This is a genomic window from Sphingosinicella terrae, assembly GCF_003347635.1.
Classification (GTDB): Bacteria; Pseudomonadota; Alphaproteobacteria; order Sphingomonadales; family Sphingomonadaceae; genus Allosphingosinicella; species Allosphingosinicella terrae.
Map to the genome: position 1 here is coordinate 225,283 of NZ_QDFY01000005.1, position 48,216 is coordinate 273,498.

47 protein-coding genes and 1 pseudogene (1 of these 48 only partly in view) are annotated in these 48,216 nt (G+C 68.9%); 25 read left to right on the forward strand and 23 right to left on the reverse strand.

Annotated elements, in window-relative coordinates:
* The 5 genes from DDE10_RS12980 to DDE10_RS12995 all read right to left on the reverse strand — a co-directional run.
* Nucleotides 1-129: the start of a hypothetical protein gene (locus DDE10_RS12980; RefSeq protein WP_114953199.1), read on the reverse strand. It extends 195 nt beyond the left edge of the window; the window shows 129 of its 324 coding nt (coding positions 1-129); it begins with the start codon at nt 127-129; its stop codon lies beyond the left edge, outside the window.
* Nucleotides 130-223: 94 nt separating this feature from the next.
* On the reverse strand, nt 224-397 hold the full coding sequence (locus DDE10_RS23480) for a hypothetical protein (protein WP_162806596.1): 174 nt from the start codon (nt 395-397) through the stop codon (nt 224-226).
* A gap of 227 nt (nt 398-624) precedes the next feature.
* Complete coding sequence (locus tag DDE10_RS12985) at nt 625-1,338, reverse strand: alpha/beta hydrolase (protein ID WP_162806597.1); 714 nt, start codon at nt 1,336-1,338, stop codon at nt 625-627.
* Nucleotides 1,335-2,054 carry an alpha/beta hydrolase gene (locus DDE10_RS12990; RefSeq protein WP_114953201.1) on the reverse strand — a complete coding sequence of 240 codons (720 nt, stop codon included), beginning with the start codon at nt 2,052-2,054 and terminating at the stop codon, nt 1,335-1,337. The genes DDE10_RS12985 and DDE10_RS12990 overlap by 4 nt, the downstream gene beginning before the upstream one ends.
* A 103-nt stretch (nt 2,055-2,157) precedes the next feature.
* Nucleotides 2,158-2,583 (reverse strand): OsmC family protein, encoded by a 426-nt coding sequence (locus DDE10_RS12995; RefSeq protein WP_114953202.1) that lies wholly within the window; start codon nt 2,581-2,583, stop codon nt 2,158-2,160.
* Between the two features lie 176 nt (nt 2,584-2,759).
* Here DDE10_RS12995 and DDE10_RS13000 point away from each other — a divergent pair, with 176 nt between their 5' ends.
* Together DDE10_RS13000 and DDE10_RS13005 are read left to right on the forward strand one after the other, a co-directional pair.
* Nucleotides 2,760-3,275, forward strand: a complete 516-nt coding sequence (locus tag DDE10_RS13000) for a YybH family protein (RefSeq protein WP_114953203.1) — start codon at nt 2,760-2,762, stop codon at nt 3,273-3,275.
* A gap of 61 nt (nt 3,276-3,336) precedes the next feature.
* Nucleotides 3,337-3,957: a flavodoxin family protein gene (locus DDE10_RS13005; RefSeq protein ID WP_114953204.1), complete on the forward strand. Its 621-nt coding sequence runs from the start codon at nt 3,337-3,339 to the stop codon at nt 3,955-3,957.
* On the opposite strand, the gene DDE10_RS13010 is transcribed toward DDE10_RS13005, so the two are convergent.
* Both DDE10_RS13010 and DDE10_RS13015 read right to left on the reverse strand, forming a co-directional pair.
* A complete protein-coding gene (locus DDE10_RS13010; protein ID WP_284734641.1) occupies nt 3,936-4,298 on the reverse strand; it encodes a response regulator in 363 nt (120 codons plus the stop codon). The genes DDE10_RS13005 and DDE10_RS13010 overlap by 22 nt on opposite strands.
* Nucleotides 4,299-4,391: 93 nt before the next feature.
* Nucleotides 4,392-5,774, reverse strand: a complete 1,383-nt coding sequence (locus DDE10_RS13015) for a sensor histidine kinase (protein WP_162806598.1) — start codon at nt 5,772-5,774, stop codon at nt 4,392-4,394.
* A gap of 241 nt (nt 5,775-6,015) precedes the next feature.
* Between DDE10_RS13015 and DDE10_RS13020 the strand changes: the two genes are divergently transcribed.
* Complete coding sequence (locus tag DDE10_RS13020; protein ID WP_162806599.1) at nt 6,016-6,564, forward strand: c-type cytochrome; 549 nt, start codon at nt 6,016-6,018, stop codon at nt 6,562-6,564.
* Nucleotides 6,565-6,571: 7 nt separating this feature from the next.
* On the opposite strand, the gene DDE10_RS13025 is transcribed toward DDE10_RS13020, so the two are convergent.
* Both DDE10_RS13025 and DDE10_RS13030 read right to left on the reverse strand, forming a co-directional pair.
* Nucleotides 6,572-7,063, reverse strand: a complete 492-nt coding sequence (locus tag DDE10_RS13025; protein WP_114953207.1) for an SRPBCC family protein — start codon at nt 7,061-7,063, stop codon at nt 6,572-6,574.
* Nucleotides 7,060-7,428 (reverse strand): ArsR/SmtB family transcription factor, encoded by a 369-nt coding sequence (locus tag DDE10_RS13030; protein ID WP_114953208.1) that lies wholly within the window; start codon nt 7,426-7,428, stop codon nt 7,060-7,062. Before DDE10_RS13030 ends, DDE10_RS13025 begins: the two co-directional genes overlap by 4 nt.
* Nucleotides 7,429-7,537: 109 nt before the next feature.
* Here DDE10_RS13030 and DDE10_RS13035 point away from each other — a divergent pair, with 109 nt between their 5' ends.
* Nucleotides 7,538-8,107, forward strand: a complete 570-nt coding sequence (locus tag DDE10_RS13035; RefSeq protein WP_114953209.1) for a hypothetical protein — start codon at nt 7,538-7,540, stop codon at nt 8,105-8,107.
* Between the two features lie 52 nt (nt 8,108-8,159).
* Here the strand turns inward: DDE10_RS13035 and DDE10_RS13040 are convergent, their stop codons facing one another.
* Entirely contained in the window at nt 8,160-9,629 is a 1,470-nt protein-coding gene (locus DDE10_RS13040) for a hypothetical protein (RefSeq protein ID WP_114953210.1), read from the reverse strand.
* Between the two features lie 111 nt (nt 9,630-9,740).
* On the opposite strand from DDE10_RS13040, the gene DDE10_RS13045 reads away from it, so the two are divergent.
* From DDE10_RS13045 to DDE10_RS13055, 3 genes are all read left to right on the forward strand, one after another.
* Entirely contained in the window at nt 9,741-10,805 is a 1,065-nt protein-coding gene (locus DDE10_RS13045; protein WP_284734642.1) for a D-alanine--D-alanine ligase family protein, read from the forward strand.
* Nucleotides 10,805-11,605, forward strand: a complete 801-nt coding sequence (locus DDE10_RS13050; RefSeq protein WP_114953211.1) for an NTP transferase domain-containing protein — start codon at nt 10,805-10,807, stop codon at nt 11,603-11,605. Before DDE10_RS13045 ends, DDE10_RS13050 begins: the two co-directional genes overlap by 1 nt.
* Nucleotides 11,606-11,791: 186 nt before the next feature.
* On the forward strand, nt 11,792-12,577 hold the full coding sequence (locus DDE10_RS13055) for a succinate dehydrogenase iron-sulfur subunit (RefSeq protein WP_114953212.1): 786 nt from the start codon (nt 11,792-11,794) through the stop codon (nt 12,575-12,577).
* Between the two features lie 101 nt (nt 12,578-12,678).
* Here the strand turns inward: DDE10_RS13055 and DDE10_RS13060 are convergent, their stop codons facing one another.
* The gene (locus tag DDE10_RS13060; RefSeq protein WP_114953213.1) at nt 12,679-13,002 is read right to left on the reverse strand and encodes a type II toxin-antitoxin system RelE/ParE family toxin; all 324 of its coding nucleotides are present in this window, start codon (nt 13,000-13,002) and stop codon (nt 12,679-12,681) included.
* On the reverse strand, nt 12,999-13,238 hold the full coding sequence (locus tag DDE10_RS13065) for a type II toxin-antitoxin system ParD family antitoxin (RefSeq protein WP_114953214.1): 240 nt from the start codon (nt 13,236-13,238) through the stop codon (nt 12,999-13,001). The genes DDE10_RS13060 and DDE10_RS13065 overlap by 4 nt, the downstream gene beginning before the upstream one ends.
* A 296-nt stretch (nt 13,239-13,534) precedes the next feature.
* On the opposite strand from DDE10_RS13065, the gene DDE10_RS13070 reads away from it, so the two are divergent.
* On the forward strand, nt 13,535-13,873 hold the full coding sequence (locus DDE10_RS13070; protein ID WP_162806600.1) for a hypothetical protein: 339 nt from the start codon (nt 13,535-13,537) through the stop codon (nt 13,871-13,873).
* A gap of 369 nt (nt 13,874-14,242) precedes the next feature.
* Entirely contained in the window at nt 14,243-17,521 is a 3,279-nt protein-coding gene (locus tag DDE10_RS23820) for a PAS domain S-box protein (protein WP_284734643.1), read from the forward strand.
* Between the two features lie 713 nt (nt 17,522-18,234).
* On the opposite strand, the gene DDE10_RS13090 is transcribed toward DDE10_RS23820, so the two are convergent.
* The gene (locus tag DDE10_RS13090; protein WP_162806601.1) at nt 18,235-18,588 is read right to left on the reverse strand and encodes a response regulator; all 354 of its coding nucleotides are present in this window, start codon (nt 18,586-18,588) and stop codon (nt 18,235-18,237) included.
* A gap of 220 nt (nt 18,589-18,808) precedes the next feature.
* Here DDE10_RS13090 and DDE10_RS13095 point away from each other — a divergent pair, with 220 nt between their 5' ends.
* The 3 genes from DDE10_RS13095 to DDE10_RS13105 all read left to right on the forward strand — a co-directional run bounded on the left by DDE10_RS13095 (nt 18,809) and on the right by DDE10_RS13105 (nt 20,923).
* Nucleotides 18,809-19,552, forward strand: coding sequence for a Crp/Fnr family transcriptional regulator (locus DDE10_RS13095; protein ID WP_114953217.1), 744 nt, complete (start codon nt 18,809-18,811; stop codon nt 19,550-19,552).
* Nucleotides 19,553-19,936: 384 nt separating this feature from the next.
* Nucleotides 19,937-20,176 carry a DUF6894 family protein gene (locus tag DDE10_RS13100; protein WP_114953218.1) on the forward strand — a complete coding sequence of 80 codons (240 nt, stop codon included), beginning with the start codon at nt 19,937-19,939 and terminating at the stop codon, nt 20,174-20,176.
* Between the two features lie 435 nt (nt 20,177-20,611).
* A complete protein-coding gene (locus DDE10_RS13105) occupies nt 20,612-20,923 on the forward strand; it encodes a DUF1905 domain-containing protein (RefSeq protein WP_114953219.1) in 312 nt (103 codons plus the stop codon).
* A 159-nt stretch (nt 20,924-21,082) separates the two neighbouring features.
* Here the strand turns inward: DDE10_RS13105 and DDE10_RS13110 are convergent, their stop codons facing one another.
* From DDE10_RS13110 to DDE10_RS23825, 6 genes are all read right to left on the reverse strand, one after another.
* Nucleotides 21,083-21,700: an opacity protein gene (locus DDE10_RS13110; RefSeq protein ID WP_114953220.1), complete on the reverse strand. Its 618-nt coding sequence runs from the start codon at nt 21,698-21,700 to the stop codon at nt 21,083-21,085.
* 267 nt (nt 21,701-21,967) lie between these two features.
* Nucleotides 21,968-22,432: a hypothetical protein gene (locus tag DDE10_RS13115; RefSeq protein ID WP_114953221.1), complete on the reverse strand. Its 465-nt coding sequence runs from the start codon at nt 22,430-22,432 to the stop codon at nt 21,968-21,970.
* A 214-nt stretch (nt 22,433-22,646) separates the two neighbouring features.
* Nucleotides 22,647-22,946, reverse strand: coding sequence for a hypothetical protein (locus tag DDE10_RS13120; protein WP_162806602.1), 300 nt, complete (start codon nt 22,944-22,946; stop codon nt 22,647-22,649).
* Between the two features lie 353 nt (nt 22,947-23,299).
* Nucleotides 23,300-24,082 (reverse strand): hypothetical protein, encoded by a 783-nt coding sequence (locus tag DDE10_RS13125; RefSeq protein ID WP_114953223.1) that lies wholly within the window; start codon nt 24,080-24,082, stop codon nt 23,300-23,302.
* Nucleotides 24,082-26,766: an Eco57I restriction-modification methylase domain-containing protein gene (locus tag DDE10_RS13130; protein WP_284734644.1), complete on the reverse strand. Its 2,685-nt coding sequence runs from the start codon at nt 26,764-26,766 to the stop codon at nt 24,082-24,084. Before DDE10_RS13130 ends, DDE10_RS13125 begins: the two co-directional genes overlap by 1 nt.
* A gap of 188 nt (nt 26,767-26,954) precedes the next feature.
* Nucleotides 26,955-27,128 carry a hypothetical protein gene (locus tag DDE10_RS23825; RefSeq protein ID WP_284734645.1) on the reverse strand — a complete coding sequence of 58 codons (174 nt, stop codon included), beginning with the start codon at nt 27,126-27,128 and terminating at the stop codon, nt 26,955-26,957.
* Nucleotides 27,129-28,169: 1,041 nt separating this feature from the next.
* Between DDE10_RS23825 and queC the strand changes: the two genes are divergently transcribed.
* From queC to DDE10_RS13145, 3 genes are all read left to right on the forward strand, one after another.
* Nucleotides 28,170-28,796, forward strand: coding sequence for a 7-cyano-7-deazaguanine synthase QueC (gene queC / locus DDE10_RS13135; RefSeq protein ID WP_114953224.1), 627 nt, complete (start codon nt 28,170-28,172; stop codon nt 28,794-28,796).
* Complete coding sequence (locus DDE10_RS23485) at nt 28,796-29,125, forward strand: DUF6884 domain-containing protein (RefSeq protein WP_162806603.1); 330 nt, start codon at nt 28,796-28,798, stop codon at nt 29,123-29,125. The genes queC and DDE10_RS23485 overlap by 1 nt, the downstream gene beginning before the upstream one ends.
* A 324-nt stretch (nt 29,126-29,449) precedes the next feature.
* Nucleotides 29,450-30,223, forward strand: coding sequence for a carboxymuconolactone decarboxylase family protein (locus DDE10_RS13145; RefSeq protein WP_162806604.1), 774 nt, complete (start codon nt 29,450-29,452; stop codon nt 30,221-30,223).
* Between the two features lie 197 nt (nt 30,224-30,420).
* On the opposite strand, the gene DDE10_RS13150 is transcribed toward DDE10_RS13145, so the two are convergent.
* Complete coding sequence (locus tag DDE10_RS13150) at nt 30,421-30,723, reverse strand: hypothetical protein (RefSeq protein ID WP_114953226.1); 303 nt, start codon at nt 30,721-30,723, stop codon at nt 30,421-30,423.
* A 102-nt stretch (nt 30,724-30,825) separates the two neighbouring features.
* Nucleotides 30,826-33,216 carry a zinc metalloprotease gene (locus DDE10_RS13155; protein WP_114953227.1) on the reverse strand — a complete coding sequence of 797 codons (2,391 nt, stop codon included), beginning with the start codon at nt 33,214-33,216 and terminating at the stop codon, nt 30,826-30,828.
* Between the two features lie 693 nt (nt 33,217-33,909).
* Between DDE10_RS13155 and DDE10_RS13160 the strand changes: the two genes are divergently transcribed.
* From DDE10_RS13160 to odhB, 8 genes are all read left to right on the forward strand, one after another.
* Nucleotides 33,910-34,374: a PaaI family thioesterase gene (locus DDE10_RS13160; protein WP_114953228.1), complete on the forward strand. Its 465-nt coding sequence runs from the start codon at nt 33,910-33,912 to the stop codon at nt 34,372-34,374.
* Nucleotides 34,371-35,492 carry a cell division protein ZapE gene (gene zapE / locus DDE10_RS13165; protein WP_114953229.1) on the forward strand — a complete coding sequence of 374 codons (1,122 nt, stop codon included), beginning with the start codon at nt 34,371-34,373 and terminating at the stop codon, nt 35,490-35,492. Before DDE10_RS13160 ends, zapE begins: the two co-directional genes overlap by 4 nt.
* A gap of 199 nt (nt 35,493-35,691) precedes the next feature.
* The gene (locus DDE10_RS13170; RefSeq protein WP_284734646.1) at nt 35,692-37,614 is read left to right on the forward strand and encodes a glycoside hydrolase family 2 protein; all 1,923 of its coding nucleotides are present in this window, start codon (nt 35,692-35,694) and stop codon (nt 37,612-37,614) included.
* A gap of 291 nt (nt 37,615-37,905) precedes the next feature.
* Entirely contained in the window at nt 37,906-38,868 is a 963-nt protein-coding gene (gene mdh, locus DDE10_RS13175; RefSeq protein WP_114953230.1) for a malate dehydrogenase, read from the forward strand.
* The gene (locus tag DDE10_RS13180) at nt 38,868-39,422 is read left to right on the forward strand and encodes a hypothetical protein (RefSeq protein ID WP_114953231.1); all 555 of its coding nucleotides are present in this window, start codon (nt 38,868-38,870) and stop codon (nt 39,420-39,422) included. The genes mdh and DDE10_RS13180 overlap by 1 nt, the downstream gene beginning before the upstream one ends.
* Before the next feature lie 157 nt (nt 39,423-39,579).
* A complete protein-coding gene (sucD, locus tag DDE10_RS13185) occupies nt 39,580-40,464 on the forward strand; it encodes a succinate--CoA ligase subunit alpha (RefSeq protein ID WP_114953232.1) in 885 nt (294 codons plus the stop codon).
* Nucleotides 40,465-40,634: 170 nt separating this feature from the next.
* Nucleotides 40,635-43,445 carry a 2-oxoglutarate dehydrogenase E1 component gene (locus DDE10_RS13190; protein ID WP_284734647.1) on the forward strand — a complete coding sequence of 937 codons (2,811 nt, stop codon included), beginning with the start codon at nt 40,635-40,637 and terminating at the stop codon, nt 43,443-43,445.
* A gap of 56 nt (nt 43,446-43,501) precedes the next feature.
* A complete protein-coding gene (odhB, locus tag DDE10_RS13195; RefSeq protein WP_114953233.1) occupies nt 43,502-44,794 on the forward strand; it encodes a 2-oxoglutarate dehydrogenase complex dihydrolipoyllysine-residue succinyltransferase in 1,293 nt (430 codons plus the stop codon).
* Here the strand turns inward: odhB and DDE10_RS13200 are convergent.
* Nucleotides 44,730-45,776 carry a S41 family peptidase gene (locus DDE10_RS13200; protein WP_114953234.1) on the reverse strand — a complete coding sequence of 349 codons (1,047 nt, stop codon included), beginning with the start codon at nt 45,774-45,776 and terminating at the stop codon, nt 44,730-44,732. The two genes, odhB and DDE10_RS13200, sit on opposite strands and share 65 nt — an antisense overlap.
* The gene (locus DDE10_RS13205; RefSeq protein ID WP_114953235.1) at nt 45,773-46,231 is read right to left on the reverse strand and encodes a MarR family winged helix-turn-helix transcriptional regulator; all 459 of its coding nucleotides are present in this window, start codon (nt 46,229-46,231) and stop codon (nt 45,773-45,775) included. Before DDE10_RS13205 ends, DDE10_RS13200 begins: the two co-directional genes overlap by 4 nt.
* Nucleotides 46,232-46,357: 126 nt before the next feature.
* Here DDE10_RS13205 and lpdA point away from each other — a divergent pair, with 126 nt between their 5' ends.
* The gene (lpdA, locus tag DDE10_RS13210; protein ID WP_114953236.1) at nt 46,358-47,755 is read left to right on the forward strand and encodes a dihydrolipoyl dehydrogenase; all 1,398 of its coding nucleotides are present in this window, start codon (nt 46,358-46,360) and stop codon (nt 47,753-47,755) included.
* Between the two features lie 166 nt (nt 47,756-47,921).
* Nucleotides 47,922-48,216 (forward strand): annotated as a pseudogene (locus DDE10_RS13215) (IS630 family transposase); the annotation flags it as partial.

Sequence of the window (48,216 nt, forward strand, 5' to 3'; positions counted from 1 at the left end):
CGCCGCCCGGCGGGAGGCCTCGACGCATCCGGCGACCGACTGGTCGCGGAATGCCTTGAGCGCGCTCTCCTCGGCCGCGCCGCAGGCGGCGAGCGGGAGCACGGCGAGGAAGGCAAGGCCGATGCGCATTCTTTCCCCCCGACGATCAGGTCGAAGGCGATTAAGGACAGGATGGCGCAGGAGTAAAGGGCGTGCCGTGCCCTTTTCGGGCGCGACGGCGCTCTCAGCCGACGCTGCGCGGCTTCGGCCGCAGCGCCTGCAGCCGCTCATAGGCGTCGATCACCGATCGGTACGAATCGGCGAGCTCGAGATGGGCGGCGCGGTCGGCGTCGCTGGCGGCCTGCTCGGCCGCGGCGCGCTCCGCTTTCTCCCTTTGCCGATAGTGCTGGAGATCCATTCGGCCGCTTTCCAAGGACGCAAGCGGGAGCGCACGAGCTCTCTCCAGCGCCGGCCTGCTTACGCGAACCCCTGCCGACGATGGCTCTCTCCTAACATGACAGGCCCGTCGCCGGCTTGATCTCGATTAAGCCGGTTGACTGCGCTTCAGCGCTGCCTCTTGCTCTTGCCTTGCCGGCGCCAGCGCGAAGGGCCGGCGGCGGCCTGTGCATTGCAACGGACCCGGCCTCACTCTCCCACGAACCAGTCGACGCCCTGCGCGACCATATCGCCGATGAGGGCGTGATCGCCGTCGAACGGGCGGAAGTCGGGCTCCAGCCCGCGCTGGCGAAGCTGGGCGGCCAGCCCCGCGCTGATCGAGAAGGGCAAGATCCGGTCGCGCCGGCCATGGGTCAGGAACAGCCGCTGCTCGCTCGCCAGCCGGCGCGGCAGCAGCGCCATGCCCGGGGAAAAGAGCAGCAGACGCCCGAACCGTTCCGGTTCCCGGGTGCCGAGCCAGAGCGCATAGCTGGCCCCGTCCGAGAAACCGGCGAGGCCGATCCGGCGCCGATCGACCGGCGTCCAGCCGGCCAGCGCCTCGATCGCCGCCAGCACGCGCGGCGCGTCCGCGGGTATCGCGGCACGCCGACGGGCGGAGCCGCCGCGCGCGGCGGCGGCGGTGTGCAGCACCACGTCCCAGGTCGCCGCCTGCGATCGCGGCGCCAGCAGCAACACGCCGCCGCGGTCGGCCTCGTCGCGGAAGCTGAGCAGCATGTCCTCCGGCCGACCGCCATGACCGTGGAGCAGGACGAGCAAGGGCGCGGGGACGTCGCGGCGGAGACCCTCGGGCACGTAAGCGATCGCGTCTTCGCCGATGGCGACATACTCGCCTTGCGCTTGCGCGCAGGCGTTGGCCGGGAGCAGAAGAACGAGGAGAGCGATCGTCAGCGCGCGAAGGTTCACTGTATCGCCGCTCCCTCTTCGCCGTCCATGAACCAGTCGACGCCTTCGCCGACGATCGGATCGAGCAGGACATGGTCGCCCTCGAAGCGGCGGAAGGCGACGATCAGCCCGCGCTCGCGAAGCTGCGGCTCGAGCTGGGCGCTGACCCGGAAGGGGAGGATCGAATCGCCGCGCCCGTGGGCGAGGAAGAGCCGCTGCCCGGGCCGCGCCTCGCGCGGCAGGAAGGCCATTCCCGGCGAGAAGACCAGCACTGCGGGGAACAGGTCGGGATTGAGCAGGCCGAGCGAGAGCGCGTAGCTCGCACCGTCCGAGAAGCCGGCAAGGCCGATCCGGCCGCGATCGATCGGCGTCCGCGCCGCCAGCGCCTCAAGCGCGGCCTGGATCCGCGGAGGATCGATCGAGGCGCCGGCGCGGCCGCGATTGTTGCTGCGCCGCGTGCCCCCGGTCACCTGGTAGATCGTGTCCCAGGTGCGCGCATAAGGCCGCGGCGCCAGCAGCACGATGCCGCGCCGCTCGGCGTGAGGTCGGAAGCTCGCGATCATCCCGCGCGCCGAATCGCCATTGCCGTGGAGCAGCACGAGCAGGGGCGCCGGCGCGCCGCTGGTGTTCGGCGGCACGTAGGCGAAGGCGCCGTCGCCGAGTTCGATCAGCTCCGCCTGCGCTCCGACCCTGGTCGGCAGCAGGAGCAGGGCCAGAGCGAGAAGCCACGCACGCATCGCCTCAGGCTAGGTCGGCAGGCCTTTCCCGCAAAGCCCGGCACCGACTATTTCGTCGAACGCGGGGCAGGCCCGGTCGAAGAAGTCCCCTTGTGCCGGTCGATCAGCCGCCCTTGATCTCCAGCGAGATCTCCGCGTTGAGCAGCTTCGAGATCGGGCACCCCGCCTTGGCGCCTTCAGCCAGCTCGCGCAGGCGATCCGCATCCAGGCCCGGCACATTCGCCTCGAGGACGAGGTCGGAGCGGCTCACCTTGAAGCCGTCGCCGTCCTTGTCCAGCGTCACCTTGGCCTGTGTGTCGAGCTGGCCTTCGGTCTGCCCTGCCTTGGCGAGCGCGAACGACAGCGCCATCGTGAAACAGGCGGCGTGGGCGGCGGCGATCAGCTCTTCGGGATTGGTGCCGCGCTCGCTCTCGAAGCGCGAGCCGAAGCCATAGGCCTGGTCGGAGAGCACGCCGGACTGCGTCGAAACCTGGCCCTTGCCGTCCTTGCCGAAGCCTTCGTAGCGGGCGGTTGCGGTGCGCGTGATCATATTGGAGCTCCCTCGCTGCTGGTGGTGGACGAAGGCTCAACGGCCGGATCGCGGCTGCGGTTGCGCGTTCGGCCGCCGTCGTTGGTCGGGTCGGTAGCGGGGTTCGTCGAAGCACGCCTTCCCGGCGCCGGCTCGCGTCCCTTACGCCGCCGTCACGTCTTTGAGGAGCAAGCCGAATGCTGCGTCGCTTTTCCGTCCTGGCCGTTTCGGCTGCCCTGCTCGCCTCCGGCCCAGTCGCGGCGGCTGCGCCGGAGGATGCCGCGCTCAACGCCGTCTATGCCCGCCTTGCCCAGGCGCGCGCCGCCAACGACGTTGCTGGAATGTCCGAGGCCTTCTCCCGATCCGCCTTGCTGATCGACGCGCGGCCGGGTCTCCCCGTGTCGGGCGCGGAGCTCGCCGCTCGTCTCCGCCCCCAGGCCGATCGGATCGTCGCCGACGGGCTCAGGGTCGAGACCGGCTACCGGATCGAGCGGCGCTCGGTCGCCGGCAATGTCGCGATTGACGCGGGCTATATGCGCCAGGCCATCGTCCGGCCGAATGCGGAGCCGATGATCCGCCATGCCCGCTTCCTCGTCACCCTGGTGCGCGAGGCCGACGGCGCCTGGCGCATCGCCGGCGATGCGGCCATGCCCTCGACCGAGGAGGCCTGGAACGCCGTCGAGCGCAGCGACGGCCTCCATTACGACGGCTGAGCGCGGGAACCTCGCCCCGCTTGGGCGCGTCTCACCGTCATGCCCCCGACAGGAGACGAACATGGCTCTCACCGCCATCGCCCTCAATTGCAGCCTCAAGCGCAGCGACGCCGGGGACGACAGCTCGACCGATGCGATGATCGGGCTCCTCGTCTCGGAGCTCAAGAAGCGCGGGATCGATTTCGACGGCACGATCCGCATCGCCGACCACGAGGTGAAGGCGGGGGTGACCTCGGACGAAGGCGAGGGCGACGAATGGCCGGAGATACGCCGCCGCATCCTCGGCGCCGACATCCTCCTCCTCGGCACGCCGATCTGGCTCGGCCAGATGTCGAGCCTCGCGAAGCGGGTGCTCGAGCGGATGGACGCCTTCCTCTCCGAGACCGATGATCGCGGTCGGATGCCGAGCTTCGGCAAGGTCGCCTTGTTTGCGATCGTCGGCAACGAGGACGGCGCCCACGGCGTCACCGCCCATCTCGCCCAGGCGCTGGTCGACACCGGCTGGACGCTGCCCCCGTCCAATGCCTGCTACTGGGTGGGGGAGGCGATGCAGACGACCGATTTTCGCGATCTTGCCGCCGTGCCGGATAAGGTCGCCCAGACCGCTGCGATGGCCGCCGCCAATGCCGCCCATCTCGCCGCCTTGTTGGCGGCGAAGCCTTATCCCGGCGTGCCCGCCTGACGTCGACGGCCTTCAGCGCCTTCCATGAGGCGCGCCAGCGCGGACGCGATCTGGTCCTGCTGAAACGGTTTTCGGATCACCGCCGCGTCGCCCGCCGCGACGCCGCCGGAGCCATAACCGGTCGCGTAGAGAAAGGGCACGCCCCTTTCGCGCAACGCGGCGGCGACGGCGTCGCTGCGGTGGCTGCCGAGATTGACGTCCAGGATCGCCGCGTCGATCGCCTCGGCCGCCGCCAGCTCCATGGCTCTGTCGAAGCGCAATGCCGGGCCGACCACCTCGAAGCCGAGGTCGACCAGCATGTCCTCGAGCAGCATCGCCACCAGCGGCTCGTCCTCGACCACCAAGATCCTGCTGGGAATGACATTGCCCATGGCTGTCCCCCGGGAGGCAAGGGTTTCGGGATAGGGTCGCGTTGGCGCCTGCCGGCGCGGTGGTCAAGCGTTGAAGCCGGACTCCGCCCCGGACAGCGGGAAATGCAGCCGCCAGTCGAGACCGGACGGTGCAAGTTCCTGCTCCATCCTGCCGTCCAGTTCCTCGGCGGTGACGCGGAGCAGCCTCGATCCGAAGCCGCTGCGCTGCGGCGGCGTCACCTCGGGCCCGCCGCGCTCCGTCCAGCGAATCGACACCGACTGCGGGAATGGGCTGGCGTCGCGATGGACCTCCCAGGCGACCTCGACCGATCCGCCATGCACGGACAGCGCGCCGTGCTTGGCGGCGTTCGTCGCCAATTCGTGGAGCGCCAGACTGAGCGAGAGGCTGGCGCGCGGCGGCAGGATCAGGTCCGGACCCTCGATGCTCAGTCGACGCTCCGGCGCCGAATAGGGGGCGAGTTCCTCCTGGATGATGTCCTTCAGGTTCGCCCCCTCCCAGCGGTTGCGGGTCAGCCGGTCGTGCGCCTTGCTGAGCGCGATCAGCCGCGGCTCGAAGCGCGCGCGAAATTCCTCCGCGCTGCTGGAGGTGCGGGCAGTCTGGGCCGCCAGCGACTGGACGGTCGCCAGCGTGTTCTTGACGCGGTGGTTGAGCTCGTCGAGCAGCAGCTTCTGGCGGCGCTCGGCTTCCTTGCGTGCGGTGATGTCCAGCACCATCCGGACGCCGTAGGCGAAGTTCCCGGCCTGATCGCGCACGGTGCTGCTGATCACCTCGACCCACGGTACACGTCCGTCGGGACGGACATAGCGCTTCTCGATTCGGTAGCGGTCGACCTCGCCCCGCACCTGGCGGGCGAACTGGACGCGGTCCTCCTCGACGTCGTCGGGGTGGGTGAGATCGAGGAAGCCGGATTGCAGGAGATCCGCCCGGGGGCGGCCGGCAATGTCGCAAAAGGCCTCGTTCACGCGCAGGAATCGGCCGTCGCCGTCCACTTCGCCAATGCCGGCGAGCACATTCTCATAGGTGATGGCGAGCCGCTCCTGGGCCTCGCGCAGCGCCGCCTCGGTCTGCATCCGTTCGGTGACGTCGACGGTGAAGCAGCGCGTGTTGACGAACTTGCCGTCGCGGAAGCAGACGCTCGACGAGATCTGGACGTACCGAATGGACCCGTCCTTGGCACGCAGACGGGCCGGATACTTGTCGAGCCGCTCGCCGCGCGACAGCCGCGCCAATATGTCCTCGATCACCTCCCGGTCGGCATGGAATTCGGCGATGTGGCGGCCGACATATTCGTCGACCTCATAGCCGAGCGGCTCATAGTCGGCGCGATTGGCGCGCAGGATCGTCCCGTCGCCTGCGACGAGGTGCAGTCCCACATTGCCGTTCTCGAAAAAATCATCGAGCGAGCCTTCGTGCGCGGCGATCGTCGCCACACGCGGAGCGTTCATCAATCGTCTCCCGGCCCAATTCGATGACAGAGCGCGAACATACGCAGCGGCCGCCGGTGCGTCCACCACTTTCGCCTTTATTTTCCGAGCCTTCGGCGATGCCGCTCCGCGTGCGTCCTCGTCGCGCGGGACGGCGCCTCCGACGCTCCGTCGCCTCTCGCCGCGCTTTCGTCGCCCGCCGCTTCGCGCCGGCGCTCCCTCCGGCCTATCCGCACCCGGCATTCGCAACCGGAGACCGAAAGTGCTTCGACTGTCCGTCCTGGCGCTCGCCGCCGCCTCCTTTGCCGTCGCCGGCTGCGACGGCCGCGTCGCGCCGGCCGTCGCTGCCGATGCCGCCGCCCCGACCAGCTTCGGCAGCGTCGTCGAGCGCGGCCGCTATCTCGCCGCGATCATGGATTGCGGCGGCTGCCACAATGCCGGTTCCTTCTCGCCCCGCCCCGATGCCGGCTATCTCCAGGGCGCCGAGGTCGGTCACGAGGTGCCCGGCATGGGGATATTCTATCCGCCCAACCTGACGCCGCATCCGGAGGTCGGCCTCGGCCGCTGGAGCGTCGAGCAGATCGCCGCCGCCATCCGCTCCGGCCGGCGTCCCGACGGACGCGAGCTGGCGCCGGCCATGCCGTGGCGCGCTTATTCGGCGCTCAGCGACGAAGATGCGCTCGCGCTCGCCACCTATCTGAAGAGCCTGCCGCCTTCGTCGCACCGTGTCGCGGCCCCGGCGACGCCCGAGACCGCGCCGCGGCCCTATCTGACGATGCGGTCGCCGGCGAGCGCCGCCGGCGGCCGCTGATCCCGGCTCAGGCGGGCTCGATCGGCGCTCCGGTGAACAGGACGTCGAGCTTGCCGTAGCTGACGGCCATCCCCGCCTCCATGTTCGAGCTCAGCGCCCCGTCGCGGGCGGCGGCCGAGGCGTAGAGGACGTTGGTGGTCAGCCTCGTATGGTCGCCGATCGCCTCGAAGCTCTGCGTGTTGAGCGTCTCGCCGCCGGTCCAGTCCTCGTCGAACAGCTCGGTCGCGACCAGTCGCTTCGGCGGCTCGATTTCGCGATAGCTGCCGCTCATGCCCATGACGCGTCCATCCTGGTGGCGCCATTCGTAGCGATAGGTGCCGCCGACGCGCAGGTCGATTTCGCAGGCGGCCAGCGTCCAGCCTTCCGGCCCGCTCAGCCAGCGCTTCAGCAGCGCCGGCACCGTATGCGCCTCGAAGACGAGGTGGGGCGGCGCCGCGAACAAGCGGGTGATGACGATCTCGCGCTCGCCCTTGGCGGCGATTTCGAGCCTGCCGTTCATATCTCTCTCCCCTTCCTGGATTGCTGCTCCACGGCCTTCATCTCCTCGAGCAGGACATCGAGCCGTCGGTAATTGCGCTCCCAGATCTGCCGGTAGCGCTCGATCGCATCCGCCGCCTCGGCCAGCGGCGCCGCATTCATTCGCCGCGGCCGCCGCTGCCCGTCGACGCCGGCCGTGACCAGGCCAGCGCGCTCCAGCACCTTGAGATGCTTCGACACCGCCGGCTGGCTCATCGCGAAAGGCGCGGCGAGCTCGGCCACCGTCGCCTCGCCTTCGGCGAGCCTGGCGAGGATCGCCCGCCGCGTCGGATCGGCCAGGGCGGCGAACAAAGCGTCGAGCGGATCGGAGGATGGCGGCGCGTTCATGACAACCAAACAGTTATATAACCATAGGGTTGATGTCAAGCTTGGCTGTCGCGCACCCGCTTCTGCCGTCGGAGCGTCTACAAGGGAAGGAAAGGAGCGACGCACCGCCTTGGCCAGAGCCTATGAGAATCCGAAGCCGCCGCGATTCACTATCGCCGCCGATGCCGATGGCGAGCGGATCGTCATCGCCGCCCGCCGGCCGGTCGCGCTGCTCGCCATCCTCGGGCTGTGGCTCGTCCTCTGGCTGTGGGCCGGCCTGTGGGGCGTGGTCCAGATCCTGCGGTCGGACCATGTGCCGGTGCTCGCGCCGCTCCTGGTCTGGCTGCTCGGCCTGCTGCTGGTAGCGCCCTTCCTCGCCTGGCTGGCCACCGGACGCGAACTGATCCGCGTCGTCGGCGGCGATCTCGAGATCGGCCGGCGCCTGCTCGGCCGCACCCGCTGGCGCCGCTATCGGGGCGCCGACATCTCCTATCTCGCCGCCGCCGCCACCCCGGCCTGGCCCGGCCTGCTCCAGCCCGAGCTCCCCTTCCTCGCCCGCCGCCGCTGGGGCGCCGTCAAATTCGCCTATGGCGCGCGCACCCTCCATGCCGCCGCCGGCCTCGACGAAGCCGAGGGCCGCCTCATCGTCGACTGGCTGGAGCCGCGGCTGGCGGGGCGCGTTATTTCGCCGCGATCATGACCCCTGTTCTCCCCGCGATTTTGCGGGGAAGGGGACCGCGTGGCAGGATTCGCTAGCCGGCCACCGCCGCCAGCGCCTCGCGCACCCGGGCCAGGTCGTCGGCGAAGCTGCGCGCCAGCGCCGCCTCGTCCATCCCGGCCCGCTCGGCGATCTGCCACATGGCAAGCCCGATCCGCAAAGTCGCGCCCCAGCCGCCGTCCGGCAGCCGCACGCATTTGACCGGCTGGCCGAGCCGCACGCCGTGGCCGATCAGCGCCTTGTGCCAGGCCTGCGCCTCCTCGAAGCTCGCCCCGCCATTCACCCGCGACAGGTCGAGCGTCGACAGCGTTCGCATCTCGATCGGATGGCTGTCCGCCTCGTCGCGATGACCGGGCGGGTAGGGGGCCACCCGCCGCGCCGCGCTCTTCTCGACGATCTCGCGGCGCACCGCCTCGTGGAAGGCCAGGATGATCCGCTTCGTCTCCTCGCCATCGAGCGCCTGGAACCGCTCCAGCTCGAACAGGCTCGCCTCCAGTCGCAGCAGCAGCCCGGCATTGGCGCTCGTCTCGAGCGCCTCGGCCCCCGGCCAGCCGGCCGGCCATTCGCCGCGCCGGAAGATCGTCGCCAGCCCGGCCGGGAGCGGCGGCGCCGCCTTCGCCATCCGCTCCGGCACCAGCGCGAAGCCGCTGAACGGCGGCGCGCCCATGAACTTGGATCCGGTGACGAAGACGATCGCGCCGCCGTCCAGATAGGCGCGCACCGCCGCGCCGGTGATCCGCGCCTGGCAGGCATCGACGACGAAGCTGGCCTCGTCGCCGTGCGCCGCCTGGAGCCGCTCGACATCCTCCGCCGACGGCAGGATCAGCCCGGTCTTGGAACCGTGGACGATATGGACGAGCGAGTGCCGACCGACGCCTCGCGCCGCCGCGATCGCCGTCTCCATCCCGGCGGCGATCTCGGCCGACGGCCGCACGCGTCCGTCCGGGTCTCGAACGGGGATGTCGACCAGCTCGACCGCCACCCCGTCCAGCCCCCGCACGATCTCGCCCGCCTGTGTCGGAACGCCCAGAGCGGTGCGGTCGGCGAAATAGCGCCCATGCGCGGAATGGATGCAGCCGCTGCCGACCTCGTCGGCGCCGAGCAGGATGTTCTGGGTGCCGCCGGCGCCGCGGTCGGCGATGCAGGCCAAGGCGACATATTCGAGGTCGGTGCCCGACGGCGCGAACACCACCGCCACCGTCTCGTCCAGCCCGTAGGCGGACCGGATCCGCCCCCGCAGCTTCTCCAGCGCCTCGGCATAGCTTGCTCCATCGACCACCGGCCCGATCGCGCTCCAGAGGCGCTCGACATGGACATAAGCCGGCGCCGAGACGTCGTTGGCGGTCGAGGAGGCGAAGGCGAGGACTTCGCTCGGCCGCGGTGCGCTGTGGTAGCGGTTGAGGCCGGTTGCGGCGTCGAGGTCGATCCGCGCATCGCCGCCGCTGGCGAGGATTCGGACGAGCGGCGGCAGCGACAGGTCGGGATTCTCTACGCGAACGGTCATCTATCTTGCACCGGCTGGGGGCGAGGGATAGGGCGCCGCTTAGCTTGCGCGGCGGCGGCGGCATAGCCAAGTCTGCGCCTGCCGACCCGCCTCGAAAGGCTCTGCCCTCACGTGACTCACCCGCAAATCACCCCGCGCGCCATCCCCGAAGAAGCGAAAAGGCGCCTTCGCCTCCTGTTCATCGCCAAGCATGCGCAGTGGGCGGGCGGGCTCCATCCCGACGACGGCAACCATGCCCTCTATCATGTCGAGGTGCGGGATATCTTGCGCGGGCTCGGCTTCGATCTCCTCCTCGCCGATCGCTACGAGGCGCTGTTCGATCGTCCCGACGTCGATTTCGTCTTCACCCTGCTGAACCGCGGCGGCTTCCTCAACAGCGAGATGATGGGACCGCTCTTGTGCACCCGCGCCGGCATTCCCTTCCTGGGCGCCTCGCCGATCCTGCGCGGCCTCGCCGACGACAAGCATCTCACCAAGCTCTGCGCCGCCGCCCGCGGCATCCCGACCGCGCCCTGGGCGGTCTATCGCCGCGGTGCCCCGGTCGATCCCGCCCGCTGCCCGGAAGGCCAGCCGACCCCGGAGGGGCCGCGCCTGGTGATCAAGCCCAACGCCTCCTCGGCGAGCTGGGGCGTCCAGGACGCCTATGACTGGGCCGGCGTCGAGGCCGCGATCGCCGGCATCCACGCCCAGGGCCATGACGCCATCGTCGAGCCCTTCCTCGACGGCAGCGACGTCGAGGTGCCGGTGATCACCATCGACGGCGAGCCGGTGGTGATGCCGATGATGCTGTTCGAGCAGGCCGATCCCACCCATTTGCGCACCTATTACGAGAAGCGCGACCTCGTCGAGCGTGCCCACAAATATCGCCTGGTGCCGTTCGACGATGCCGAGTGGATGCCGGTCATCGCCGAACATACCCGCCGCATCGCCGAGGACTATCGGCCCTTCGATTACGGCCGCTTCGAGTTCCGGCTCGACCGCGAGGGCGGCCGCGTCCAGTTCCTCGAGGTCAATCTCCAGGCCAATCTCTGGTCGCAGAAGGTCTATGGCCGCTCGGCCGAGCTGGCCGGCCTCACCCAGGCCGAGCTGATCGAGACCATCCTCTACGAAAGCCTGCGCCGGCACGGCCTGCTCGATCCGGCCGCGGCCGCGTCGCCGGCGGAGATTCCGGCCTGATGGCCGCCGCCGCGCGCTTCACCGCCCTCGTCCTCGCGGCCCAGCGCGACGGCCGCCTCGATCCGCTCGCCGCCCAGGCCGGCGTCTCGCACAAATGCCTGGTCCCGATCGGCGGCCGGCCGCTGCTCGCCCACGTCCTCGACGCGCTCGTCGCGGTGCCGGGCGTCGACCGCATCCGCATCTCGGTCGAGGAAGGCGCCGGCGATCGCCTGCGCCCGATCGTCGAGGCGGTCGCGACCGCCGTGCCGATCGAGTTCGTCCCCGCCGCCGCCAGTCTGGCCGACAGCGTCTATGCCGCCGCCGAAGGGGTGACGTCGCCCTATATCGTCACCACCGCCGACAATGTCCTGCTCACGCCCGACGCGGTCCGCCGCGTCCTCGCCCGTCTCGAATCCGGAGTCGACGCGGTCGTCGCTCTGTCGCGCAAGGAGGACGTGCTCTCCGCCCATCCCCAGGGCCAGCGCCGCTTCTACCGTTTCCGCGACGGCAGCTTCTCCAACTGCAATCTCTACGGCCTGTCCGAGCGCGGCCTCGGTCTCGCCGAGACCTTCCGCGAGGGCGGCCAGTTCGCCAAGAATCCGATGCGCATCGCCCGCGCCGTCGGTCTCTTCAACCTGCTGCTGCTGCGCTACGCCCTGGTCTCGCTCGATACGGCGATGGCCCGCTTGGGCCGCCGCTTCCGCGCCCGCGCCGCCGCCGTCGTGCTGGAGGACGGCGCCCACGCCATCGACGTCGACAACAGCCGCACCTACGCCATCGCCGCCCAGCTCCTCGCCCGCCGCCACCCCACCGTGGCCTGAGATCCGCGCCTGTCCTCCCCGCGCTTTCGCGGGGAGGGGGACCGTGCTCCGCAGGGTGGAGGGGCCTTTCATTGCACGGGCGCCGATCGATTCATCCTTCCGGCCACGCTAGCGCGCCCGCCGCGCGCCTCCCCATTGAGCCCGGCCCCGCGACCCGCTATCCCGCCCCCACGAAAGGGACAGCTCATGGCCGAATTCACCCTCCCCGCGAACAGCAAGATCAAGGCCAAGGGCCGCACCCACAAGGCGCCCGCCGGCGCGAAGCGGGTCAAGGCTTTCCGCATCTACCGCTACGATCCCGACAGCGGCGAGAATCCGCGCTACGACAATTTCGAGGTCGATCTCGACGAATGCGGCCCGATGGTCCTCGACGCGCTCATCAAGATCAAGAGCGAGCAGGACCCGACGCTCACCTTCCGCCGCTCGTGCCGCGAGGGCATTTGCGGCTCCTGCTCGATGAACATGGGCGGCCGCAACGGCCTCGCCTGCACCACCGCGATCGAGGATCTGAAGGGCGAGGTCCGGATCACGCCGCTGCCGCACATGGACGTCATCAAGGACCTCGTTCCCGATTTCACCCATTTCTACGCCCAATATGCCTCGATCGAACCCTGGCTGAAGACGGCCACCCCCGATCCTTCCGGCAAGGAGCGGCTGCAATCGCCCGAGGACCGCGCCAAGCTGGACGGCCTCTACGAGTGCATCCTGTGCGCCTGCTGCTCCACCTCCTGCCCGAGCTATTGGTGGAACAGCGACAAGTTCCTGGGGCCGGCGATCCTGCTCCAGGCCTATCGCTGGCTGGCGGACAGCCGGGACGAGATGACGGGGGAGAGGCTGGATCAGCTGGAAGATCCGTTCCGCCTCTATCGCTGCCACACGATCATGAACTGCGCGAACGTCTGTCCCAAGGGCCTCAACCCCGCCAAGGCGATCGCCGAGACCAAGAAGCTCCTCGTCGAACGCGCCGTCTGACCCTTTCCCTCTTCTCTTCAGGGGAGAGGGAAGAGCCGCCCGAGGGCGGCGAAGGGAGAGGGGGAATTCACCCTCGCCTGACGTCGGACCGGGCGGAGGCGCTAATCGCCGTCCGTCATCCAGGCCGGGATATCGCGCTGGCCATGCAGGACGCGCAGGACGCGGACATGGCTTTCATGCTCGCTATAGAAGACCAGGAAGGGAAAGCGGCCTGTCCGCCGGCTGCGCAGGCCCGGGATGTTCAATTCGTGGGCGAAGCGGGATGAGCCGCTTCCCGGCCGCTCGGAAATGGCGGTGAAGGCCGCTTCGGCGGCTTCGATGAAGCGTAGGGCGACGTCGCCACCTGCCTCCCGTCGATAATATTCGGCCGCTTCTTCGAGGTCTCGCAGGGCGAGCTTGCTGGCTTCGACGGCCTTGGCGGTCATCCGCGCGTGGCTTGGCCCGCACGCCGGCGCAGACCCTCGAAATAGCCCGCGTCGGCACTACCTGCCGAGGGCGACTCGGCGCCCTCGAGGATCAGGCTGCGCAGCCGCTGGCGGTCCAGGTCCCGCCGGATCAGTTCCCGGACATATTCGCTGCTCGTGCTGTAGGCGCCGCCGGCGACCTGCTCGTCGACGTGGCGCTTCAGCGCTTCCGGGACCGAGATGTTCATCGTCGCCATGGCGTGGCGATAACAAGAATTGGCAAACTTTGGCAAGTTCGGCACGTCGCTGGGACCCGCTGCCGCCTGTGGAAGTCGCCCCATCGGCGGGTGCGCGCCTTCGCGCAGTCCGCGCCGAGTCGCTCCCTCTAGCGCCCCTCGTCACTTCGTACACTACCGTATTGACCCGAACTTGCAATCGAAGCGCCATCATCCCATATGCTTGATCGGTCGCCGCTTCCTGGCGATCTTTGGCGCACCCTCACATTCCTATGGCTCTTCTCCCCGTTCCCGCCGATTTCACCGATCACGCCCCCGTGAAGACCAATCGCCAGCTTGCCGAGAAATACGGCGTCGGCGAGAAGACGATCACGCGGTGGCGCAAGGAAACCGGCTGCACCGCCTCCATCCGCCCCTTCGCCAGCGCCGCGCTGCCCAAGCAGCACGTGCCCGCGATCAGCCCGGGCCTCGCCAGCGAGGCCGCGCAGTTCCTGCGCAAGACCCATCGCCCGGTCTACCACCGGATCATCGAGGGCAAGGAATTCCGCGGCCAATATGTCGTCGGCACCCAGGTCCTGACCGAGGACGAGATCGTCGCTTTGGCCGAGGAAAAGGGTTTCCAGCCCTACAACCGCCTGTTCGACCTCGCCTCCTGAGCCGACCTTCGTCATCCCGGCGAATGCCGGGATGAGCTCTGGGGTGGCGGCTCCGATTGCACGCGGAATTCGAGCCTGCAGCGTGGTCCGGATCGCCCGCGGACCCTGTTCGTCCTCTCTCATCCCGAAGAAGAACAGGGAAATCCCGGCTTGCGCTGCAACGACGAGCGCTGGTCCCGGCCGCGGCTCCTGCGCGTCTTCGCGTCTTCGCGGTGATAGTCTCCGGGCCTCCCGCCCGCCCGGCCGCGCGGCGTGATCCGCCGATCTTCCGCTTATGCCCGGCCCAGCCCGACTTTCGCCAGCTAGCGGAACCGTTTACCAGTGCGCACATTCCCGTCGACGCAGGAGCTGGAGGGGGCGTCCGATCCGATGAGCACGACACCGACCATGCCGGCGCCGGATCACGCCGGCCCGGGCACGGACATCGCCGCCCTCATCGCCGCTTTCCCGTGGGAGCGGACCAGCCTCGGCCCGGCTTCCGCCTGGCCGGCGGTGCTTCGCACCACCATCGCGCTCATCCTGCGCTCGCCGGTGCCGATCGTCACCTGCTGGGGCGAGGACGGCGTCATGATCTACAACGACGCTTATTCGGTCTTCGCCGGCGGCCGCCACCCGGCCCTGCTCGGATCGAAGGTGCGCGAGGGCTGGCCCGAGGTCGCCGACTTCAACGATCGCATGATGCGCCATGTGCTCGCCGGCGGCACGCTCTCCTATCGCGACCAGGAGCTCGTCCTCGACCGCAACGGCGCCCCCGAGCCGGTGTGGATGGACCTCGATTACTCGCCGATCGAGGATGAGACCGGCGCCATCGTCGGCATCGTCGCCATCGTCGTCGAGACCACGGCCAAGGTCCGCGCCGAGCGGCGCGCGCTCCACGAGAGCGATCGGCTCCACCAGATGTTCGAGCAGGCGCCCGGCTTCATCGCCATGCTCGAGGGCCGCCACCATGTCTTCAGCCTCGCCAACCGCGCCTATCGCGAGCTCGCCGGCAAGGGCGCGCTGATCGGCCGCACCGTCGCCGAGGCGCTGCCCGAGGTCGCCGGCCAGGGCTTCGTCGAGCTGCTCGACCGGGTATTCGAATCGGGCGAGGCCCATGTCGGCAAGGGCATTCCGGTGCGGCTGCAAACGGAGCGCGGGCTCGAGCAGCGCTTCCTCGACTTCGTCTACCAGCCGATCCGCGATCCCGACGGCCGAGTCACCGGCATCTTCGTCCAGGGCCAGGACGTCACCGACGAATTGCGCGCCGCCGCCGGTCTCGCCGAGCGCCAGGAGCAGATCGCCGCCTTCGTCTCGCAATCGACCGCCGGCTTCGGTCAGGTCGACCTCACCGGCCGCTTCACCCTGGTCAACGACCGCTTCTGCGAGATCACCGGCCGCACCCGCGAGGATCTGCTCTCGCGCACCATGCAGTCGATCACCCATCCCGACGATCTCCCCCGCAACGTGCCCTTGTTCGAGCGGGCGGTGGCGAAGGGCGCGCCCTATATCCACGACAAGCGCTACGTCCGGCCCGACGGCTCGGTCGTCTGGGTCAATAACAGCGTCTCGGTGATCCGCCGCGCCGACGGCGAGCCTTATGGCGTCCTCGCCGTCACCATCGACGTTACCGAGCGCCGCCGCGCCGAGCAGGCGATCCGCGAGAGCGAGGCGCGGCTTCGCGCCCTCACCGAGAATCTGCGCGGCGGCATGGTCTATCAGATCGCGACCGACGCCGAGGGCGGCAATCGCCGCTTCCTGTTCGTCTCGGACAGCTTTGAGGCGCTCACCGGCTTTCCCGCCGAGGCGGTCGCGAAGGATCCTCTGCTCCCCTACAGTCTCATCCTCCCCGAGGACGCCGCCGCTCTCGCCGCCGCCGAAGCCAAGGCGATCGCCGCTCGCCGCCCGTTCGACGCCTTCGCCCGCTTCCGCCGCGCCGACGGCGCGCTGCGCTGGTCGCGGATCCTGTCCGCGCCGCGCGAGCAGGAGGATGGCAGCCTGATCTGGGACGGCCTCCAGATCGACGTCACCGATCAGAAGAAGGTCGAGGCCGAGCTTCGCGACAGCAAGGATCGGCTCGACGCCGCCTTGGCCATCGCCCGCCTGGGCACGTTCGACTGGGATCTCGCCACCGATCGGGTCGCGCTCGATGCGCGGAGCCGCGAATTGTTCGGCTTCCCCGCCGAGGGCCCGATCGAGGGCCGCGCCGTCTTCCGCCGCATCCATCCCGACGATCTTCCCCGCATCCTCGCCGAGGTCGAGGCCGCGCGCGACGCCGGCGCCCGCCTCGACACCGAATATCGAATCCGCCTCGACGACGGTGCCGAGCGGATCATCCTCAGCCTGTCGGACGCGGTGCCGGGCGAGGACGGCCGCCCGGCGCGGATGATCGGCGTGTTCGCCGACGATACCGAAAGGAAGCGCCTCGAGGCCAATCTCGTCCGCCTCAACGAGACGCTCGAGGAGCGCGTCCGCCGCCGCACCGAGGAGCTCGAACTCGTCCACGAGCAATTGCGCCAGTCGCAGAAGCTCGAGGCGATCGGCCAGCTCACCGGCGGCGTCGCCCACGATTTCAACAATCTCCTGACCCCGATCGTCGGCGGGCTCGACATGCTCCAGCGCGCCGGCATCGGCTCGGCGCGCGACCAGCGGATCATCGCCGGCGCGCTCGAATCGGCCGAGCGCGCCCGCACGCTGGTCCAGCGCCTGCTCGCTTTCGCCCGCCGCCAGCCGCTCAGGCCCGGCCCGGTCGATCTCCACGCCCTCGTCGGCGGCATGGCCGATCTCATCGCCAGCACCTCGGGTCCGCGCATCCGCGTCGAGGTCGGCGTGCCCGCCGATCTGCCGCCCGCCTTCGCCGATCCCAACCAGCTCGAAATGGCGATCCTCAACCTCGCCGTGAACGCGCGCGACGCGATGCCCGACGGCGGGACGCTGACGATCGCCGCCACCGCCGACACCGTCGCCCCCGGCCATCCCGCCCGCCTCGCGCCCGGCGCCTATCTCAGGCTCAGCGTCTCCGACACCGGCATCGGCATGGACGAGGACACCATGGCCCGCGCCGTCGAGCCCTTCTTCTCGACCAAGGGCCTCGGCAAGGGCACCGGCCTCGGCCTTTCCATGGTCCATGGCCTCGCCGAGCAGCAGGGCGGCGCGATGACCCTGTCGAGCCGTCCCGGGCTCGGCACCAGCGTCACCCTCTGGCTCCCCGCCGCCGACGTCGCCGCCGCCCCGACCGGTCGCGATTCCCGCGCCGCCTTCGGCCCGCCCGCCGCTGCCGGCCGCATCCTCGTCGTCGACGACGAGGAGCTGGTCCGCCTGAGCACCGCCGACATGCTCCGCGACCTCGGCTACGAAGTGGACGAGGCCGCGAGCGCCGCCGAGGCCCTGTCCCGCCTCGCCGAAGCCGAAGCGGGCTTGTCCGCCGAAGCCAAAGGCGAAGGCGGATCCGCCGAACCTCCGCGCTATGACTATGTCGTCACCGACCAGCTCATGCCCGGCATGAGCGGCACCGAGCTCGCCGCCGCCGTCGCCGCGCGCCACCCCGGAATCCGCCTCCTCGTCGTCTCCGGCTATGCCGGTCTCGACGCGATCAGCCCCGGCCTGCCGCGCCTGGCCAAGCCCTTCCGCCAGCCCGAGCTCGCCGCCGCCCTCGCCGCCCTCAAGCCCTGATCTCAAGGCTTTTGCCGGTGGAGGGGGACCGCACGACGTGCGGTGGAGGGGTTCTTCCGGCCGAAGGCCGGGAAGAGGGCCCCAGAAGTCTCGGCTCGATCCTCCTGTCTCCGCGCGATCGGAACCGCCGCCGGATTCACGCAAAGCCGCGAAGAAGACACGTTCCTTCTCGTCATCCCGGCGCCTTCTCGTCATCCCGGCGAAAGCCGGGACCCGTGAACCCTGGGGCTGAAGGTTCGGGCGCCTCGCTTTCACCCGGTAGCGATTGTGGTCATGGGTCCCGGCCGTCGCCGGGATGGCTGAATGAAAAGCGGGCCTGACTCGCGCGGACTCTGCGCTTTCTCTCCCGCGAAACGACGGCCAGGCCGGGGTGCCGCCTTCCCCGCAAGTCATGTCCAAGGGACAGGCCGACCCGTCCGGTCATGAAACCCATTTTCCCCTCTCGGCGCAGCGTCCAGGCGCCGCCCGCAGCGAAACCGCATCCGGCCGCCAGCCTCGCGCCCTTCGCGCCTTCGCGTCTTCGCGTGCAACAGAAGCCGAGTTCCCGCCCGCGCCGGCGCACCTCGCCAGGCACCCCGTCGCCCGAGTTCGGACCCAGGCGCCTCTTCCCCCGAAGGGAACGGAAGCCGCCCCAGCCGCGGCGCCTTTGCGTCTTTGCGTGCGACCAGGCGGTCTTCCCATCCGCGCCGCCGCATCCGGCATCCCGCCCGGGCTCAGGCCTCCCGCGCCACCGTCGCCCGCGCCACCCCCGCCGCCAGGCTCTCCTCGCCGAACGGCTTCGCCACCACGACGGCGCGGGCGTCCGCCTCGCGCACCTCCCACGGCGTCGCCGTGACGAACACGACCGGGACGAGGCGCGTCGAGCAGATCGCCTGCACCGCCTCGACGCCGGTGCCCGAATCGAGCCGGACGTCGGACGTGATCAGGTCCGGGCAGCGCGCTTTGGCATAGGCGACCGCGGCTTCGCTCGACGCGGCGAAATCGAAATGCGTGTAGCCGAGATCGCGCAGCACCGCCTCGATCATCAGGCCGATCCACATATCCTGTTCGATGATGAGTGCGCGCAATTCGGGTCCCCGGGGGCGGGAGCGCGCAATGTCTCTCAGCCGCCGATGCCCCGGTGAGTTCCCTCGACGATGATCTGAAGAACCCGCCGGGCCGAGGAAAGTTCAATCCAGGTTAGCCTGGATTCCCAAAATAGTATAAGGTGCTGCCACCGTCCGCTCCCTAACTGGCGTGCTGGTGGCTGAGAGACTCGACAGCGCTCCCGCCCTGTGGAGAGCCGCAATGTCCACCGCTGATTCCGCCGCGCTCCAGCCGATGGTGCGCCGCCTCCGCCAATTGGGTCCGCTGGACGAGGCCGACGTCGCCGCGCTCCTGGCGCTTCCCTTCCGCCGGCTCGAATACCGGCCCCAGGAGCATATCGTCCGAGAAGGCGACTCGCCGCAGCGTTCGTGCCTGCTCCTGTCCGGCTTCGCCTTCCGCCACAAGGTCGCTGGCAATGGCGGCCGCCAGATCTTCTCGATCCACATGAAGGGCGATCTCGCCGACCTGCAGAATTCGCTGCTCGGCATCGCCGATCACAACCTCCAGGCGCTGACCCATGTCGAGGCCGCCTTGATCCCGGTCGAGGCGATCCGCGATCTTGCCTTCGATCGGCCGGCGATCGGCCGCGCGATGTGGACCGAGACCTTGGTCGATGCATCGATCTTCCGGGAATGGACGCTCAATGTCGGCCGCCGCGACGCCCGCACCCGCATGGCCCATCTGCTGTGCGAATTCTCCTTCCGGCTCGCCGCGGCGGGGCTCGGCGAGCCCTGCCGTTACGAGCTGCCGATGACCCAGGAGCAGCTCGCCGACGCGCTCGGCCTGACCTCCGTCCACGTCAACCGGACTTTGATGGCGCTCGAAGGAGAGGGCCTGATCGAGCGCCGGCAGCGCGCCATCCGCATCGGCGACTGGCCCGCGCTCGCCCGCGCCGGCGATTTCGACGCCGCCTACCTCCACCTGCGCGAGCCCCAGCCGGCCTGAGCCGGAGTGGCTATGCGTTGAAGAACAAGGCGTAGATCAGAAGCGCCGCGGCGACGGCGAAGAAGATCGCCACCACCACCTTGGGAAAGGTGGTGATCTTCTGCTCGAGAGGGCGGTTCTCGTCGGCCATGGCGTTCCTCGCGTCACTGACGGGGAGAATGTCCGGCCGCTCCGCCGGTTCCGGCTCCGCCTTCCGTCGCAGCCTTGCCGGGAGGGCGGCCCGAGCATGACCGCACGTGCGTGCGGGGAAGGGGATCCTTGCCCCGCCGGCAGCGTCTCCCGAACCGTGACCCTCCGGCCACGCCTCCGCCGCGAAATCGCCCCCGCCGCCACGCCCCGGCGGGGCGGGCCGGAACGCCCGCCTCCCGCAGCGGTTCACCCGCCGTGCCGCTTTATCGCTTCCACCTGCACGACGATCTCTTCGTCGAGGACGAGGAGGGCCTGGAGCTCGCCGATCTCGAAGCGGCGCGCGAACAGGCCCTCGAAAGCGCCCGTGAGCTGGTCTGCGCCCACATCCGCCAGTTCGGCAACGTCAACCTCGATCACTATATCGACGTCGCCGACGAAAGCGGCGCCATCCTCTTCCGCATCACCTTCCGCGACGCCTTCACCGTCAGCGGCTAGCGCGCGCGCTCGCCGAAGAGGCAGAAATCGCCACGCCTCCACCCTCGTCATCCCGGACCCGATCCGGGGTCTCCCTTCTCCCGCCCTATCCCTGGACGAAGCTCAGCGGCCTTCCGCCCCATTGGAGGCAGCCCCGCCGCCGAGCCGGCAGAGCGAGGCTGTTCGGCGCCCGCCGCCGGTCGCCGAGCCGCCCGCCGACCAGAAGGCCGTCTCTTTGGGGGGAGTTGAGCGGACCTCGGGCCTGCCAGGGGGACAGGACTCCCGCTGAACTGGCAGGGTGAGGGTACATGAAACCCTCTCCCTCGAGGGAGAGGGGAGGGAGAGGGTAGGGTGAGGGTAGAGTGAGGGTGTTCGGCGTTGGCGATTGCCTTCAGCCGCTCGAACCCCTCCGCCGCATCGGCTACGCTCCACGACAACCACCCGGGACCCCCCACCATGCCCACCGCCACCCCGCTCCTCCACCTCGACTTCGACTCCGAGATCATCCACTGGCGCGGCCCGGCCCCCTATCTCTTCGCCCCGGTCCCGGCCGCGCTCGCCGAAGAGGTCCGCCGTGCCGCCCGCCTGGCCAGCTACGGCTGGGGCTGCGTCCCCGTCGCCGCCACCATCGCCGGCACCGATTTCACCACCTCGCTCTTCCCCAAAGACGGCACCTACCTGCTGCCCATCAAGGTCGCCGTGCAGCGCGCCGCCGGGCTCGGCCTCGGCGACCGGGTCCGCATCGAGATGAGGATCGACGCCCGCTGAGGCGCGCGGTCATCCCGCCTCCCAATCCGTTATCCCGGACTTGATCCGGGATCTCGTTTCCTTGGCGCACCACGCCCGACGCCCATTCCCCCACCCAAAAAGAAACGGGCGGAGGCGCTCTCGCACCCCCGCCCGCCGTCCCCCCGTCGCCGTTCCAATCTAGAAGTGGAACACCAGCCCCGCCATCGGCCGCAGGCTGTCGAAATCGTAGGTCTCGGCCTGGAGCCGGATGCGGACGCCGCTATTGCCGGTGATCCCGCCCAGCCCGATGTCGCTCGGGCCGACCTCGACGCCGATCCCGTAGATCCAGTCCTTCTGGTCGCTGAAGCCGCGCCGTCCGTTCACCCACTGGTGGCCGGCCGAGGCGAAGACCATGCCGCTGTCGCCGGCGCGGACGCCGGCCCGGCCGCGAACGCCATATTCCCAGCTGATGTCGTCGAAGCCCTTGGTGGCATTGCCCTCGGCGCCGACGAAGACCGGCCCCAAGGGCACATTGACTCCGGCAATGCCGCTGACCAGCCAGCCGCCCATCCGGCCGCGGCCCGGCACGGTGCCGAACTCGCTGTCGCGGTCGAACGAATGATAGCCGCCGAGCACGCCGACATAGGGCTCGATGCCGAAGGCGGGGGTGCCGTCCGGCGCGGCTGGCGCCGGCTCGGCCGCCGCCGGCGCACCGGTCGTGTTCCAGCCGGAATCGGAGGAGGAGGTCGACTGCGCCGATCCGGCGGCAGGGATCCCGGCCGCCAGGACGGCGGCTGCGAAGAGATGCGTTTTCATGAAGTTACTCCGGTACATGCCGCGATGGGTTCATCTGCGGGATGCGGTCTGAACCCGCCGGCACCGGTCTAGGTTGCGAAAGGCAACTGAAACAATCCGCTGTGTGACAGATGGGACACAGCCCCTTGCAGGCGGGTAATCCCATCCCATGGGCTCCGCTTGACCACCCAGGTCGTCATCCCGGACTTGATCCGGGATCCCGCTTCTTGGGCGGCCGCGCCAGGCGGTTCAGCCGGCGCCGCCGCTCCGGCGCGCGTCCCGCTCCGGCTACGCCTTACCCTCCGCCTCCCGCACCGCCCGCCGGATCAGCCCCGGCGCCCGCAGCAACGCGAAGAGAATATTCGCGCCGTAGACCCAGGCGAAGAGAAGGCCCGCCGCCTTCAGCCCGGCGACGAGACTCGCGCTGACCAGCCCCACGAAGAAGGCCATGCCCGCCCCGAACAGGCAGAAGAGGAGCATGTGAAGGCTGCGCAGCTCGTATCTGAGCACCCGCGCCGCCGAGCCCTCCTCGATCCAGACCCGCCCCCGATCATAGCCGACCAGACGCGATCGATTGGACCTTGGGAAGTCTCTCCCCAGGGGATCGTCGAAGACGACCTCCCGCTCGCTGCGCACAACCACGGGCTTCCGCTCCGCCTCGAACAGCCCCGCGATCCGATCCAGCACCGCCTCTGCCGGCTCCGCGCCGTCCAGCGGCACGCGGCCGCGCAGATGCCATATCCAGTCGGTCATGGCCGGAACGAGGCTAAGCGGGTCGGGCAATCCCAGCAATGAGGAGGCGCCGCGACTCTCGAGGTCCGGAACGCGCAGGATCCAAGTCGAATCCGACCATCCCCAACTTCGTGATCCCGGACTTGATCCGGGATCTCTCTTCCTTGGGCGGCGTGGCCGGAGCGGACAGCCATGACGCCAACCGGTGCCGGACTTCCGCCACCACTCTCCAACCTCACGTCCCGTCGGAATAATTCTCCCAGGCCGCCCGCTCCACGCATTTCTCCTCACGGCACATCGCCACCTGTTCGAGCGTTTCCGCCAGCCACCGCACGGTGTCACAATCTGCCCCGGCCGCCACCTCGACGACCAGATAGGGCTGCGGATTCATCGTCTCGATAATGGCAACCATTCGTTCGGTTTCCGCGCGCGAGGAGGTGCGCCACGTGGCTGGGTGAACGCTGTCTTCGCGCCATGCGATCCGGTCACCGCCGGTGAGCCTGATCGCGACATGGGGCGGCATCGCCTCCGGCATCGGCGGCCAAGGCCCGACATGGTCGGGCCAGTCACGCCCGGCGACCGAGCAGGACGATGCCGAGCATCCGGACGGCGCCGCCGCGAGGGCGGGCATCGTACACAGGCAGAGAAGAGTGAGACGCAGACGCCGCATCGATCTTGGCTATCGCAGCCGGAGGCGAGGCTCAATGTCGGGGATTGACTTCCTTGAGTAGGGTTAACGTACCGTTCAAAGCGAACGCGCAACGCCGATGACCACATACATCTCGCGCGCCTATGGGTGTGCCGATTATGTCCATGCGGACCGGGTGCATGACGGCGCCCATATTCCGGCTGGCGGAACCGAGGGGATCGCAGTTGATTCTGAGGGACCTATGGGCTGGTCGGGGAATGGCCCTTGGTACCGTGGGTCGTACTGGCGGGTGCGGCTGTCGGCGCGGGCGTCGCCCCCATATCGATCCAGAGATGATGCAGCGTGATCGGTGCGGCGCTGGTCCGGGCGTTCTTCGACCGGTGCCGGGCGATGCGCAGGGTGGCGTCGCCAGCGACGCGCCGCAGACCATCGCGGTGCGACCAGCCCTTGATCCCCGCCCTGGTCAGCACGCGTATCCACCTGTTGATGCCCGCCAGCCACTTTTCAAGCGTTCCGGTCTGAACGTAGCCGATCATGACGCCGACGCCGTGTGCGGATCCATGGGCGCCGCTCTTGAAACGCTGCATGCCGCCGGTGGTCCGCTTCTGCGTGTGCAGGTATTCCCGCCGCTCGCGATCCTTGGCCAAGGGAGTCGGGAGGCGCTTGCATTCGATGGGGAGGATGGGGTCGTAGAGCGAGTGTCTGCGGCCATCGATCCATATCATGCACCCGCGTGGACCGGGGACCAGGTCGAGCGTGCGCCCGCCGGCGCCGGGATCCGGCACCTCAGTCTGGAACACGATCATGTCTAACCCGGCCGTGCGGGTCGCGCTGTTGAGGAACTGGCAGAGCTGGGAAGTCAGCCGCGTCTCTGCGGTGGCCGCCGGTCGGCCGTGATCGTCACGCCAGCCGGCGAGCTGGCCGTAGATGAAGTCGATAACCGTCTCGAGCCAGGCCGACGGACGGTGTAGGGTGGGCGACAGGCTGCCGACCGGTCCGGCGGCCGTCTCGTCGGCGAGCATCAGAAGCCCTGGTCGCGAAGGTCGGCCAGGACGTCGTCAGCGTCCTTAAGCGCCACGGACGGCAGCCAGTAGCGCAGGCGGTCCGGCTTCAGCAGGAACACGAAGGACGTGTCGTAGACCCGCGCCACACGCGTCATGGTGAGCGACGATCCTCGCGACGCGCATAGGAGTGCGTCGAGACGGCCTGTGAGCTGCTTCGTCTGCGACCAGTCAAGTTCGGCATTCCCGAACGCGAACGCTTGGATGACCGTGCCGCCGAGGTCGAGGAAGCCCGATGGTCGGAGCGGATTCTTCGGATAGAGGGCGCTGACCTGCTCTGCGAAGGTGGCGGCGAACTGTTCGAGTCCGTCCGCCGCCCTCCGGCGGGCGAGCGGCGAGGAATTCCCGAGGCGAACGTAGTCCAGATAGTGGTCGACGATGTCATGCGCGACGCGGAACTCGTTCTCGCTGAGGTCGAGGCCGTCCGCACCCGGATCGAACGGCAGGTCGTAGACGTCACGGGCCGATAGCGTGGTCGCCTTCTGCGACAGCATCTTCACGCTGATCGCCGCCACGAAGGCGCGCAATGCCACCGCCTCCTCGCGCATCCACCTCGCGACCGGCTTCAGGTCGGCGACGCGGCTGGCGGCGAACCCAACAATCTGGTTTTTGTAGGTGAGGTATCCGTCTGTCCAGAGGAAGTTGGGGAGGTCCGCATGCTCGCGGACGAGGAGCATGGGCGGCGTGAAACGTGCGGCGTTTCGCGGCCCCTCGATGGGTTTGCGCTCCACCGTGCCGATTCGGGAGCGGTCGATGCCGTCCAAGGTGAGAGCCTCTGAGGGAAGGAGTGGTTGGTCGTAGAGATGGACGGCATTGCTGGCTTTGCCGTCCTGTCCCTCGATGAATCCCTCTCCGTAATCCCACCCCATCGCCTTGGCGTGGGCGGCGAGCGACGGCATCTTCCGCAGCCGCTTGACGAATGCGTAGGTTCGCGCGCCGCCGAGCAGGTTCGAGCGCCACAAGTCCGGGGTGTGGTCGGCCGCGGCCGCAGCCCTAGGGATGCGGTGGAGGTCGTAGCTGTCAATGTCGAAGCGCTGGCTGGCGTCCGCGCGCGCGGTTCTGCGGAAGACGGCGTGCAGGATGCTTCCATCCGGGGACGGTGGCTCGGCGACCGCAACGACGGCCACGACCTTCGTGTCCTTGGAGAAGAGGCCGCGCACGGAGACGAAGTCGAGCACCTCGCGCACGTTCCAGCTGGCTAGGAAGAGCCTGCGGAAGTCGGGCTTCTCGTTGTAGAGCAGGTTGTACTGCTGGAGCATGCCGAGGATGCCGCCGCGCCGGAGCAGCTTCATGGACTCGTGCAGGAAGAGGTAGGCGACCTGAAGGTCGGGGAGCTTGCCGTGGTCCTCGATGTATCGAGCGTAGGCAGTCTTGGCTCCCTTCGTCTTGAGCCCGGACTTGAAGGGCGGATTGCCGACGAGCACGGCCACGTCCTTCGAGAGGAGTCCGTCGTCCTTCGCGGTAAAGAAGCAGGAGTGGGTGAGGCTCGAGCCGAGCAGCTTCGGGAACAGCTGCGGTGTGGCCCGGATCTCCTCGGGCGTCAGGCTGTCGCACATCGCGAGGCAGAGGCTGAACGTCGCAAGCTCGATCGCGCCCGGGTCGTTGTCGACGCCGTGAACCCGCCTGAGGATGTCGCGCAGCGTCTCGACCCCCGGCCGCATCCAGCCGTTGCGGGCGCGCCAGCGCATGACGATGCGCTTGAAGGTCTCGACCAGAAAGATGCCCGATCCGCAGGCCGGGTCGAGGGCGACGTTGCCATCGTCCAGGATGCGGTCGATGCGGGCGTCGTCCAGCACCTCGTCGAGGATGAGGCGCACGAGCGCTGGCGGCGTGTAGACGCTGTCGGTGGGGTCCGACACGAAAAGCTCATAGATGTTGCTGATGACCTCGACCGGAAGATCGCGGAACGAGTAAAGCGCCCAAAGGCTCGTCTGGCCGGACCGCTCCTCGCGGGCCTCCACAAGGCGGCTGAACTCGGCGAGCTCTGTCGTCCTGCCGATCGCCGCCAGCTCCTGCTGGTCGAGCGAGAAGACGTCGCCGTTGAAGAGGATCTTCAGCGCGTCGAGCATCCTAAGTAGGGCGGGGCCGTCGGCGAGGACGGCCGCGAACGTGTCGGCTCCTTCGAGGAAGGTCGGGAAGAAGTTGTCCGGCAGAGCGTCGCGCTGGTCGAGATAGGCGACCAGCAGCGACAGGATCAGGAGGCGCCGCTGGAGCCCGTGGTCGAGTGCGCTATCGGCGAGTAGCTTCGCCTGGAGGTTCCTAACGGCGGCGACGAGCCGGCGCGGTGCAGAGTCGTCGGACGAGAGCAGCTTGTCGGCGATGGCGGGATCGTCCCATAGCGTTCCGGTTCTGAGCCGTCGGGCATCCCACCAGGCCTCCGCATTGGCGACGTCGGCACCGATGCGGAGGATGTCGAACGGCCTGCAGACGAGACGGCCCTTCTCGGCGAAGTCGGGTCGGTGCGCGCAGCGGAAGAGCTGAACGGCGCCCGCGACGTGGCGGTAGACAAGGGGAACGCCTCCCCAGCTCCAGAGACGCTGATGGATTTCGGCGAACCGCTCGTCGGAGCCGTCTGCGTCCTTCGCGACGAAGACGAAGGCTTGGGGCGCGCCGTTGCCGCCGTCGGTGCCGGCCTCGAAGAACACCGCGCGGGCGCCGTAGCCGGCCGCCTTCTCGAGAGCGAAGACTTCGTGCGGCGGGCGTCCGGTCGGATCGTAGCCCTCGACCTGGACCAGCCCCTCGGGGCGTGCGTCGCCGACGGTATACTGGGTCAACCAGGCTGCATCGACCGGGGTGGACACGGCCCGTTCCGCGCCCTTGCGACGCCTGCCGGTCACTTGCGGTCGGCCTTGCGGCTGAGTTCGAAGCCCTCCTTGAGGAGGTCGAGCATCGTCATGCCGCGTTGCGCGGCATAGACCTTGTAGGAGCGCTTGAAGGCCTCGGGCACCTTAAAGTTGAGCGTTTGCAGCTCTGTCGCGTGGGGTTCGCCGACTTCCTTCTCTTTCATATGGCGGTCCCCGGCGGACGCTGACCCCTCCGCATCCTGGCATCTCCGTAGCACCCGCGTCGCGACACTGAAAGAGGGAAAGAAGTTATTCTGTATAGCATGAAACCGTCTTTTCAGGTTTTAACGATTTCTGTGTCGGGTGATTGGCGTGGTCCCGGCCGCCCATGCCGGAGAACCGGGGATACCCGCGTTTCAGTATTGCCGAGCCGCCTTTATTCGGCGCTTGATGCGGCCGTGACCTGACGTAGATCGGTTCAGGGGATCTCGTCGGCTTCATTCGTGCGGGCAGGGGCCTGGCGGTCCTCGGATCGGGTTGTGGAGAATCTGGTGGGCGATGGCGGACGGAGGGCGCGTTGCCGCGGGCAATGTGCCCGCGTTCAAAATGAGCGTGACCGGTCCCTGATCGTCAGCAATGCGACCGGGAGAATGCCGGCGGCTGTTTCAGGATTGGGATTGGCCTACAACGTTGCCAGCAACGAAATCCCCTGGTACAGCAAGGGCTGCTCGAGCTTTGCTTGCGGATTTTATGTCCGAGAGCCCCGGCTATTTCATCTATTTTCCGACTTCGAGCGCAAAACTGCCAGGTCGCTCACGGCCACAACTGACCGTGATCTCTCCGGAGCCTGGCAATGTGCCCTTACAAACTAGTTGTAACAAGGCAAGTTCCGTGATACGGCCGCTACATGGAATAATGCAAACGCGACCATCACACAGTCGATGTCCGAGGTATTATCGCGCCCAAGCAAATTCCGTAGAGAACTCCGGCTGATCGCTCTGGCGTTCACCGATCATCGGTCTGGAATTGGAGCGTCAAAGCAACTGCAAGCGAGCGTCTGTTCATCAGAATCCGCCTATTGCTGTCATTCGCGATTCGCTTCTTGGACACGGTTAGCCAGCGCCAGCGCGAAGGTGGAGCCCCACCCTTCTGGTCGAGCAGGCAACGTCCGCGTCGGCCAGTGCTGCTTGCCAGCTGAAGGGATTACGCGATAGCACGCATCTACGCGCTGCCGGGAGCGCATCTAGGAGGAGCGTGTGCGGGGTATGAAGGTGCTGGTGCTGCACAGCGGCGGCATGGACTCCACAACCTGTCTGTATCGCGCGCGCCGCGCCGGCGCCGAGGTTTTCAGCCTTGGCGTTGATTATGGACAGCGTCTTTCCGTCGAACTCCAGTTTGCGCAGAAGCAATGCGAGGCGCTTGGCATCCCTCGCGAAGTGATCAGAGTCGAATGGCGAAAGCCCGAACGCACGATTCCGCTGGGACGATCGATTGAGGACATGACATCCTCCATTTCGCCGGCATTCTTACCTGGTCGTAATGCCGTTTTCCTGTCGCTGGCGTGCGCGCATGCGAGCGGCATTGGCGCGGATGAAGTGCATATCGGGCTCAATGCAATCGAATTTTCTGGCTATCCGGACTGCACGCCGCAATTTCTAAACGCGTTTATCGCGATGATGGGAGCGGCCAATCCTGGAGGTCCGCGGATCGTCGCGCCCCTGCTTCACATGAGCAAGCCTGAGATCGCGGAGTTGGCGCGGGATTTGGGTCTCGGGGAGAATGACAGCTGGAGTTGCTATCGACCCCAGTTTACATCCGGAGCAGTAGCTCCGTGCGGCGAATGCGATGCCTGCCGCCTTCACGATCACGCCTGGCGTTCGATCGCGAGCTGATGACCCGCATCGCTTTTGTTGCCTGTTCCAAGACCAAGGCCAAAGAGGTGATGCCAGCGGCGGCACTTTACACCTCGCCGCTGTTCAAGAAGTCTCTACTAGCCGCGCTTGATCTCGCCGACAAGGTCTACATCCTCTCCGCGGAGCATGGCCTGCTCGACCTCGGCGAACCGGTATCGCCATACGATACCACGCTCAAGACCATGCGGCGCGACGAGCGCCTTGCCTGGGGCACACGCACAAGCGTGCGGCGCGTGCGGCCACTCTGCTCGACTATGTCACCGATAAGAACAGTCGCACGATCGTTAAAGGCCACATCATCCAGCTGACTGGCCCCCTCAGATCCCGCGGACACTGACGTGAGGACCCTGCATTTCTCGCCGTGACGCCGGTCCGACCGCTATCGCCAGCCATTCAGGCGAAAGCAAACCGTCTGCACCCGGGCCAAGAGCGACCGCAGTCCATTAGAGCGCTAGTCTAGGTCGCGTTACAACAATCTTGTAACTCCACAAAACTTGTGTTACCGGCCGCTCATGAAGCAGATCATGAACACACCCATCAACGGCGCGACCTTTCATTCGGCCACGACCGGGCCGCATCCACTGTTGCCCGCTACGCCCACCAGGCAGGGCCTCTCTCCAGACGCCGTGTCAATGCTCCCTGGCCTCTCCACCCTCCTAACCACCCCCCTCACCGCCCCCGCCCCCGCCCCCGCCCCCACCCCCCACCCCAGCCGCCCCCGCGGCCAGCGCCACGACGGCTGGACCCCCGAGCGTATCGCCGCCTTCCTGCGCACCCTCGCCCAATGCGGCTGCGTCGCCGATGCGGCGCGGGCGGCGGGAATGAGCCCGCAGGGCGCCTATGCCTTCCGCGCCCGCGCCGAGGGGCGGGCCTTCGATCTCGCCTGGCGCGCCGCCATGCGCCTCGCCCGCCCGCGCGTCGCCGACGAATTGGTGTCGCGCGTCCTCCACGGCACGTCGGAGATCATCCTGCGCGACGGCAAGGTCTGGGGGGAGCGCCACCGCTTCGACAACCGGCTCGCCATGTTCGTCCTCTCCCGACTCGATCGCCAGGCCGAGGAGGAGGATGACGGGCCCGATTCGCCGGTCCGGATCGTCGCCGAGGAATTCGACCAGTTCGTCGGCCTGGTCTGCGAGGGCGGCGCCGGCGCCGCCGATTTCCTGCGCAGCCGCGGCCCGCTCGGCGCCCGCGTCAGCCGCGAGCTGCGCGCGCTCGGCCGCGTCGAGCATTATCGCCGCCACGGCGTCGGCCTGCCCGACGAGATCGGCGCCCCGGATCCCGATCCGCTGCCTTATTCGGCGGAGGCGGGCGGGCCGGAAGCGGCGGCCGAACATGACCGGCACGACCCGGTCCTCGACGGCGGCGGCGAAGCTTGGGACGGGGCAGGGGAAGGCGGGCCGCCTTGACGGCGCCACCGTCTTCAGGCCCGGATCCGGTCGCGCCCACCTCGCCCGCCGGCCTTGTCGCGTCCGCCGCGCGCCCCGCGACGGCCCCCTGCCGGCGGCCGGCTCGCGCTTTAAAATTGATGAAATTGATGACCCCCAGGGATTCCGCAATTTCGCCGCCGCGGCGCCCTTTCGCCCCCGCCGCCGCTCCCGCCCCTTCAGGCGAAACGCAGCGGCTCGTCCCGGACGAAGGCGAGCTCGCGCCCGTCCCTGCCGAGCGAGACCCGCAGCGTCCCCGGCACGCTGCCGTCCGTCTCGATCGCCCCGGCCAGCCCCTTTTCGGGCAGCCTGATCTCGATCTCCGTCGTCCCCGGCGGCAGGTCGATCTCGACCAGCCGGGCGAGGCTGATCTGGTACCGCGTGGTGACGTCGGTCTCCTCGGCGATCATCCGTCCGTCCGCCAGCACGACGACATAATCGTCCTGGAACCCCTCCTCGAGCGCGAGCTTCAGCCTGGTCATGTCTGCATCCCTGCTTGTTTGGCTTCGTCCGCTCCACCCTTTTTCGACGAAGAGCGGGGGCCGGATCGCTCCGGCCCCCGTCCGTGTCGCCTCAGCCCCGCTTCATTGGGTCAGGCCCGCCGCCTTGGCGTCGAGCAGCCGCTGCATCCGGTCGCTGACCGGCAGCGCCGCCGCGGCTTCCGCCTTCTGGCCATCGGCCGCGAAGGCGAGGAACGCCTCGGTGCTGTTCGGCACCTCCGCTTTCTCGATCGCCGCGATCACCGGCGCGTCGCGCAGGAACCGGGTGTGGCCGACGGCGTCGACCAGGCTGTCGGCGCTGCCCGGCTTGGCCGCGCCCCTCGCCCCGGCCTTGCCGCCCATCGCCCGCTCGAGCAGCTTGCGCGCCGCCTTGGGATCGGCCTTGTACTGCTCGATCCGCCGGCCGCCGCCGCTGCCCGCATCGCGCGCGCCCATCCTCGTGTCGGCGCCCGCGCCGGCGCCGGAGGCGGAGCCCTCGTCGAGCAGCTTGAAGTCGAAGGCGAGCGGGGTGGCGAGCGCCAGCGCCGCCACCTGCGACACCGGATTGCCCTCCAGCTCCGCCGCCGCGGCGAGCACGTCGGTGACCTTGGCAAGGCCGCGCGTGCCGTTGGCGGCGAGCACCTGGCCGACCTCGGGGGTGAAGAAGTCGGCGGCGATCTTCTCCTCCTCGCGGCTGCCCGGCGACTCGATCGTCACCATCAGCTGGTTGGAATAGACCGGCTGGCCGTCCACCTCGATCACCGCCTGGATGCAGTAGCGGCCGGGTTCGGCCAGATCCCAGCCGTTCTTGCCGCTGGCGATCATCGCGCTGTCATAGACGGCCTCGCCGGGCCGCAGCACCTTGTCGTCGCCCTCGCCGCAATGGCGCATGTGCGGCATCCACAGCCTCGCTTCGCGGCGCTCGCCGTTGATGACCAGGGTGAAGTCGCCGCGCTCGCTGATCCGCGCCGAGGAAACGGTCCTGGTCCGCTCCGATCGGTTGACCAGGGCGATCTCCACCACCGGCGGCGCCAGATAGGGGAAGCGGTCGTCCGCCCGGCTGGTGGTCAGCCTCAGCTCGTAATCGGGGTGGCTGTGCTGGGCGGCCTCGCGGAAGCCGTGATTGCTGAACCAGTTCTCGTTGCCCATCTGCACGAACCGCTCGGGCGCGTGGCGGGTGAACAGCAATTCCGCGTTGGAGAAGCGATAGTCGAAATTGGCGAAAAAGGCGTTCTGGCCGCCGGCGACGTTGTAGGGATAGTTCATGAAGCTGCGCGCCTCGGGCTCGTTGGCGAGCGCGATCCAGGGCGTGCCGAGCGACTTCTGCCAGCTATGCGCCAGGTTGAAGCTGTGGCCCATTTCGTGGACGGCGGTCCAGAAGCGCATCCTCTCCACCCACGCGGCCGGGGCGGGGTCGCCCGCCGGCGGCTGCGCGATGAAGGCGTGGCTGAAGATCGCCGTGCCCTGGCGGTGGTTCGGCCCGATATCGTCGAACATGATCCCGCCCAGGCTGGTGCCGCTGACATGGAGCCGGGCGAACAGCACCCACATCGCCCATTGCGGCTTGTTGGCGAAGCGCGACCAGTGGATCTGCATCGCGTCGTGCATCTCCTGGTCGGTCCAGGCCGCGTCGGGCCCGGCCGCGCCGATCGGGATGACGCCGCCGCCCGGGCTCACCGACACGTCGAATCCGGCGCGCCGGAACACGGTCTCGATCGTGAGATTCTCCGCCGGCAGGCTGGCCGGCCGGTTGGGATGGGCGTGGGTGTTGACGCTGGTCACCGCGACCGCATTCGATACCCGGTCATATTCGAACTCGACGCCGCGATGATAGCCGGATTCGAACGCGTAGCTGCGGGTGAAGGCGGCCGCGCCGCCGCCGGTGAAGGTGATCTCGAGCTTGCGGCTCGCCGGGAACAGCCCGCCGGTCACCTTGGCGCTGACATGGGTGTGGGCGATCGCGCCGGTCGCGCCGTCCTTGTACCAGATCGGCCCCTCATAGCTGCCCGACGCGGTCTTGCGGACCGAGGCGATCCAGTGGCCGGCGACGGTGAGGAACCCGGATCGGGTGCCGCTGATCGTCATCTGCGGGTAGCGGCCGTCGACGTCGAAGCGCACCTCCTCGCGCTGGTAGAGCGAGATGGCGTTGATGTCCTCGTCATAGACCGTCTCGGCGGCCTCGTCCGACTCGGCGCGGCCCGGGCCCGGACGGGGGATCGGGATCCGCTCGATCGGCAGCGGCCGCGGCAGCGGGATCGGCGTCGGCAGCGTGATCGCCCTCGAATAGACGTAGCGTCCGCTCACCGTGAAGACGGGGAAGGGGATCGGGATCAGCGGAAGCTCGATGCCCGCTTCGCGCGCCTGCTCGGCCTCGCCGGGCTCGGGAATCCGCATCTCGACATAGGGTTCGCTGGGCTGGGTCCTGGTCTCGGGGGAGGTCGTCCGCGCGGTGGTGCCGGAATCGCCGGCAAAGCCGGTATCGCTGGGGGTGGTCATGCACTTGCTCCTCGGTTGCGCGGCGGCGCCGGCCGTTCCGGAGGAAGCCCCGCCCAGGGAAGACGCGCACACCCGTCCGCCCCGGAACGACCGGGCCGGTCAGACAAGCGAAGTCCCTGCACAGGCTCCACCGCTCCGAAATAGCATCCGATCCCGGCCCGGCTTCCGATCACCCGGCGACTCGCCGCTAGCTGTAGTGAGGGGACATTCCGCCTACGCCCCGCCGCTTCGTCTCGTCAACATTGGGGAGGCGCGAATACGACCAAAGTGACGCCCGAAACGACGAACTCGACTTGGCGAGATGTTGGAAAGAACTTGAAGAAAACTGTACCCGTCGTTCCACAGGCGCAACCACCTCAACTCCCCTCCCTGCACGCGGATCAGGGCGTCGGACCAAGCCCCGCATGGTCCCATGGATCAGCCCTGATGGGTCAGGGGTGGGTACGCCTCCAAAAAACGCACGGCCCCAGCAACCGAACTGCCGCAAGCCCCCTCTCCCTGGAGGGAGAGGGTCGGGGTGAGGGTGCTCGGCGTTCGCGGACGGCCGCCAACCCGAAACACCTCCCGATCAGTTCGGCGACAGGCCCATCCCGCGAACACTCCAAAGGGCAGCCGACCTCCCTCCAAGAAGAAGCCCCTCTCGCCTCTCCCCGCCTTGCCTCCCGCCCCCATTCCCGCCACTGCTTCGGCGTCATGGAGATCCATCCCGCCATCCGCCACCAGCCCGATCCCGACCATCCCGGCTGGTGGACCTGGGACCTCGCCGATCCCGCTTATGCCGGCCGCTTCAACTCCACTTTGGGCAAGGTCCTCGTCCGCGCCGACGGGCCCGGCCGCGGCATCTGCCGGATGTTCCCGGGCGAGCTCCATCTCAACCTCCAGGACATGGTCCATGGCGGCGCCCTGCTCACCCTCGCCGACCTTTCCCTGTTCGCCGGCGGCGCGATGGCCGGGGCAGGGGTGGCGGGCGCGGTCACGCTCGCCCTCGACAGCCAGTTCCTCGGCGCCGCCAAAGCCGGCGCGCCGCTCGACGCCGAGATCGAGCTGCTGCGCGAGACCGGCCGCCTCGTCTTCCTGCGCGGCACGATCGTCCAGGACGGCGCGCTCGTCGCCGCCTTCACCGGCACCCTGCGCAAGGCCGACAGGAAGCCCGCATGAGCTCGGATGAGCCGGTCGGCAGCCGCTACCGCGCCTTGCTCGCCGCCGGCGAGCTCAGGCCCGATCCCGACCAGGCGCGCGCCGTCGCCGCGCTCGATCGGCTCGCCCTCGCCCTCGCCGATCTGCCGAAGCGCGGCTCGATCCTGTGGCGGCTCACCGGCCGGCGCACCCGCCCGCCCGGCGGCCTCTATCTCTGGGGCGGAGTCGGCCGCGGCAAGTCGATGCTGATGGACCTCGGCTTCGCCGCAATCGACCATGGCCCGAAGCGCCGGGTCCACTTTCACGAATTCATGCTCGAGGTCCACGATCGCCTGCGCCACGAGCGGGCGAAGGAGGAAGGGGATCCGATCCCGCCGGTCGCCGCCGCCATCGCCGAGGAGGCGCGGCTGCTCGCCTTCGACGAGATGGTGATCAACAACAGCGCCGACGCGATGATCCTCTCGCGCCTCTTCTCGCAGCTGCTCGACGCCGGCGTCACCGTGATCACCACCTCGAACCGGCCGCCCCGCGACCTCTATCTCGGCGGCCTCAACCGCGAGCTGTTCCTGCCCTTCATCGACCTCGTCGAGCAGGCGCTCGAGGTGGTGCCGCTGAACGGCCCGGTCGACTACCGGCTCGAGAGGCTCGGCGGCATGCCGACCTGGTACGTCCCCAATGGCCCCGACGCGACCGCTGCGCTGCGCGAGGCCTTCTTCCGCCTCACCGATTACCCGGTCGAGGACAGCGCCCACGTCCCGACCGGGACGCTGGCGGTGCCGGGCGGGCGCACCCTCCACGTGCCCAAGAGCCTCAAGGGCGTCGCCGTCTTCTCGTTCAGTCGCCTGTGCGGCGAGCCGCGCGGCGCCGCCGACTATCTCGCCATCGCCCGCCATTACCACACGGTCATCCTGGTCGGCATTCCCGTCATGGGCCCCGACCGGCGCAACGAGGCCGCCCGCTTCGTCACCCTGATCGACGCCCTCTACGAGCACAAGGTCAAGCTCCTCGCCGCCGCCGCTGCGACCCCCGACCAGCTCTACCCCAAGGGCGACGGCGCCTTCGAATTCCAGCGCACCGCGTCGCGCCTCATCGAGATGCAGAGCGAAGACTATATGGCCAAGGGGCACGGCGAGGAATGAACGGCACAATCCCCTCCACCCTTCAGGGCGCAGGGTCAGGGAGAGGGGGAGCACGTTCGCCCCCAAGGACCCTCTCCCTTGAGGGAGAGGGCAGGGTGAGGGTGCTCAGAGTCCGGAGGTGCTCACCAACGCCGAGCACCCCCTCCCACCCCCCCTCCAGGGGGAGGGCTTATCGCCCTTTCCGCCGGAGTGGCATTCGATGAACGGGACGAAGGGAGAGAAGAAGATGATCACCGCCATCCGAACCCTCCTCGCCCTCGCCGCCGCGCTCCTCCTCGCCGCCACCCCCGCCGCCGCCCAGCGCGACCGCCCGCCGGCCGATCCGCCCCGCCCGGCCCACATCCTCGCCGCCGCCGATCTCCGCCCCGGCCTCGACCTCGGCGGCGCCTGGCACTGGTCGATCGATCCCTATCGCGACGGCGTCGCCGGCTTCCACGGCGAGCCCGCCGGCCGCGGCCACCGCCGCTTCGAGGACGTCGTCGTCGCCGAGGCCGAGGCGGCCGATCCCCACGCCTTGTTCGAATATGACATGGCGCGCTCGCCTTTGGTCGACCTGCCTTCCTCCTGGATCACCCACGATCCCACGCTTCGTCACTATGATGGGCTGGTCTGGTACCAGCGCCGCTTCGACGCCGCGCCGCGGCCGGGGCGGCGCGCCTTCCTGCGCTTCGGCGCGGTCGACTATGCGGCGGCCGTCTATCTGAACGGCGAGCTGGTCGGCCGCCATCAGGGCGGCTTCACCCCCTTCGCCTTCGAAGTCACCGGGCGTCTGCGCGATGGCGGCAATGTCGTCACCGTCGCCGCCGACGCCGAGCGCAGCGCCTTCACCATCCCGCCGCCGGTCACCGACTGGGAGACCTATGGGGGCATCACCCGCTCGGTCCGGCTGGTCGAGGTGCCGGCCACCTATGTCGACGATGCCTGGGTGCGGCTCACCCGCGACGGCCGCCTCGCCGTCACCGTCCGCCTCGACGGCGCCGCCGCGGCGGGCGCGCCGGTGCGCCTCCTCATACCCGCTCTGGGCTTCGCCCTCGACGGCCGCACCGGCGCCGACGGAAGCTGGTCCGCAGAGGCGCCGGCGCCAACCGGGCTCGAGCGCTGGCAGCCGGGGCGTCCGACCCTCTACGACGTCGAGATCGCCGCCGGCGAGGACGTGCTTCGCGACCGCATCGGCTTTCGCACCGTCTCGGTCGAGGGCGAGCGCATCCTCTTGAACGGCCGCCCGGTCTTCCTGCGCGGCGTCAGCCTGCACGAGGAGGAGATCGGCGCCGAGCCGACCCGGGCGACTACCCCGGCGTCGGCGCGGGCATTGCTCACCGAGGCGCGGGACGGCCTTCACGCCAATTTCGTCCGGCTCGCCCATTATCCGCACAGCGAGGTGATGACCCGCGCCGCCGACGAGCTCGGCCTGCTCGTCTGGAGCGAGATCCCGGTCTACTGGCGGATCGCCTTCGACTCGCCGGAGACGCTCGCCGCGGCCCGGCTGATGCTCGCCGAGAATATCCTGCGCGACCGCAACCGCGCGTCGATCATCCTGTGGAGCGTCGGCAACGAGACGCCGGTGAGCGCGCCGCGCACCCGCTTCCTCGCCCGCCTGGCCGCGGACGTGCGCGCCCACGATCCCAGCCGGCTCGTCACCGCCGCCTTGCTCAACCGCCGCGAGGAGCGCGACGGGCGGGTGGAGATGGTGATCGACGATCCACTCGTCCCCGATCTCGATGTGATGGCGGTCAACACCTACAATGGCTGGTATTCGCGCGATCCGCTGTCGGCTCTGCCCGGCTTCGTCTGGCGCTCCGACCATGCCAAGCCGCTCATCCTCTCCGAATTCGGCGCCGACGCGCTCGCCGGCTTTCGCGATCCCGGGCGGATGCCGCGTTACTCCGAGGACTATCAGGCCGAATATTACCGCCAGACCCTCGCCATGGCCGATCGCATCCCGTTCCTCGCCGGCCTCTCGCCCTGGATCCTCAAGGACTTCCGCTCGCCGCGGCGCCAGCACCCAGTCTATCAGCGCGGCTGGAACCGCAAGGGCCTGATCTCCGAGACCGGCGTCCGCAAGCTCGCCTTCGCAGTGCTGGCGGAGCATTACCGGCGACGGGCGCAAGGGGAGGGGGAGTGAGCCTTATGTCTCGGCCCACTCCCTTCTTAAGCCCTCCCCTTGATGGGGAGGGTTTGGGTGGGGTGGACTCCCCACCCGCTCAGTGCAGCCGGAACCGCCACCCCACCCCACCCTCCCCATCAAGGGGAGGGCTTGCTCGGGGCGGTCGGGATAGGCGGTGTGCATCCTCGCGCGCCTCTCCCAGCCCCTTTGCCTGTTGCCCGGCGCCGCCGCCGCGTCTAAGCGGACGCCGTTCCGGCTGCGTCCGCGGCCGCTCGCCTTTTTGCCTCGGTCAACGTTCGGGAGGGCCCCATGGCTCGTAAGAAGATCGCGCTCATCGGCGCCGGAAATATCGGCGGAACCCTGGCCCATCTCGCGGCCGCCAAGGAGCTTGGCGACGTCGTCCTGGTCGACGTCGTCGAGGGCGTGCCCCAGGGCAAGGCGCTCGACCTCGCCCAGTGCGGCCCGGTCGAGGGCTTCGACTCCGCGCTCAAGGGCTCGAACGACTATGCCGACATCGCCGGCGCCGACGTCATCATCGTCACCGCCGGAATCGCCCGCAAGCCGGGCATGAGCCGCGACGATTTGCTCGGCATCAATCTGAAAGTGATGAAGGCGGTCGGCGAGGGCATCCGCGACAATGCCCCCGACGCCTTCGTCATCTGCATCACCAACCCCCTCGATGCGATGGTCTGGGCGCTGCGCGAATTCTCCGGCCTTCCCCACCACATGGTGGTCGGCATGGCCGGCGTGCTCGACTCCGCCCGCTTCCGCCACTTCCTCGCCGAGGAGTTCGGCGTCTCCGTCCAGGACGTCACCGCCTTCGTCCTCGGCGGCCATGGCGACACGATGGTGCCGGTCGTCGAATATTCGACCGTGGCCGGCATTCCGATCCCCGATCTCATCAAGATGGGCTGGTCGACCAAGGAGAAGATCGACGCGATCGTCCAGCGCACCCGCTCGGGCGGCGGCGAGATCGTCGCCTTGCTCAAGACCGGCTCCGCTTTCTACGCGCCGGCGACCAGCGGCATCGAGATGGCCGAGGCCTATCTCAAGGACAAGAAAAGGCTGCTGCCCTGCGCGGTCAACCTGACCGGACAATATGGCGTCGACAATCTCTATGTCGGCGTCCCCTGCGTGATCGGCGCCGGCGGCGTCGAGCGGATCGTCGAGATCGAGCTCAACGACGAGGCCAAGGCCAATTTCAAGGTCTCGGTCGACGCGGTGAAGGAGCTGCTCGAGGCCTGCAAGGGGATCGATCCGAGCCTCGCCTGATGCTCGGTTTCGCCGCCCTCCTCCTGGCTGCGCAGCCGGCGACGGCCGACGCCGCCTTGCTCGACACCTTCCGCGCCGCCTGCGAGCGGGTCGGCGATCTCGAGGCGATGCAGGCCGATGCGCGGCAGGGCGGCTGGACCGCGATCGCGGACGAGGCCGATCCGCGGCTCGCCCGGGTCAACCGCTCGGTCCGCGATGGCACAAGCCCGGAGAATCGGCTGACCCTGTCCAGCTACCGCGCCGAGCCGGCCGGCGAGCCGCTCTTCCTCGTCGTCTCGCGGGTCGAGAATGATCAGGGGATGTGGATCGACGATTGCCGCGTCTACGCTTTCGGCGCGGCGCCGATCGCCGGGACCGCGCTCGAGGCGTGGATGGGCCGGCCGCCGACGAGCTCGGACGATTTCGGCGGCGTCGGCCTCCAGCTCGACTGGGAGCCGGGCTGGCGGGACGGCATGGCCTTCCGGGTCAGTCATGCTCCGCCGGGCGGCGCGCTGGCGCGGCAGCTCGGCCAGGACGGCAACATTCTCGTCGCCCAATCGCTCGGCGGCTTCTGATCCGCGGCCGGCCCGCCTCGTGCCCGAACGCTCTTCCCCGCGCCGCCGGGCGACTGTAGGGGAACCCGACTCGCGCGTCCGGCCGCAAGGCCGCCGCGTCCCACCCGTCATCATCAGCGGCCGGGCCGCCCGCCCAAGTGCCGCCGGAGGTCAATGAATGTCGATCCTCGTCAATGCCGAGACCCGCGTCATCACCCAGGGCATGACCGGCGAGACCGGCACCTTCCATACCGAGCAGGCGATCGCCTACGGCACCCGCATGGTCGCCGGCGTGACGCCCGGGAAGGGCGGCAAGACCCATATTGGCCTCCCGGTCTTCGACACCGTCCTCCAGGCGAAGGAGGAGACCGGCGCCGACGCCAGCGTCATCTACGTGCCGCCGCCCTTCGCCGCCGATTCGATCCTCGAGGCGATCGACGCCGAGGTGCCGCTCATCGTCTGCATCACGGAGGGGATCCCGGTCCTCGACATGGTCAAGGTCAAGCGCGCGCTGTCGGGCTCGAAGTCGCGGCTGATCGGGCCCAACTGCCCGGGCGTGCTGACCCCGAACGAGTGCAAGATCGGCATCATGCCCGGCAACATCTTCAAGAAGGGCTCCGTCGGCATCGTCAGCCGCTCGGGCACGCTCACCTACGAGGCGGTCTTCCAGACCAGCAATGAGGGCCTCGGCCAGACCACCGCGGTCGGCATCGGCGGCGATCCGGTCAACGGCACCAACTTCATCGACGTGCTCGAGCTGTTCCTCGCCGACGACGAGACTCGGTCGATCATCATGATCGGCGAGATCGGCGGCAGCGCCGAGGAGGAGGCCGCCGCCTTCCTCGCCGACGAGGCGAAGAAGGGCCGTGCCAAGCCGACCGTCGGCTTCATCGCCGGCCGCACCGCGCCACCCGGCCGCCGCATGGGCCATGCCGGCGCGATCGTCTCCGGCGGCCAAGGCGGCGCCGAGGACAAGATCGCGGCGATGGAGGCGGCTGGAATTCGGGTGAGCCCGAGCCCATCTGAGCTGGGAAGGACGCTCGCCGCGCTCCTCAACGGCTGAAGCGCCTATAAGGGCTGGAGACGCAACGTTTCCGCAACGGGTGCTGCGGCAGGAGGCGGCGGCGAAACGACCGGGACCGAAAACCTTTCCGCTGCGTGGTTCCCACGCACGGCCGAAATGGTTAAGGGCTCGGCGCGTCTGCCCCGGAGTTTAGTGGAAGGCGAAGGCAAGTGGATGATTTCGGCGAGCATGAGGCGGGTCCGAGCTGGGCGCGCGACAACTGGCCGCTGATCGAGCTCGACGAGGTCAATGCCGGGCTCGACCCGACCCGGATGACCATCGAGCGGGCGGAAGGCGCGCGCAAGGCGGACGCGGCGAAGCAGGCCGCGGCGGCCGAGGGCCGTTCCGAGGCCGAGATCGAGCAGGCGGCGACCGACGCCATCCGCGCGATGATGCTGATCCGCACCTATCGGGTGCGCGGCCACCTCGCCGCCGATCTCGACCCGCTCGGCCTCCACCATGGCGACATCCCCGCCGACCTCACGCCCGAATTCCACGGCTTCACCGGCGCCGCGCTCGACCGGCCGGTCTATCTCGACGGCACCCTGGGCTTCGAAAAGGCGACGGTGCGCGAGATCGTCGAGGTCCTGCGCCGCAATTATTGCGGCAAGGTCGGCCTCGAATATATGCACATCAACGACCTCGAGGAGCGCCGCTTCCTCCAGGAACGGATGGAAGGCCACGAGGCGGAGATACGCTTCACTCCCGAGGGCAAGAAGGCGATCCTCGCCAAGGTCGTCCAGGCCGAGCAGTGGGAGAAGTTCCTCGCCCGCAAATATGTCGGCACCAAGCGCTTCGGCCTCGACGGCGGCGAGTCGATGGTGCCGGCGCTCGAGGCGGTGATCAAATATGGCGGCGCATTGGGCGTCCAGGACGTCGTCATCGGCATGGCCCATCGCGGCCGCCTCAACGTCCTCGCCAACGTCATGGGCAAGCCCTACCGGGCGATCTTCTCGGAATTCGCCGGCGGCGCCAGCAACCCCGAGGATGTCGGCGGCTCGGGCGACGTCAAATATCATCTCGGCACCTCGTCCGACCGCGAGTTCGACGGGGTCAAGGTGCACCTGTCGCTGGTCCCCAATCCGAGCCATCTCGAGGCGGTCGATCCTGTCGTGCTCGGCAAGTGCAAGGCGCAGCAGGTGGCGCGCGATGATGCGGAAGGGGACTTCGTCCTTCCCGTCCTGCTCCACGGCGACGCCGCATTCGCCGGCCAGGGCATCGTCGCCGAATGCTTCGGCTTTTCCGGGATCCCCGGCTACGCCACCGGCGGCGCGCTCCATTTCGTCATCAACAACCAGGTGGGTTTCACCACCTCGCCCCAGTTCGCCCGCTCCTCGCCTTACCCGTCGGACCTGGCCAAGTCGGTCCAGGCGCCGATCCTCCACGTCAACGGCGACGATCCGGAGGCGGTCACCTTCGCCTGCAAGCTCGCCATCGAGTACCGCCAGCGCTTCAACCGCGACATCGTCATCGACATGTGGTGCTATCGCCGCTTCGGCCACAATGAGGGCGACGAGCCGAGCTTCACCCAGCCGCTCATGTATGCGGCGATCCGCAAGCATCCGCCCATCTCCGAGGTCTATGCGGCGCGGCTGCGCGACGAGGGCGTGGTCGACGAAAGCTGGGTGTCGGGGCAGGTCGACGAGTTCACCCAATTGCTCGAGGGCGAGTTCGAGGCGGCCCGGTCCTATCTGCCCAACAAGGCCGACTGGTTCGAGGGCCGCTGGAGCGGCCTCAACAAGCCGTCGACGCCGGAGGACGAACGCCGCAACGTCGGCACCGCGGTCGACGAGGCGGCGGTCCGCGACGTCGGCGCCATCCTGACGACCATCCCCGACACGATCGTTCCCCACAAGACGCTGGTTCGGGTGATCGAGGGCCGGCGGCAGATGTTCGAGACCGGTGCCGGCTTCGACTGGGCGACCGCCGAATCGCTCGCCTTCGGCACCCTGCTGCGCGAAGGCTCGCAGGTCCGGCTGTCGGGCCAGGATTCGGGCCGCGGCACGTTCAGCCAGCGCCACGCCGTCTGGGTCTGCCAGGAGAAGGGGATCAAGTGCATCCCGCTGACCCAGGTCGGCCCGGGCCGCTTCGAGGTCCGCGACAGTCCGCTCTCCGAGTTCGGCGTGCTCGGCTTCGAATATGGCTATTCGCTCGCCGATCCGCGCACGCTGGTGCTGTGGGAGGCGCAGTTCGGCGACTTCGCCAACGGCGCCCAGGTGATGATCGACCAGTTCATCGCCGCCGGCGAGGCGAAGTGGCTGCGCGCCAGCGGCCTCGTCATGCTGCTTCCGCACGGCTACGAGGGGCAGGGGCCCGAGCATAGTTCGGCCAGGCCCGAACGATACCTGCAGCTGTGCGCCGAGGACAATATGCAGGTCGCCAACTGCACCACCCCGGCCAATTACTTCCACATCCTCCGGCGCCAGATGCACCGCGACTTCCGCAAGCCGCTGGTAATCATGACGCCCAAGTCGCTGCTGCGGCACAAGCTCGCCGTTTCCGAGATCGGCGACTTCACCGGCGACAGCCACTTCCGGCGGATCCTGTCCGACCTCAATCCGCCCGCCGACGCGGCGGTGAAGCGGCTCGTCCTGTGCACCGGCAAGCTCGCCTACGAGCTGATGGAAGCGCGCGACAAGGCCGGCGACACCTCCACCTCGATCGTCCGCATCGAGCAGCTCTATCCGTTCCCGGCCGAGCCGCTGGTGGCCCGGCTCAAGCGGATGACCAGCCTTGAGGAGGTGGTCTGGGCCCAGGAGGAGCCGAAGAACCAGGGCTATTGGAGCTTCCTCGACTGGCGGATCGAGAAATGCCTGGTCGAGGCCGGGGTGAAGCCGAAGCGTCCGGTCTATGCCGGTCGCGCCGCTTCCGCCTCGACCGCGACGGGCCTTGCCAAGCGGCACGCGGCGGAGCAGGCGGCGGTGATCGCCGAGGCGCTCGGCCACGGCGCGAACGCGCCGGTGCAGAGGAAGGCGGGCTGAGGATCGGGCGGCCGTCCGGGCCGTCCGTCGTTGAGACACAAGGATACGGGATTAGGATGGCGACCGAAGTCAAAGTGCCGACCCTGGGCGAATCGATCACCGAGGCGACCCTGGGGCAGTGGCTCAAGAAGCCCGGCGAGGCGGTCAAGGCCGACGAGCCGATCGCCAGCCTCGAGACCGACAAGGTCGCGGTGGACGTTCCCTCGCCGGTCGCCGGCGTGATGGGCGAGCAGCTCGCCGCCGAGGGCGACAATGTCGAGGTCGGCGCGGTCATCGCCCGCATCGAGGAAAGCGGCGCGGCGGCCGGCGCGGGTGCGTCCGCCTCGGCTCCGACGGAGATACCGGTCAATCCCGCCGGCGCCGGCGAGAATATCGAGGCGCGCGGCGATGCCGAGGCCGCCGAGGATCATGGCGGCGAGGAGGGCGACGCCCACCATCTGACCCTGTCGCCTTCGGTCCGGCGGATCGTGCTCGAGCATCATCTCGATCCGTCGCGGATCAAGGGCACCGGCAAGGACGGCCGCCTGACGAAGGACGACGTGCTCGCCGCCGCCAAGCTGCAGAAGGCCGAGGCTTCCGCCGCGCCGCCGCCGCCGCCGCCGCCTTCGGCCGCTCCCGCCTCCTTCAGCGCACCCGCCGTCGCCGGCGAGCGGCGCGAGGAGCGGGTGCGGATGACGCGGCTGCGTCAGACCGTCGCCCGCCGCCTCAAGGAGGCGCAGAACACCGCGGCCATGCTGACCACCTTCAACGACGTCGACATGACGGCGGTGATGGAGGCGCGCAGCCGCTACAAGGACCTGTTCGACAAGAAGCACGGCATCCGCCTGGGCTTCATGAGCTTCTTCGTGAAGGCGGCGGTGCTCGCGGGCCGCGACGTCCCGGCGGTCAACGCCTCGATCGAGGGCGACGAGATCGTCTACCGCGACTATGTCGACGTCTCGGTCGCGGTGTCGGCGCCGCAGGGCTTGGTCGTGCCGGTGATCCGCAACGCCCATGTGCTGGGCTTCGCCGAGATCGAGAAGACGATCGCCGATTTCGGCCGCCGCGCCAAGGACGGCACCCTCAAGATGGAGGAGATGCAGGGCGGCACCTTCACCATCTCCAATGGCGGCGTGTTCGGCTCGCTGCTGTCGACCCCGATCATCAACCCGCCCCAGTCGGCGGTGCTCGGCATGCACCGGATCGAGGAGCGGCCGGTGGTCAAGGACGGGCAGATCGTCGCCCGGCCGATGATGTACCTGGCGCTGTCCTACGACCACCGCCTGATCGACGGCCGCGAGGCGGTCACCTTCCTGGTGCGGATGAAGGAAGCGCTCGAGGATCCGGTCCGGCTGCTGATCGACCTGTAGGGTCGTCGCCGCCCCTCGCCACGGCTTCCCGGGCGAGCTGCAGCGCCCGGTCGAGCGCCTCGGCGGCGGGAACCTCGACGTCGGGGCGGACGCCGGTGCCCTGCCAGTTGCCTCCCGTGATCGGGTTGACCGAGCGGCCCTCGGGCAGATCCAGGGCGAAATGGGGGTGGACCCGCCGATATTCGTAAGGATGGGCGCCGCCGCCGGTCACCTCGCCGACGATCGTCGCACGGCCGAGCGCCTGGAGGTCGTAGGCGACCGCCTCGGCGGCCGAGAAGGTCCGCCGCGAGGTGAGGATGAAGAGCGGCTTGTCGCCGCCGAATCGACGGCCCGGCACCCAGACCGGCGAGCTGTTGGCGTGGGCGGTGTCGCTCGGCCGGTCGTAGCGGCCGCTCAGCGGCCGGCCGCCCTCGCCGAGCAGATAGCCGGTGACGAGGTTCGCGGTCTCGGCGCCGCCGCCGTTTCGCCTGAGATCGAGGATCAGCGCCTCGCCCTGCGCGACGACGTTCATCGCCGCGGCGAGGACGTCGCCGCCGATCGCGGCCGGCGGGAAGACGGTGAGCTCGAGCAGCATGATGTTGCCGTCGAGCCGCTCGATCCGCTCGACGCCGTGATTGACGCCCGGCCCGTACCAGCGGTCCATGTCGGCAGCGAAGTCGGCGCCGCCGTCGGTCCGCTCCGGGATCGGCGTCTCGCTGTGGCTGAGGCCGAGATGGCCGTCGCCGCTCGCTCTGCGCAGCCAGGCGGTGACCGCGGCCGCGAAGGCCGCCGGATCGGCGACGCCGTCCCAGGCCGGCGCCTGCGCCCGCAAAGCCGCCGCGAGCCGAGCGCCCGCCGCGGCATCGACATAGCGGCGCTCGAGCAGGTCGGCGGCTTGGGCGACGATCTCGGCGCGGTCGCGCTCGGTCAGCGGCGGCGCGGCGGCGGCGGCGGGCACACAGCCAAGAAGGAGCAGGAGGAAGGCGAGCAGCCGGGTCGTCATTTCAGTGCCTTTCGGATGCGGTCGCGGAACGGCTCGCGGCCGAGCGCGGCGAGAGCCTGGTCGATGGCGGCGGAGAGCGGGCGGTCGAGCTCGCGGTCGAGCGCCGCCGCCGCCGCCTCGACCGCCGCCCAGACCGGCCCGAGCCGTTCGGCGAGCCGCTCGCCCTCGGGAGTCAAGGCGACCTGGCGGGTGCGCCGGTCGGCGGCCGGAGCGAGCGAGACCAGGCCGGCGCGGGCCATCTCGGCGATCGTCTGGGTCGCCGCCGGCTGGCTGACGCCGATCGCGGCGGCGAGGTCGCCGACCCGCTGGGGCGAGGCGGCGAGCAGGCGCCGGACGATCGGGAAGAAACGTGGGCGGAAGGCGATTCCGAGCTCGTCGTAGAGCGACTGGACGTCGCCATCGAGGGCGGCGAGGAGCTGCCGGAGCCGGTGGCCGAGGCTGAGCGATTCATTCATATAAGCGCTTATATAACTGAGCGGCGGCGGGGGCAATGGCTTGTCTTGGCCGTGCCCGGCTCTATGTGTTCGCCGGAACGTTCAACCCGAGCGCGCGGGCGCCGGCGGACCCAGGGAACAGGAAAGATGGCCGAGACTGAATTCGACGTGATCGTGATCGGCGCCGGGCCCGGCGGCTATGTGGCGGCGATCCGCGCCGCCCAGCTCGGGCTCAAGACCGCCTGCGTCGAGAGCCGCGAGACGCTCGGCGGCACCTGCCTCAACGTCGGCTGCATCCCGTCCAAGGCGCTGCTTCATGCCAGCGAGCTGTTCGAGGAGGCCAATCACGGCACCCTCGCCAAATGGGGGGTCAAGGTCGGCCATGTGGAGCTCGACCTCGACGCCATGCACGCCGGCCGCAAGGAAGCGGTGAAGGGCCTCACCGGCGGGATCGAGTTCCTGTTCAAGAAGAACAAGGTGACCTGGCTCAAGGGCCAGGCCCGCTTCACCGGCCGCGACACGATCGACGTCGCCGGCACCGCCTACAAGGCGAAGAAGATCGTCATCGCCACCGGATCGTCGGTGACCCCGCTCCCGGGGGTCGAGATCGACCAGGAGCGGATCGTCGATTCGACCGGCGCGCTCGAGCTGGGCGCGGTGCCGAACCATCTCGTCGTCATCGGCGGCGGCGTCATCGGCCTGGAGCTCGGCTCGGTCTGGCGCCGGCTCGGCGCGAAGGTCACCGTCGTCGAATATCTCGACCAGATCCTGCCCGGCATGGACGGCGAGATCCGCAAGGAAGCGAACAAGATCTTCAGGAAGCAGGGCTTCGAGATCAGGACCTCGACCAAGGTCACCGGCGCCGAGCGCAAGGGCGAGGGCGTCGCCCTCACCGTCGAGCCGGCCAAGGGCGGGGATTCCGAGACCATCGACGCGGACGTCGTCCTGGTCTCGATCGGCCGCCGGCCGAACACCGACGGCCTCGATCTCGACAAGGCCGGCGTGGCGACCAACAAGCGCGGCCAGATCGAGGTCGACCACGATTTCCGCACCGGCGTCGAGGGCATCTACGCGATCGGCGACGTCACGCCGGGACCGATGCTCGCCCACAAGGCCGAGGACGAGGGCGTTGCCGTCGCCGAGATCCTCGCCGGCCAGATCGGCATCGTCAATCACGAGGTGATCCCGAGCGTCGTCTACACCTTCCCGGAGATCGCCGCGGTCGGCCGGTCCGAGGAGGAGGCGAAGGCGGAGGGCTATGAAGTCAGGATCGGCAAGTTCCCGATGCTGGCCAACAGCCGCGCCAAGACCAATCGCGAGACGGACGGCTTCGTCAAGATCGTCACCGACGCCCGCACCGACCGCGTGCTCGGCGTCCACATCATCGCCAGCGTCGCCGGAACGATGATCGCCCAGGCCGCCCAGGCGATGGAGTTCGGCGCGACCAGCGAGGACATCGCCTACACCTGCCACGCCCACCCGACGCACAGCGAGGCGATCAAGGAAGCGGCGATGGCGGTGACGGGCAAGCCGATCCACATCTGAGCAACGCGCAAAAGGCCGGATTTCGTCGACCTGAAATATGGCCGTTCATATTTTTTGGCGGCAATTCAATAATCTAGAGCATGATCATGCTTGTGTGAGTCTGGTTGGGATTCCCAAGCGGTTCGGTTCGTGATTCAAGATGCTGGCTGGGAGGAGGTCAGCATCGATGACGCGACCTTATTCGAATGATCTTCGTGAGCGTGTGGTGGCGGTGGCGGAGAGCTCTCCGAACCGCGAGGCGGGGGCCCTGCTGGGGGTGAGTGCTGCGAGCGTCTCGCGATGGTGTATTCGCAAGCGCCAGACGGGGAGCGTGGCGCCGGCCAAGATGGGCGGATACCGCAAGCCGATCCTCCTGTCAGAGCACGATTGGCTGGTGGCCCGACTTGAAGGCGAGCCTGACCTGACGCTGAGAGCTTTGCTGGCCGAGCTGCACGATCGTGGGGTGGAAGTGAGCTACGGGG

Coding starts and splice junctions, on each gene's coding strand:
- DDE10_RS13110 (WP_114953220.1), bottom strand. CDS start 21,700: ATGAAAACGCATCTCTTCGCAGCCGCCGTCCTGGCGGCCGGGATCCCT.
- sucD (WP_114953232.1), top strand. CDS start 39,580: ATGTCGATCCTCGTCAATGCCGAGACCCGCGTCATCACCCAGGGCATG.
- odhB (WP_114953233.1), top strand. CDS start 43,502: ATGGCGACCGAAGTCAAAGTGCCGACCCTGGGCGAATCGATCACCGAG.
- DDE10_RS13125 (WP_114953223.1), bottom strand. CDS start 24,082: ATGCTCGCCGACGAGACGGCCGCCGGACCGGTCGGCAGCCTGTCGCCC.
- mdh (WP_114953230.1), top strand. CDS start 37,906: ATGGCTCGTAAGAAGATCGCGCTCATCGGCGCCGGAAATATCGGCGGA.
- DDE10_RS13170 (WP_284734646.1), top strand. CDS start 35,692: ATGAACGGGACGAAGGGAGAGAAGAAGATGATCACCGCCATCCGAACC.
- DDE10_RS13205 (WP_114953235.1), bottom strand. CDS start 46,231: ATGAATGAATCGCTCAGCCTCGGCCACCGGCTCCGGCAGCTCCTCGCC.
- DDE10_RS13055 (WP_114953212.1), top strand. CDS start 11,792: ATGGCCGAATTCACCCTCCCCGCGAACAGCAAGATCAAGGCCAAGGGC.
- DDE10_RS13065 (WP_114953214.1), bottom strand. CDS start 13,238: ATGGCGACGATGAACATCTCGGTCCCGGAAGCGCTGAAGCGCCACGTC.
- DDE10_RS13015 (WP_162806598.1), bottom strand. CDS start 5,774: ATGAACGCTCCGCGTGTGGCGACGATCGCCGCGCACGAAGGCTCGCTC.
- DDE10_RS23485 (WP_162806603.1), top strand. CDS start 28,796: ATGACCCGCATCGCTTTTGTTGCCTGTTCCAAGACCAAGGCCAAAGAG.
- DDE10_RS23820 (WP_284734643.1), top strand. CDS start 14,243: ATGAGCACGACACCGACCATGCCGGCGCCGGATCACGCCGGCCCGGGC.
- DDE10_RS13095 (WP_114953217.1), top strand. CDS start 18,809: ATGTCCACCGCTGATTCCGCCGCGCTCCAGCCGATGGTGCGCCGCCTC.
- DDE10_RS12995 (WP_114953202.1), bottom strand. CDS start 2,583: ATGATCACGCGCACCGCAACCGCCCGCTACGAAGGCTTCGGCAAGGAC.
- DDE10_RS13180 (WP_114953231.1), top strand. CDS start 38,868: ATGCTCGGTTTCGCCGCCCTCCTCCTGGCTGCGCAGCCGGCGACGGCC.
- DDE10_RS13200 (WP_114953234.1), bottom strand. CDS start 45,776: ATGACGACCCGGCTGCTCGCCTTCCTCCTGCTCCTTCTTGGCTGTGTG.
- DDE10_RS13115 (WP_114953221.1), bottom strand. CDS start 22,432: ATGACCGACTGGATATGGCATCTGCGCGGCCGCGTGCCGCTGGACGGC.
- DDE10_RS13000 (WP_114953203.1), top strand. CDS start 2,760: ATGCTGCGTCGCTTTTCCGTCCTGGCCGTTTCGGCTGCCCTGCTCGCC.
- DDE10_RS13005 (WP_114953204.1), top strand. CDS start 3,337: ATGGCTCTCACCGCCATCGCCCTCAATTGCAGCCTCAAGCGCAGCGAC.
- DDE10_RS13160 (WP_114953228.1), top strand. CDS start 33,910: ATGGAGATCCATCCCGCCATCCGCCACCAGCCCGATCCCGACCATCCC.
- DDE10_RS12990 (WP_114953201.1), bottom strand. CDS start 2,054: ATGCGTGCGTGGCTTCTCGCTCTGGCCCTGCTCCTGCTGCCGACCAGG.
- DDE10_RS13025 (WP_114953207.1), bottom strand. CDS start 7,063: ATGAACGGCAGGCTCGAAATCGCCGCCAAGGGCGAGCGCGAGATCGTC.
- DDE10_RS23825 (WP_284734645.1), bottom strand. CDS start 27,128: ATGAAAGAGAAGGAAGTCGGCGAACCCCACGCGACAGAGCTGCAAACG.
- DDE10_RS13150 (WP_114953226.1), bottom strand. CDS start 30,723: ATGACCAGGCTGAAGCTCGCGCTCGAGGAGGGGTTCCAGGACGATTAT.
- DDE10_RS13155 (WP_114953227.1), bottom strand. CDS start 33,216: ATGACCACCCCCAGCGATACCGGCTTTGCCGGCGATTCCGGCACCACC.
- DDE10_RS13030 (WP_114953208.1), bottom strand. CDS start 7,428: ATGAACGCGCCGCCATCCTCCGATCCGCTCGACGCTTTGTTCGCCGCC.
- DDE10_RS13120 (WP_162806602.1), bottom strand. CDS start 22,946: ATGCCGGAGGCGATGCCGCCCCATGTCGCGATCAGGCTCACCGGCGGT.
- lpdA (WP_114953236.1), top strand. CDS start 46,358: ATGGCCGAGACTGAATTCGACGTGATCGTGATCGGCGCCGGGCCCGGC.
- DDE10_RS13145 (WP_162806604.1), top strand. CDS start 29,450: ATGCTCCCTGGCCTCTCCACCCTCCTAACCACCCCCCTCACCGCCCCC.
- DDE10_RS13105 (WP_114953219.1), top strand. CDS start 20,612: ATGCCCACCGCCACCCCGCTCCTCCACCTCGACTTCGACTCCGAGATC.
- DDE10_RS13050 (WP_114953211.1), top strand. CDS start 10,805: ATGGCCGCCGCCGCGCGCTTCACCGCCCTCGTCCTCGCGGCCCAGCGC.
- zapE (WP_114953229.1), top strand. CDS start 34,371: ATGAGCTCGGATGAGCCGGTCGGCAGCCGCTACCGCGCCTTGCTCGCC.
- queC (WP_114953224.1), top strand. CDS start 28,170: ATGAAGGTGCTGGTGCTGCACAGCGGCGGCATGGACTCCACAACCTGT.
- DDE10_RS23480 (WP_162806596.1), bottom strand. CDS start 397: ATGGATCTCCAGCACTATCGGCAAAGGGAGAAAGCGGAGCGCGCCGCG.
- DDE10_RS13060 (WP_114953213.1), bottom strand. CDS start 13,002: ATGACCGCCAAGGCCGTCGAAGCCAGCAAGCTCGCCCTGCGAGACCTC.
- DDE10_RS13040 (WP_114953210.1), bottom strand. CDS start 9,629: ATGACCGTTCGCGTAGAGAATCCCGACCTGTCGCTGCCGCCGCTCGTC.